The following is a 57,671-nucleotide window of genomic DNA, read 5'->3' on the forward strand; positions in this document are numbered from 1 at the left end:
CGAGCACCGGCCGCACACGAGCCTGCGCGGCCTCACCCCGAACGAGTTTGCAACCCGGTCCAGATCGGACCACAAGGAGAACAGAGTCCAGTTATGAACGAGGGCTGATCGGGGGCAACGTCATTTCGGTAAGCCAAAGTCAAACTTGATGGGCAGTAGCGCGACTGATCGATGTTGCTAGCCTCGATCACACTAATGTCTTATCGACATCAACGAGGAGTGAAACACCGTGGCCGTCGCTAGAGCTTACACGCCTGTAAACATGTTCACGGCCGATTCATTCGAGGCAGAGCTCGTCGAAGCTAGCGCAACTCGAATTGTTCTATCCGATGGGGCTGACTTCGGTGTCTACTATGGCGAGGGCTTCACCTACGATGCCTCTGGTCTGACGGGCGGAACACTGACGGGTTATGCAGCATACGTAGGTAGTGTTCTGGCGATCGAGGTTGGTGGACTAGCTGTGGATGCCATCACCGCAGGTAACCTAATCAACGCTAATAACCTGCTGACGCTCTTCTCAGTCGCCTTAGCTGGTAATGACGAGATTGCTGGATCGAACGGCGATGATGCGCTTGCAGGCTTCACGGGCAACGACATCATAGATGCGGGGCAAGGCGCGAACTACATCGACGGCGGCGAGGGTTTCGACTTCGCAGCCTACGCCAACCCGCTCAGCACATACTCGTTTGACATCGCAAACGGAAACCTGTTGGTCAGCAGCACCGACGGGCTGGCTCGGGACACCATCGCCGGAGTTGAAAGGCTGCTGTTCTCGGACGTGGCCTTGGCGTTTGATACTGGAGCAGTGCAGGCCTTTAGGCTTTACCAGGCAGCGTTTGACAGAGCACCAGATCTGGGTGGCGTCTCATTCTGGGTCAACAAGATTGACACAGGCACAAGCCTCCTATCAGCTGCCGCCAGCTTCATCGGATCGGACGAGTTTCGCTCGCTCTATGGCACATCTCCTACGGATGAGCAGTTCGTGGATCTGCTCTATGAGAACGTTCTGAACCGAGCTGCTGACGCGAGCGGCTACAGCTATTGGATCGGCAGAATGGATACCGGGTTGTCACGTGAGGCCGTCCTGTTGGAATTTTCGGAAAGTCCGGAGAACCAGTCCAACACGGCCGCGTCCGTGAGGTTTGGGGTGATCTTGGACTACAATTACTTCTGAGAAGGACAGCCGTTGTCGCGAAGAAACACGAAAGCGCCATATCCCAACCCCCCAAACCTTAAGCGTTACACGTGGCGGGCGTATCGTCAGTGCCTCACAACGCCCTTTGCGCCTTTGGGCTGACGTGCGTACTCGCCGCAGAAGGTCGATCGGACTGCTTCCATCGTGAATGTCCGTTGACGCGAATTCTTTATCGCCAGTAGCGCGCATTGCGAATTTGATCTGGGAGTCGAGAGACCGAGCGGACCAATGGAGTCTTGCGGCCTCGTGTTCGAATACTTCTGCATTCACCGGGCCAAACCAATTACGTAGGCGCTGGCGTATGCACCGGTGAAAACCTGTTCTCGGCGGCAAACTGCTTGAAGTCCAGCGCGCCACGGTTCCCAATCCACTCAAACGACCGACTTCTTCTTGATAACCGGTCCGCGGTGCGGTCCAGGCTCTCTGAACAGGAAGTAGAACAAGCTGCTGCAGAAGATGACCAACGCTCCGGCACAGGTCCAGAAACTGGGGAAAGTGCCCCAGACGATCCATGTGATCGCGAGCGACCAGATCAAGCCCGAATAACCGAACGGGGCTAGATCCGCAGCCGGAGCGATGCGGTAGGCCATGGAGCCAAGGCCGATACCCAAGCTCGAAAAAACTGCCGAAGCTGCAAAGATAAGCAAGTCTTCAGGGTGCACGCTTGTCCACTCTGCTAGTGCCACAGGTGCCACGAAGAGCGCCTGAAAGGCCGCGGCGAGGAAGCTGACTGTCCATAGATTGTCTGCTTCAGGCAACCACCGCGCCGTGACAGAATTGGCCGCGTAGAGAAACGACGCACCCAGGATGTAGAGCGACGCTGGCTGGAAGGTTTCCGAGCCTGGCTGGATGGCGATGATGACGCCGGCGAAGCTGCAAAGCCCGGCAGACCACTTCTTCCAGCCGACCACCTCTTTGAAGAAGAGTGCCGAAGCCGCCGTAACCATCAAGGGCAAGGCGAAGAGGATTACTGTCGCCTCAGCGACGCTGAGATGCTCCAGCCCGCGGATATACAGGTACGCTGCCAGCAGGTTGAGGGCGCCGCGGATGGCGTGGAAGCCCACACGGGACGAGCCCGAAACACGCGTTCGGCCAACTGCCACCGCCAAAATGACCAGCAGCGGCAGCGCCATCGTGCTTCGGATCAGAATGATCATCCCTACCGAATAGTCGTCCACCAGGAACTTCGTGGTCATGTCGTTCAAGTTGTAACAAAGGGACGCCAGGCAGATCATCACGATGCCGCGTAGAATGTGGCTAGGCATCGCTCCTCCTGGTGACCCTCTGCATCGCCGGCGCTCGAGAAGCTGAAACCGGATGAGAACGATCGACGCCCCGCTGTTCACGCTGAACCTGGCCAAGAACCCTGTCGTGGAAGGCATGGCTGGAAGACCCGCCGCCGAGATCCTTTGGCACCTGCATGGCCATCGTCACGATGCCGGCGTCAGTGGTGTGCCCCCTTGTCGGAGGGCGGCAGCGGCGACGGACAGGATCTTCATTCTAGGCTCTCCCATCCGCAACTGCGGCATCGTTGGACGCTCAGCCAGAAAAAAGTTGGACGTCCAACCAATTTTCTCTTTACACCGGGCTACCAGAATTTTAGAAAAGCAACAACTGAAAACGGCAGGGGGAGCCGATCGTGCATACACGCGTGACAGACCTGTTGGGCGTCCGCTACCCGATCATTCAGGGCGGTATGCAGTGGGTGGGTCGCGCCGAGTTGGCTTCCGCCGTTTCCAACGCTGGCGGACTCGGATTCTTGACTGCCCTGACACAGCCAAGCCCAGAAGCGCTGCGCGAAGAAATTGCGCGCTGCCGTTCAATGACCGACAAGCCTTTCGGCGTGAACCTCACCATTCTTCCTTCCACCAATCCGCCGCCCTATGAAGCCTATCTCGATGCAGCGCTCGACAGCGGCGTCCGCATTTTGGAAACGGCAGGTCGCAGCCCGAAAGAGTTCATCGCCAAAGCGAAGGAGGCCGGCGCCGTGATCGTGCATAAATGCACGGCCGTGCGACATGCATTGTCGGCTGAACGAGCCGGCGTCGACGCAATCTCCATCGACGGCTTCGAGGCCGCTGGCCATCCGGGCGAGGATGATATTGGCGGCCTTGTCCTGTTCGCCGCTGCTGCGAAGGCGGTGAAGGTCCCGCTGATTGCCTCAGGGGGCATAGGAACTGGGCAGGGATTGGCCGCCGCGATGATGCTTGGCGCCGAGGGCGTGAACATGGGCACGCGCTTTTGCGCGACAAGGGAAGCGCCAATTCATGAGGACATCAAACGTGCGCTGCTCAACGCTTCGGAGCGCGACACGAACCTGATCTTCCGCACATTGCGCAACACCGGACGCGTCCTCAAGAACCGCATATCGGATGAGGTCGTTGCCACCGAAATGAGGCCGGGAGGCTGCGAATTCGCGGATATCCAGCCGCTGGTCGCGGGCTCGCGCGGGCGGACGGCGCTGGAAACAGGTGCGGTGGATGAAGGGCTGGTTTGGGCGAGCCAGGTGATCGGCTTGGTGGATGACATCCCGACCTGCGCAGAACTCATCGAACGAATGATCCATGATTGCCGTGAGGCTATGACCCGGGGTTTGGCCGCATTCAACAATCTGGGAAGTCCGCGCAGCGACCTCGAGCGCAACGGCACAACGGCAGTCAGAGCCATGAACTAAGCCGTGTCCGCTGGAGGAGAGCTGATGCGGTGAGAAGGACAACAGTGAGAATCGGCAACAAACACGCCGGCGATTAAACCGGCCCGGAAGGGTCTTCTTTGGGAGGAGAAGAAAGCATGAAACGACATCTGCTAGCGACCGCCGCAGTAATTGCGGTCACAATGCCCGCCTTGGCTGAGGAGACTGTCAGCTACGCATCGTATGGCGGCGCCTACCAGGAAGGTGTGCGCAAGGCCATTCTCGACCATCTTCCGAAAGACCACGACATGAAGGTCGTGGACTATGTCCTGTCCGGTGGAATTCGCGACATCCGCACCAAGGTCAAAGCCAATGCCGTCGACATCGACGTGGCGGAGCTTTACGGCGGGCTTTGCGATCAGGCGGTGACGGAAGACCTGATCATTCCGCTGGATTACTCGAAGATCCCGAACGCTGCGGGCATTCCGGAGAACCTTCGCCAAAGCCACTGGATCGGCTTCACGGCCTATTCCACCGTTCTTGCCTACAACACCGATGTTTACGGCGACAGTCCGCCGAAGAACTGGGCTGACTTCTTCAACGTCGAAGAGTTTCCTGGAACGCGCGCCATCGGAGGAACCTATCCCTCCACGAACATGGAGATCGCGCTGCTCGCCGATGGCGTGCCAAAGGATGAGATCTACCCTGTGGACATGGAACGAGCACTCAAGAAGTGGACTGAGTTCAAGGACAACATCACGGTGCGTTGGACCACAGGCGCCCAAGCCACCCAGCTGGCGACCTCCGAAGAGGTTGACATGTTGACGATCTGGGCGGCTCGCATCGAGGCCGCGATCAAGGAGGGCGCTCCCTACGCTTACACGCTCAACGACGCTGTGATGGATGTGGAGTGCCTGGTGGTTCCGAAGAACTCACCCAATCCCGAAGGCGCAATGCGTCTGATCAATCATCTGCTCGATCCGAAGTATCAGGCAAACCTGCCTGACTACATCCCCTACGGACCGATGAATCAAGATGCCTTCAAGCTGGGTCTGATCTCGCCCGAAAAGGCGGCGCAGGTTGTTACCAGCACAGAAAACCTGAAGAAGCAGCTGATCACGGATATGCCGTGGTGGGCGAAGAACGTCGAGAAGGCCCAGACCATGTGGGACTCTGCGATGCAGTGATCGCCAGGTCGGAACTGGCGCCCGCAAGAAGGCGCCAGTTCCGCAGCGAACTTCTTTGATGACGGCATGTGGTTCACCAGCAGGTTTGGCTGGGTACTGCCTCTTGTGCCGACATGTTTCTGACTTCAGGCGGGATTTGGAAATGGCCACAGCTTCCACGACGACGGCTCTGCCGGTTCTGGTCCAGTCGCTTTCCAAGCACTTTGGCGAGGTTCGAGCCGTTGAGGACATTACCTTTGACATCCGTCCCGGTGAGTTCCTGACGCTCCTCGGCCCGTCTGGGTCAGGCAAAACGACGCTTCTGATGATGATCGCCGGCTTCAGCCGGCCGACTGCTGGCTCGATACAGATCGCGGGTCAGGAAATCGTGCACCTGCCCCCACACAAACGCAACATCGGCATGGTGTTCCAGAACTACGCATTGTTCCCCCACATGACCGTTGGCGAGAACGTTGCTTATCCTTTGCGCCTGCGGGGCGTGGGGAAGGCCGAGATCAAAGATCGGGTGCAACGGGTGCTCGATCTCGTCCAACTCGGCAGCTATGCCGACCGCAACATCAGTCAGCTTTCCGGCGGCCAGCGCCAACGCATCGCACTGGCCCGCGCCATTGTTTTCGAACCAAAAATTCTCTTGATGGACGAGCCGCTGTCGGCACTCGACAAGCAATTGCGTGAAACGATGCAGATCGAGATTCGCAGTCTGCATGACCGGCTGGGTATGACCACGATATCGGTGACCCACGACCAGCGCGAGGCTCTGACAATGTCAGACCGCATCGCGGTGTTTTCCAAGGGGCGGCTTGCCCAGGTCGCCACGCCGTCCGATCTCTACGAGCACCCGGAAAGCCAGTTTGTGGCCGAATTCATCGGCGAGTCCAGTTTCCTTCCCCTAGAAGAGAAGAACGGTCAGTGGTGCTATAATGGCCGGCCCCTCAAACTAGCTGACGATGGGATCGGCGCCGCCGACACCATGCTTTTGATGCTTCGTCCGGAGCGGCTGCGCTGGACGGAAGACAACGCCGCCGCTTCTGGCGACGGAAACCAGTTCACCGGCCAGGTTCGAACGGTCGTCTTCCAGGGCGAAAGCCTGCTGTTTGAGGTGATGCTCGACGGTGGCCACACGGTTTTCGTGCGGATGGCCAACCGTTCGGAGAACGTGCGGGCCTTGCCGCAGGCTGGCCAGAGCGTGGCACTGCGGCTTGAGCGTGCCGACGCTCGCCTGGTGCGGGCGGAGGGCTAGTCCCATGGCGCAAGCAGCCGTGCTGCAATCACCTTCTGGTTCTTCCAAGACCATTCGGCTTGAGCAAAATCGTGAGGCGCTCGAGAAAGACAAGCGTGCGGAAGCGCGGGTGATGTTCCACCTCACGGTGCCCGCGCTTGTGATCGTGGGGCTCCTGATGGTGGCCCCCATCGCCTGGCTCTTGTCGATGTCCTTTGTCGCTCCGGATGGCCAACTCAGCCTCGAAAACTACCGGTTGTTCTTCGCCGAACCCGTGTATCGCGACATGTTCCTCAACACCTTCAAGATCGCGTTCATCGTCACGGTGCTCTGCCTGTTGTTGGGTTATCCTGTGGCCTATCTCCTGGCGATCACACCTGCGCCGTGGTCCGGCTTGCTGATGCTGGCCGTTCTGATGCCCTTCTGGACATCCACGCTCGTGCGGACCTTCTCCTGGCTCATCATCCTTCAGCGAAACGGCCTCGTGAACTCCGCCTTGGTGGGTGCCGGTCTGGTTGAGCGGCCGATCCCGCTTGTGCACAACATGACCGGCACGATCATCGGCATGGTTCACATCATGGTGCCGTTTCTGATCTTGCCGCTCTACGCGTCCATGAAGGCGATCGACGGCAATCTGATGCGCGCAGCCGCCAATCTCGGCTCTTCGCCTGCGCATGCCTTTGCCCGTGTTTACCTGCCCCTATCGATGCCGGGCCTGGTGGCGGGCACGATCATGGTCTTCGTCATGTGCTTGGGCTTCTACATCACCCCCGCTCTTCTGGGCGGCGGCAAGGTGAAGATGATCGCTCAACGCATCGAAGAGTCGTTGTCACTCTATGCCACCTGGGGTCCCGCCGCAGCGTTGGCGGTGCTGCTTCTCCTTATGACGGCTCTCTGCCTCGGCCTCAGCCTGATGCTGGTGCGTCGTTTGACGCCGGAAGTGTGAGGTTTAGCCGTGGAATCTTACGTTTCGCACCGTTCGCGCCTTTGGCTCTACATCCTCGTAGGGCTGGTGATCTTCTACCTCGTGGCGCCATCGCTCATCGTCATCCCGACGTCTTTCAGTTCCAGCCGGTCTTTATCCTTTCCACCGCCAGACTTTTCGCTCCGCTGGTATCGCGGCTTTTTCGGCGAGGAGAAGTGGCTGGCGGCCACTTGGGTGTCGCTACGTGTTGCATTCGGCACAATGATCGTGGCGACGATCACGGGTGTGGCGGCCTCGTACGCCTTGCATGTTTCAGGTTTCCGCTTGAACAACATGGTGCGTGCGACCCTGATCTCGCCGCTTGCTGTTCCTTCGATCCTGATCGCCATCGGCATCTTCTTTGTCTACGCTCGCATCGGCGGCCTGCTAAACACCATCCCCGGCATCATCTTTGCCCATTGCGTTGTGGCCATGCCCTTCGTGATCCTCACGATGTCAGCCGGTTTCAATTCCTACGACATGACGCAGGAAATGGTTGCCCGCAGCCTTGGCGCGAACCGGTTCAAAGCGTTCAGGACCGTGACTCTGCCGCAGCTGAAATTCTCTGTCGTTACTTCCATGCTGCTGGCATTTCTCGTCTCGTTCGACGAGTTGATCATTTCGCTCATGATCTCGTCCGGCCCCGTGGCGACCCTCCCGCGCGTTACATTCGCCACGCTGCGTGACGACGTGGACCCGACCCTCGCTGCCGCTTCAACCCTGATGCTGATCGTTACGACGGTGCCGCCGCTTGTTCTGCACATCGTCACGAGTCGCGCGAAGCGGAAGGACCGCAGACATGCTGGATGATCTCAACCGGGAACTTGAGGGTTTCGTGCATCTAAAACGCGAAGCCGAGGTGCTTGAGATCCGCATGGTCAAGCCCAAGGTGAACGCGATCTGTCGCCGCTTCAGCCGCGCCATGGAACGCGCCGCCCTTTACCTGCAGCATGAGCCCGAGTTGAGGGTCGGCATCTTGTCCAGTGGCAACGATAAGGCCTTCTCGGCAGGCATGGACTTCCTCGAGGGCACCCTCGAAGGCGAAGGGGCTCGCGAAGCTGGAGCCCGCGAAGGCGGCTTTGGCGGGATCACCACCCTTTGGTCGCTGAAGAAACCGTTGATCGCCGCCATCAATGCACCAGCAATAGGTGGCGGTTTGGAACTGGCGCTTTCCTGCGACCTCCTGCTGATGGCGGACGAAGCCTCTTTTCAGCTTCCGGAACTCGCGCGCGGCCTGCTTCCCGACGGGGGCGGCCTTCAACGCCTGCCGCGCCGGATTCCGTTCCACGTCGCCACAGCGATGATCTGGACGGGGGAGCCCATGACTGCGGCGGAGGCCCGGCACTGGGGCTTGGTTTATCGCACAGCGCCTCGGGCCGAACTGATGGACCTTGCCTGGGCCGTTGCCCGCAAGATCGGTCGAGGAGCCCCATTGGCACAGCAGGCCTTCAAAGAATCGCTGCGCTTCGTGGACGCCATGCCAGATCGTGAGGCGATGGCCATGCGCGGGGACTCGGATGCCGACCTCGTCAATTTCCGCAGGATGCTTGCTTCGCAGGACATGATCGAGGGACAGCGCGCTTTCCTGGAAAAGCGCGAGCCACGCTGGCAGGGGCGCTGAGAAACAATTCGCAGCGGAGGCTGCACGAGAGTGGAGGGACATGATGTACCAGTATCTTGAAATCGAGCGTCACGGCGCTGTTGGCGTCATCGCGATGAACCGGCCTGAAGCGCGCAACGCGCTTGCCATGGGCATCACGATTGAACTGCGCCGGGCCCTGCGCGAGGCGGCAGCCGATACAACCATGCGGGCATTGATCCTCACAGGGCGCGGCGGCGCGTTTTCCGCAGGCGCGGACGTGAAGGAGTGGGCCGACAAGTCGAAAGGCGACAACCCATGGCCGGACATGAACTGGGTCGAGGAATCGCTCAAGCTCGTCCAGCAGGTCCATGACATGCCGAAGCCCGTGGTCGCCATGATCGACGGCGCGGCCGTCGGCGCCGGCCTCGACATGGCGCTTGCATGCGACTTCCGCTACGCCTCCGAACGCTCGAAGTTCATCTGCTCCTACACCAATGTCGGCTACAATCCCGATTGCGGCGGCACATGGCTGATGCCGCGGGTGATGGGGTTGGAAGCTGCGAAGCGGTTCGCCTTCACCGGCGACCTTTGGACGGCGGACATCGCCTTGCAGAACCGCCTGGTGAGCCATGTCAGCCCCGGCGACAAGCTTTGGGACGATACGCTGGCCTTTGCCCAGAAGCTCGCATCGGGACCAACGGTCGCGATCGCCCAAGCAAAGCGGCTTCTGAACTCCGCTCATACCCGCAGCTTGTCCGATCAGCAGCTTGAAGAAGTCGCTGCCGGCAAGGTCTGTGCTCAAACCAAGGATCACGAGGAAGGCCTGGCTGCTGCCAATGAACGCCGCGCTCCTCGCTTCATCGGCGCATAAGGTAGACCAGCATGGATTTTGCACTGAGCTTTGAACAGCAGTCGCTCGTTGACGCGTTGGAGGAATTCTGCAGGCGCGAACTCTATCCGCACGAAAACCTCGTGGAGGAGCTCCGCTACGTGCCTGACGAGATCCGTCAGGAAATCCGTCGCAAGTCGGCAGAAGCCGGTTTCGAGGGCATGAGCCTGCCGGAAGAATGGGGTGGCCCGGGTCTCGACAAGCAGACGAAGATGCAGGCCGAAAGGGTCATGGGGAAACCCTCATCGGCGCTGGGTCAGTGTATGAACCGCGGCGTCACGGGTATTCTCTTCAAGTGTAAGGACGAGCAGATCGAGGAGTATCTTCTGCCCTCCATTCGGGGCGAGAAGAAGAACGCCTTTGCCTTGACCGAACCGGGGGCCGGTTCAGACGCACGGTCCATCGTCACGAAGGCGGTACGTGACGGGAAGGAATGGGTGATCAATGGCGTCAAGCAGTTCATCTCTGCGGCCGACATCGCGGACTTCATCATCCTGATCGCCGTCACTGGCACGGACGACACGCCGAAGGGACCGCGCAAGCGCTTCACCACCTTCCTGATCGACAAGGATACACCGGGCCTGCGCGTTGAACCCATGAAGTCGATCGTGACCCGTGGCTACAACCCAACCATGGTCTATTTCGACAATGTTCGGATCCCCGACAGCAAGATCCTTGGGGAAGAAGGCCAGGGCTTCAACACTGCCAACGAGTGGCTCTACGACGGCCGCGTCTCTTTGTCGGCCCACTGCGTCGGCCGCGCCGAGCGCATCTTTGACATGACCAAGGAATGGGCAGGTACGCGCAAGGCGTTCGGCAAGACGATCGGCGAGTTCCAGGGCGTTGGCTTCAAGGTCGCCAACATGGCAGTCGACATCAAGCTCGGCGACCTAATGGTCAAGGAAGCCGCCTGGAAGATCGAAAACGACCTGATGAACCGCACCGAAGCGTCCATGGTGAACTATTACTGTTCGGAGATGGTGTTCCGCGTCGCCGACAATGCGGTACAGGTTTTTGGCGGCATGGGGATGATGGAAGATTTCCCTATCCAGCGGTTTTGGCGGGATGCCCGTATCGAACGAATCTGGGAGGGCACATCCGAGATCCATCAGGATGTGATCGCCAAGGACTTGCTGAGGCCTTACCAGCACTAGATGCTGACTGACCGGGAAGATGTGAATGAAAAGCGTAGCGAAGCGCCAGATCAAAGAGATCCGCAAGGAAGAACTGATCGTCGCTACGCTGCGGTCCATTCGCAAGCACGGCTACGTCAACTCAACGATCAACACGATCGCGGAGGAGTCCGGACTGTCACGCGGGCTGATCAACCACTACTTCGAAAGCAAGGAAGATCTTCTGATCTTCGCAACCAGATATTATTGGAGGAATGTCGACGACTTCTTCCGCCATGTTGTTGCTTCGACCAAAGGTGGACATTTCGAGAAGCTGCTGCATGCCGTTTACGTCACTTTCCTGCGTGACACCGGCTATGATCGAATGATGGTGCACTACTACAGTGCGGCCTGTCTGATGCCGGCCATTCTCGAAATGCATCGGGACATGTGGGCGCGGTATCGCAAATCCATCGAGCGACGGATCGCTGCCGTGGCGCGGGAAAAAGACATGACGATCGACACGAGGCTGGCGGCGATCACGCTGACCCAACTCGTGGACGGCCTATGGCTGGCCGGTGTTATGGAGGAAAGCTACTCCCGCGAGGATTGCAGGAACATCCTGCGGAAGTGGCTATGTGACCAGTTCGGCGAGGATCCGGACAGTTTTCCGCTTATGCCGGACTTCGACCTGAACGACTTCGAAACGACGGCGCCGCTGCCCGCTCCCGAGTAGCGGACGCACGCCAATCAACGCAGACAGAGAGCGACGTCGCACGAGGCTTCCGTGCAGCGAACGACGGCGCACGCCCGGAGGAGGAAAGAGGGATGCTGCAGGCCAGGATAGATGACGCGCAGGCGCGCATAAGCGCTAGGTTGCGGACCAACATGCAAAGGTTGCTGTCCCCCCGCACAATGGCCTTTATCGGCGGCACACAGGTGGAATACACGCTCAAGACCCTCCGCACAGTGCCCTTCGAAGGCGACGTCTACGTCGTCCATCCGAAGCGGAAGGAGATTGCCGGCTATCCCTGCCTGCCGTCGATCCGCGACCTGCCCGAGGCTCCCGACGCCGTGTTTCTTGCCGTCAACGCCGACGCATCCATCGCGGCCTTGAACGAACTTCGCGGACTCGGTGCAGGCGGCGTGGTTTGCTATGCATCCGGTTTCGCTGAAATTGGCGAAGCTGGCATGGAGCGCAACCGCAGGTTCATCGAAGCCGCTGGCGACATGGCCGTGGTGGGTCCAAACTGCTACGGGCTTGTCAACTACGTCAACCACGGCAGCATCTGGCCTTCTCTCTACCCGAAGCTGGAGAACAGGCGTGGCGCGGCCGTTGTATCGCAGAGCGGCAACGTCACGGGTCATTTTGTGGCCAATGACCGTTCGGTGCCCTTCTCCTACCTGATCAGCGCCGGCAACCAGGCGGTGCTTGGCTTCGAGGATTATATCGACTTTCTGGTCGACGATCCGCATGTGACTTGCCTCGGCTTGTTCATGGAAGGAATTCGCGATGTGCCGGCGTTTTCCGCGGCATGTCTTCGAGCACGCGCCAAGCAGATGCCGGTTATCGTCTGTCGGTCCGGCCGATCGGAACTTGGCGCGGCCATGGCGGCAAGCCACACAAGTTCGCTGGCTGGGCAGAACGAGTATTATGAAGCGCTGTTCAAGCGTCTCGGCGTGATCGAAACCGATACTGTTCCCCAGTTCCTGGAGATGATGAAAGTTGCGTCCATCGCCGAGCCGCTCGCGGGACCGCGGATCTCGGTTTATTCAAGTTCCGGCGGCGACAACGGTCTGGCCGCGGACTACTGCTCGTTTGCAGGTCTCGAACTGCCGGCACCAGATGCAAGTCAGATAGCTACCATCCGGCCCATGCTCCCGGAGTTCGGCCACGTATCGAACCCCCTCGATTTCACGGCAGGATACTGGGGGCAGGAAGAGCTTCTCACGCCAATGTTCACGACGATGCTGAGCGGCGACTATGACGCCGGCATGCTCGTGATCGACTATCCGCCTTTAGGTTCGGCACGGACCGATACCTCCGCGCAAGATGCCATGGACCGAGCACTCGCCGCCGCCGGCAAAGCAACTGGCAAGCCTGTATTCCATGCATCCGTGAACACCGGCGGGATCACACCGATCGCCAGCCAGCGCCTGATTGCGCAGGGTATCGTGCCTCTCCAAGGCCTGCACGATGCAGCAGTCGTGATTGCAAAATGGGGCGAGCATTGCGTGCGAATGCGCAACGACCAAGCAGCAGGTCAGCCGCTTGATGCGCTTCTGCCGCACCGAGCCAAGCCGCTCGGCGGCAAGTCACGATCGGTCAACGAGGCGGAGTCGAAGCGTCGGTTGGCAGCCTACGGTCTGCCCGTGCCCGCCGGGCAGGTGGTCTCGCGCGCCGACCTTTCGCTGCTGCCGGAAGCCTTTCCCAAGCCGATGGTGCTCAAGGTTCTCCACGACGCGATTGCTCACAAGACGGAAGTTGGCGGGGTTGCGCTGAACATCATGAGCCGCGACGACGCAATCGCCGCAAGCGAGCGCATGATCCAGAACGTCGCCCACCACCTGCCCGAAATCCACCTCGAGCACTTCTTTCTGGAACCGATGCAAGCGCCGCCGCTTGCGGAGCTGATCATCGGTGTAAAACGCGATCCGCTTTTTGGCATGGTGCTGGTGATTGGCGCCGGTGGCATTCTTGTGGAACTCCTGAAGGATGCCACGCCGCTGTTGCTTCCGGTGCGTCGAGAAGATGTCGAACAAGCCTTGCGCAGTCTGAAAAGCTTCACCCTGCTCGACGGCTTTCGCGGGCGCGACAGGGCTGATCTGAGGCCGGTCGTGGATGCAATCCTTGCAATCGCTTCCTACGCCCAGGACAACCTCGAAACTCTGCTCGAGCTCGACGTGAATCCGTTGATGGTCAACGCCAACGGCGTGGTCGCCGTTGATGCGCTGATTGTCGAAGCCGCGGCGATCGCAGCTTAACCCTTATCCCGATCCTCGGAGTCCAACCATGACCGATACCTCGCAGACGGGCGCCGAAGCTCTTGTGCGTACGCTGATTGCGGGAGGCGTTGACACCTGCTTCGCCAATCCAGGCACGAGCGAGATGCATTTCGTGGCAGCGCTTGATCGGATTCCCGGGATTCGCTGCGTCCTCGGCCTGCAGGAGAACACCGTCACCGGAATGGCGGACGGATATTTCCGCATCGCCAGGAGACCGGCGGCAACACTGCTGCATTGCGGCCCAGGCTATGCAAACGGGATTGCCAATGTTCACAACGCGCGCCGCGCGGGCAGCGGCATGCTCAACATCGTTGGCGATCACGCAATCCCGCATGTCAAGCACGACAGTCCGCTCACAGCGGATGTTGACGCGCTCGTTGGATCAACGTCGGAATGGCACGCCTTCGGAACCTCGCCTGCCCGCATCGGCAGCGACGCCGCTCGCGGCCTGGAAGCCGCCCGCAAGGCTTACGGCCAGATTGCCGCTCTGGTTCTGCCAGCCGACGTGTCCTGGAGCGAGGGCGGGGTTGATGCCAAACCAGCAATTGCACAGGGACCTGCCGCGGCGGAGCCGCGCGCCGTCCAGGTGGTTGCCGATGCTTTACGCTCCGGCAAAAAGGCGCTGATCCTGCTCGGCACTCCAGCTGTCGTTCCAGAACTGCACCCGCTGTTGGCTGGCATCGCCCAAGTCACGGGCGCAACGCTGATGGGAAGCCCAAGCATTTCGAGCAGCCCGCGAGGCAAAGGGCGCCTTGTTGTTCCCCAAGTCCCCTACGCGGTTGATCGAGCATTGGAAGAACTCGCACCGTTCGAGGTTCTGGTGCTGGTCAACTGCCCTCCTCCCGTCGGCTTTTTTCTTTATCCAGGACGCCCCAGCCTAGTTCATCGTCCAGACGCGGACGTCTTGACCTTGACGCGGCACGATCAGGACGCCGCACAAGCTCTGCAGGCACTTGCTGACGAGCTTGGAGCACAAGCCGTCGCCGTGCCTGAAGCGAAGGAGGCTCCGGCGGTACCTGATCTCTCCGGACCCATTAAACCTGCTGGGTTTGCGGCCGTCGTGGCGAGGCACCTGCCCGCGGATGCGATCGTCGTAAACGAAGCTTTGACGCTGGGAGGTGGGTTCGATGCCGTCATGCCTGGAGCCGAGCGCTGTGACTGGTTGACTGTCACGGGTGGCGCGATCGGCGGCGGCATTCCCCTTGCCACAGGAGCCGCTATCGGTGCGCAGGCGCAAGGACGAGGCGATCGCCGTGTCGTGACGCTGCAGGCGGATGGCTCCGCCGCCTATACGATCCAGGCACTATGGACCCAGGCCCGAGAGAAGCTGCCGGTCACGACACTCCTCCTGAACAACCGTTCCTACGCGATCCTGCTTGGCGAATATGCCAAGGTCGGTGCCAAGCCGGGGCAAACTGCAATGGATATGATGAGCCTGGACCGGCCGGCGATCGATTGGAGTTCCGTTGCAAAGGGCTTTGGAGTGGAGGCGCAGTCAGTCGCGACGCTTGAAGAGCTCCATGATGCCTTGAAGAAGGCGCTCGCTCTTGATGGTCCCATGCTCATCGATGTGCAATTCGCGGGCTGAACCGGTCCTTGCTCGAGCGGTTATCCCATGCTGGGTGAGGCAAGTGGGCCTCGCGCTCAGACTTCAGTCTTGCGAGCTTCAGACGAAGGCCCGACGAGCGCCGAACGCATCCATAATTAACAATTGATATGTTAGGGGTCCGGCATGCACTCCTGGGGCACCAAGCAAGATCACGTTATGCCGGACAAACGACTGCCATCGGTTTATTCAGCTGTTAACAGCTACCTTCAGGAACGGCGGGCTGAGCGTTCCATCTCGACGCGCAGAGCGGTGACAGCCATCAGGCTTGCCGCACCCCACGTCCGGCAATCGGATGTGGAGCTTGCCGAACTCGTCGCCAAGGCGGCGATGCGATCAGGCCGATCTGTTCTGTTCGATTGAACGGCGGCGCGATCTCCGCGACGAGCTGGGTGCGCTCCTGATCTCCTCGCGCTCAAGCTCCGCACGCGGACCTTTGGTGCATTGTTCGCGCTTTGGAGGCATCCCCCGCGCCGCCGACCCTCAGGTCAGCGGCGCTCGCATTCTGCACTGGTACGGCCTTGCTTCAGTTCGAGCGGCAGCGACCTGTTTTGGTTGTTTCCTTGTCGCCATCGTCATAGGCGATGCCGAGCTTTTCACCGGACAAAGACGTGATCTTGCCCGGGTACCAGTTTCCCTGGCCCTTGAAGTTGCATTGGACCCGCGTTCCGATCATCCAGTCATAAGGACGAATGGCACTGAGCCCGACCGTTTCACGTTCGCCATCGTCATAACGGATGGTGACGGTTCCGTTGCCGACCTTCTCGACAACGCCGGGAAACCAGTAGCCGGCGCCTTTGTAGTCGCCCAGAACCCAGTCGCCCACGGTTTGTGCGCCGGCAGACGTGGCAAAACCAACAATCGTTGCGGCAGCCAGCATCAGTTTAAGCTTCATCGGATGTGATCCCCACGGGAGCAAGCCTCCCTCGCCCGCTTCCTTCTGGATCGAGCGAGCGCCTTTACGTCACTTCCCAGAAAGCGTCTATGAAAGAGCTGCCCAGAGGCGAATATTTGCGCTTGCAAAGCTTCGCCTCCAAGAACATCACTGAGGGAGTAAACCGAGCGATCCAACGGATTGTGGATACCGGAGGGTGCTCACGCCTGGAGATCCGGAATGCGCCGCCTTTTCATCGCCGCCGTGGCGATCCTGCACATCCTGCCGGCCCGCTCGGAGGTGCGCTACACTGACGATCGCTCCGATCCCACAGCGCTGCTGGAATCCTTGTACAACGCGATCAACAGGAGGGAATACGCCCGCGCCTGGAGCTATTTCGCACGGAAACCCGCGCCTGACCTGCAAACCTATGCTGAAGGCTACGCGGACACCGAAGCGGTGACCGTGAAGGTCGGGCTTCCCAGCGGGCACCAGGCGCCGGATGGCACCGTCCACCACTATGTTCCAGTGGCCATTGAAGCGACCAACAATGACGGCGAAGGCTATGTTTATGGCGGCTGCTATGAACTGAAGCTTTCCCCTCAGCAGGTTGGAGGCGAAGCCTTCTCACCGCTTCAGATCGTCGAAGGTAAGCTGTCGAGTTCAAGCGGTACGCTGGCTGACGCCCTGCCGAAAACCTGTGATGACCTTGGCGAGCCGGATCCGCGTCTCCTTCCCGAAAGCCGGGCAAAGGCTCTTTTCGCGAAGAGCTTCGGAGCGACCTGCGATCCAACTCTTTTTGAAGCCGGGGATGAGCAGGCTTTCCGAAGCTGGCTCGTCACGTTCAAGTATCCCGATGCGTCCCCCGATGATCCCGTCGCTCAACGCCGCATCTTCCAGTTTCTTTGCAACCGTGGCGCCTACAACGAGAGCCACATCTTCATGATGGCGGACGCGGACGGCGAGGATCTCAAGACCCTCAGCTTTGCCGTTCCGGACCTCGATATCGATTATGCCGACGATGAAAGCGCCCGCGTCCAGTCGATCGCTGTGAAAGGCTTCGGCTCGCAGATCGAAGTTGCGAATGCCGACTTTGACCCAGACAGCCTGACAATTCTGTCCTTCGCGAAGTGGCGGGGTTTGGGGGACGCATCCTCCGTGGCGACCTGGGTGCTTCGGGATGGTGAGTTTGCGCTTTTGCGCTATGACGTCGATGCAAGCTACGATGGTGAACACGATTCGCAGACAGTCGTGGACTATGGCAAGGTGCAGTAAGCTTTCACACCCGAAGCCCGGCGCTACGGCCTAGCGGCACTCCGTCAGGTCGCCATGACTGGTTGCGTGAGTGACGCATCTGGGCTTCGAAGCTGTGCAGCTGATGAGCGTCAGGAGCAGAAGCAACACGGCCGATGCCTGACGCCAAGCGGGTGTTTTGCTTCGGGACATGCGGATCGTCTCCATTTAGATCTATTTCAGACTTCCGGGATGCTCCACAGACTTCTGCGAACTACAGGATGATATCAGGCCCGCTGAAGTCCCGCGCAATTCGGTGTTGCGTAACGGTTTGAGAAGACCGCAAAAGTTCGGCTGATGGCGCGGGCGCTGAGGTCAAGATCCGCTAGTCGTGTTGCCCTCGGAACGCCGGGCGGAATTCGCCACCGCCCAACGCTCTCCGATCCAAGCGATAATCCTCGTGCTGATTGTTTCAGGTTGCTCCAGGTGCAGCCAGTGGCTGGCGCCCTCGACCATTTCCAGTGTCCCGTTGTTGCAAACCGCAACGCTCGCTTCCGCGACATGTCGCTCAAGGAAACGATCCTCGTCGGCCCAAAGAACGAGCGTCGGTGGTTCAACGCGTGCGGGTCGTTTGCTGCGGGGACGTTGCCGCAAGGCGCGGTAATAATTCAGCATGGCGGTCAACGAACCCGGATGACTCCAGGCTTCAACATAGCGCTCCAGCGCACCTGGCTCGAACGCTCCTGGGCGCGCGCTGCTTGCGACCATGGCCTTCAAGAGGGAGAAGTCAAAGCCGCCGAGCGTCGCTTCGGGAATCCAGGGCAGCTGGAAAAAGGCGACATAGGTGCTTCGAAGCGCCTGGGTTGGATGTTTGAGCGCCTGTTTGGCCAGGATGTCGGGATGCGGGCCGTTCATGAGAACGGCGCGCATCACCCTGCCCGGATGGCGCGCGGCCACCCACCAGCCGATAACGGCGCCCCAATCATGGCCCACAAGGTGGAAGCGCGCCGCGCCAAACGCATCCGCCAGGGCAATCACGTCGGCGGCCAGGATGGGAAGCGTGTAGGCGCGCACCTCCTGCGGTGCGTCGCTCTTGTTGTAGCCGCGCATGTCCGGCACGATCACGTGGAAGCCTGCTTGCGCCAACGGGGTGATCTGGTGACGCCAAGCCCACCAGAATTCCGGAAACCCGTGCAGCAGGACCACGAGCGGCGCATTGGGATCACCAGCCTCCACGATATGCAGATCAAGCCCGTTGATCCGGCGCCTGGAAGCTCGCCAATTCGCGTCAAGCAGGCTGTCGGCGTCGTCCGTTCGAGCGCTCAAGCGGCAATCTCCTCGGTGTTGGAGGGGTTAGTGGAAGCAACGCCTTTCCCGGTGGCATGATCCGCAGCCGTGTGCCGCCGCAACCCGATGTCCCTCGCTTATCCTTTGAAAGGCAACTCTATCCATTGTAAGGATCATACCTCTCTTGCGGAGGAATGACATGGGAAACCAGCAGTTCGATCTTGTGGTCCGTGGCGGACGAGTGATCGACCCTGAAACAGAATTCGATGCGGTTGCCGATATCGGGATGGCCGGCGGCAAGATCGTTTCGATCGGCGAGGGCTTGCCAGCCTGCGAACGCGAGATCGATGCAACTGGGTTGATTGTGGCACCTGGCTTCATCGATCTTCATGCCCATGGTCAGTCAATCCCCGCCGATCGCATGCAGGCCTTTGATGGCGTGACAACGGCGCTTGAACTGGAAGTGGGGGCGCTGCCTGTTGATCGCTGGTATGAGCGGCAGGCAACAAACGGGCGGGTCCTGAACTACGGAACGGCGGCCGCGTGGATCTTCGCGCGCAAGGCGGTGATGATCGGGCTGTCGCTTGATGGCAAGCTCGCGCCGATCGAATTGATGGGCGCCGGCGCAAACGACATGCGCTGGTCGGTGGACACGGCTACGCCGGCTCAGACTGACGAGATCGTTTCGATGATGCGCCAAGGGCTTGAGCAGGGTGCGCTCGGCATCGGCATTCCGCATGGTTATGCGCCGGGTGGCGGAATGAAGGAGATGGCCGCCGTCTGCGAGCTTGCTGCAGCGTTCGACGTGCCGACCTATACGCACATCCCCTACATGTCGAACATCGATCCCAAGAGCTCGATCGAGGCCTATGTCCGGTTGATCGGCCTTGCCGGTGCCACCGGCGCGCACATGCATATCTGCCACCTGAACAGCACCAGCCTGCAGGATGTCGAGCGCGCCGCGCAACTGATCGCCAAGGCTCAGGCGCAGGGCCTGCCGATCACCACCGAGGCCTATCCCTATGGAACCGGCTCGACCGTGCTTAGCGCCGGCTTCTTCATGGAGCCGGATTATCCTGAGCGTACCGGCACCGGCTATAGGTCGATCCAGGTCATCAGCACCGGCCAGCGATTCGAGAACCGCGAGCAGTTGGCGCAGGCGCGGGCCGAAAAGCCGGACGCCATCGTGCTTTGGCATTATCTCGATCCCGACAATCCGCATGACGACAAGCTGCTGGACGTTTCCGTCATGTATCCAGGCGGCGCAATCGCGTCGGATGGCATCCCCTGGAGCAGTCCGGATGGATCGCTTTATACCGGCACCGAGTGGCCGCTCGGTCCCGACAAGACTGCGCATCCGCGCTCGTCCGGCACGTTTACGCGTTTCCTGCGCAAGTGGGTCGCGGAGCGCAAGGTCGTGCCGCTCAGCGAAGCCATCGCCAAGTGCACGCTGATCCCCGCCCGGATCGTCGAATCCTGTAGTGAGCAGTTCTGTCGCAAGGGGCGCCTGCAGGAGGGTTGCGATGCCGACATCGTCGTGTTCGATCTCGAGAAGGTTTACGATCGCGCGACGTTCGAAGAGATGCACCTTCCCGCGGACGGCATGGTCCATGTGCTGGTCAATGGCGAGCCGGTCATAGCCAATGGCGAACTCGTACTCGACGCGCGTCCGGGCCGGCCGATCTTGAGCGACCCTCGATGACGACGCCCGTCCTCCTCGTCACCGGGTTCCTGGGGGCGGGAAAGACAAGCTTCGTGAACGCGATGCTGGCGCAATCCGGCCGGCGGCGCATCGCCGCGATCGTCAACGATTTTGGCTCGATCAACATCGACGAGGAACTGATCGACACCAGGACCGACACCGTTGTCGGCCTTGCGAATGGCTGCGTCTGCTGCACGCTCCAAGGCGATCTCCTGCGCACGATTAAGCTGCTTCTGGCACGCGACCTCACGCCGGAGCATATCGTCATCGAAGCGAGCGGGGTCGCCGATCCGGCGGGTATCCTGCAGGCGCTTCAGGATCCGGTCCTTTGGAAGAGCGCGCGTCTCGACGGCGTTGTTTGCGTGGTGGACGCGCTGGATTACCCGACGCGCCGTTCCGACGAGCTTTGGCGGGCGCAGCTTGCAGGGGCAAACTTCATCGTCCTGTCAAAGACTGGTGATCTCGAAGACAGGAAGGCTGCGGAACTCGCAGCCGCGCTCAGTAAGGCCGGCACACCGGTGATCGATCTGTCCCGTGAGCCGTTTCCGACGGAGCTATTCCTTGGCACGGGTCCAACGTCCGGCTTCCGCTCGACCGAGGCCACGCCGCCGATCCACGCCGGCCGATTTGCCAAGGTCGAATGGCAAACGGAGAAGACGATCACGCTGGCCGGGCTCCAGGCCGTTATCAGCGAGTTTGCGCCGGTGTTGATGCGCGCGAAGGGACTGCTGTCCTTCACCGAGCGTCCGGGGCAATCCTTTCTGCTGCAGATGGTGGGGCGTCGCGTGACGCTCGAGCCTTGGGACCGTGCTTTAACCGGCTGCCGGCTGGTTCTGATCGGCGAAAGGAACGAGCTTGCCCCTAGTGAACTGGAAGCGCGCCTCGACGCTCTGGCAGGTTGATACGCCCGCACCTGTTTGCGGAAGCTCGGAAGATGCGTAAACAAGTCACACGAACGGGAAAACGAGCTTGCAAAGAGCAAAGGGAACGGACCGGATCCTCGATATTCTCGACCACCTCGAGAATGTCACCGAGCCGATCAGCCGCAACGCGCTGGCCAAGGCGCTCGATTGTCCGCGCTCGACGATCTATTCCCTGGTCGACCAACTTGTGGCGCGCGACTGGTTGGCGGTTGCCGATGACGGCGGTATCCGTCTGGGGCACCGCGCCGGCCTGCTGGGGTTGGCCTATTCCCGCAGCGCCCAATTTGAGCGCATGGCGCGCGAGGTGGTGCAGCGCGTGGCGGTGGAAACCGGTGTGGTCACGGAGATCAACGTGGCGGATAACTGGCAGCAACTGGTGCTCATCTCAGCCACGGGCCGCAGCCGCAACTATCTGCAGACTGTAGAAGGCTCGCGCTATCCGCTGCCAATTACGGGATCGGCCCGGCTGCAACTCGCGGGCATTCCGCGGGACAGCCTTGCCAGAAACATCCACGAAGAAGAGTTCAGGCTTGGTTCGGGCAAGCTGCTGCCGTTCGACCGCTTCTGCGAAGAAATCGAACAAGCTGGGCGCGATGGGTATTTCGTGGCGCGGGGACTGATCGAACCCTATGTCGGAACCCTTGGCACCCCCATCCTCAACCGACTTCACCAATGCGTAGCCACCCTCAGCATCGTGTTGCCGCAGGCAGACCTGGACTCCCGACAACAGGACCTGATCGACACGCTCCGCCGCGGGTCGGATGAACTCTCCAGCTCCTTGCGGACGGCTGTATGGCCCATGGGCGACCGCGCCCACAGCCACCTACATCGTGACAGGAATGCGCTTTAGGCCGCCAGCTGGAGCTCGCTGGGAAGCGTCCTACCGCAGGTGATCGCATCAGCAAGTAGGGCGGCGGTCGTCGGCCCAAGCGTGAAGCCTTGATGACCGTGGCCGAAGTTGAACCAAAGGCCGTGGTGCCTGGGGGCAGCGCCGACGATCGGCAGCATGCCCGGCATGCAGGGACGGTTGCCATGCCATGCCGTTTCGGCCACGGGCTCCCCGAGCTCGAAAAGCTCACCGGCCGCCTTCTCAACCTGCCGCAACTGCCGCGCGCTGGGGGCTGAGTCGATCCAGGTCAGTTCTGCGCCCGTGAGGACGCGAAGGCCCTGGCGCATCGGCGAAATGACCCCACCGCGGTCAGCGTCGATCATTGGGAGGTCCGGACCCGCGCCGGTGAAATGGCGGTGATAGCCGCGCTTGAAGAACATTGGGATCCGATAATCGAAGCGGCGAAGGAATTCTCCAGCCCAAGGCCCAAGCGCTACAACCGCCATTGATGCATCAACCTTGCCATTGGGACCGGTAACGGCCCAGCTGTTGCCGGATTGCACAAGCGTTCCGGCATCCGCGCAAAGGATTGTCCCACCCCGACGGGCGAAAAGCGAAGCATAGGCTGCCACCAACGCTCCTGGATCGGCGCAGGTTGCGGCTTCGATCCACCGGACCGCACCACCGAGCTGTTGGCGCAGGTTGGGTTCTGCAGCGCCAAGCTCCTTGCCGGTTTCCAGCCGTGCGGCAACGCCATAGCTTGCTGTAATGCGCTCGGCCTCGCGTGCAGCCGCCTCGAAGCTTCGCTCGCTCCGGTGGATCTGCCGAAAGCCGTCGCGGCGCACCAGCGCCTGGGCCCCGGCAGCCTCGATCAACGGATCGTGGTCGTTCAGCGCGCGGCGGATAAGTTGGCTGTACTGGATTGCGATCCGCTTGTGGCTCTCCGGTGCCGACTTTGCGAAGTATTGCAGCAACGGTCCGCCCCAACGATGCATGGAGCCAGCCCGCCAGCGAACCTTGGCGTTCATACCGAGCGCCGCCGAGGCAATCTCGCCGATGGAGCGCGGGAAGGCGTAGGGCTCGACTGCCTCGACCTGGATGACCCCGGCATTGCCATAGCTGGTTTCCCGCCCCGGCTCGCGGCGATCAACCAGAACAACAGTCTGGCCGCGCTCCTGCAAGGCGAGCGCGGTTGCCACGCCGACCATGCCCGCACCCACTACGATACAATCAGCCATGTCTGGCGGAACCTCTTGTTGATTAGCTGGTCAGGAAACGGCCGCCGGCCAGGCGATCTCGCGACAAGCGCCGAAGTCCCAGCCACGCCCCGGTGCGGCGTCGATCAGCGAGCGGGTGTAAGGGTGCTTGGGCGCGACAAGCACTGCTTCGGCGGTGCCGTGCTCGACCACCTTTCCGTGCTGCATGACGATGACGTAGTCGCAGATCTGGGCCGCTACGCGCAGGTCATGCGTGATGAACAGGATGGCAATGCCAAGCTTCTGCTGAAGGTCGTCGAGAAGCTTCAGAACCTGGTCCTGTACCGAAACGTCGAGCGCGGAAACCGCCTCATCGGCGACGATGACGTCAGGCTCCATGGCAACCGCCCGGGCGATTGCAATTCGTTGTCGCTGGCCGCCGGAGAACTGGTGCGGATACGAATCGAGCGCATCGGCAGAAAGGCCGACGATCTCCATCAACTCGCGTGCACGAGCGAGTGCTTTTTCAGGCGCGACGCCGAAATTCGTCGGCCCCTCGATCAGGCTCTGGCCGATTTTGCGGCGCGGGTTGAGCGAACGATAGGGGTCCTGAAAAACGATCTGGATCTTGGCGCGCTGATCGCGCAGTCGGCCCTGCGGCAGGTGGGCAATATCGAGGGAGCCCAGACGAATAGCTCCGTTGGTTGGCTCGACGAGGCGCATGACGCAGCGTGCCACCGTGGTCTTGCCCGATCCGCTTTCGCCGACGATGCCTAGCGTGCGGCCGGGCATGAGCTGAAACGTGACATCCTCGGCCGCACGCTTTTCGCTGCGCGCCTTCAGGAAGCCACCGGACGCGTAGGTCTTCCCAAGCCCGGCGACTTTGAGTGCAGCGGGCGCTGAAACTTCGGGCCGTGGACTGCGCGGATGCAGGCTTGGCACGGCCTTGAGCAGTGCGCGCGTGTATTCATGCCGCGGTTGGCGGAAAAGCACCTGGGCTGGTGCGGACTCCACAATTTGGCCGTGGCGCATGACATGCACGGTGTCGGCGATCTCGGAAACCACGCCCATGTCGTGGGTGATGAAGAGCACGGCTGTGCCATGCTTGCGCTGCAGCTCGGAGATCAGCGCCAAGATCTGCTTTTGCGTCGTGACATCGAGCGCGGTGGTCGGCTCGTCGGCAATCAGCAGCGTTGGCTCCAGGATCAGTGCCATGGCAATCATGATGCGCTGGCGCTGGCCTCCCGAGAGCTGGTGGGGATAAGAGCGATAAATGCGTTCCACATCCGGGAGGTGCACCTGGTCCATGATGTCGAGCACGCGCCGCTTCGCTTCCTTGCCTGAGGCAAGACCGTGCGAACGCAGAACTTCCAGGATCTGGTTGCCGACCCGAATGACCGGGTTCAAGGCCGTCATCGGCTCCTGGAAGATCATTGAGATCCGGCTGCCGCGCAGCGCGCGCATCTGGCGCTTGGAGCGGGTCAGAAGATCGGTTTCGCCGAGCATGATCCGGCCTGATGTGACCTTCAAAACACCGGATGGCAGGAGGCCCATGACGGCGAGCGACGTCAACGACTTGCCCGAGCCGCTTTCGCCCACCAGGCAGGCTGTTTCGCCCTTGCGGATCTTCAAACTGACACCGTCGAGGACAGGTGTCTGCCCCGCCATGGTCTGCAGGCCGATATGCAGGTTCTCGATAGCGATCACGTCAGCGACGCCGTCGAACCGGCCGGTCTTGAAACGCTCCATCACCGTTCAGCCCTCCCGCTTGCGCATGCGCGGGTCCAGCCTGTCGCGCGCCGTGTCGCCGAGGATGTTGATGGAAAGCACGCAGAGCGAGAGAAGCAGGCCCGGCCAAAAGATCAGCGACGGCTTCACAAGGAAGTAGGTGCGGCCATCAGCCATGATGTTGCCCCAGCTCGGCGTCTCGGTGCCGATGCCGAGGCCGAGAAAGGAGAGGATCGCCTCGATCAAGATGGCCGAAGCGCAGATATAGGTCGCCTGTACGATCAGCGGTGCCAGCGTGTTGGGCATGAGGTGTCGCCACAAGATGGTCGGCATGCGCGTACCCAGGGAAATCGCCGCTTCGACATAAGGCTCCTCGCGCGCCGAAAGCACGACGGAGCGCACGAGCCGCACCACACGGGGGATCTCGGAAAAGGTGATGGCGATGATCACGGAAACGACGCTTGCGCCATGGACCGCAACCAGAGCGACGGCCAGCAGCACCGCGGGGATCGCCATGAAAGCATCCATGACGCGCATGATGATGGCGTCGGCCAGGCGGAAGAAGCCAGCCACCAGCCCGATGATCAGGCCGGCAGCGACGCTGACCACTGCCGTCCCGAGCCCGATGAACAGCGACACCTGGCCCCCGTAAAGGATGCGCGACAGGAGATCGCGTCCAAAGGCATCTGTGCCCAGCGGGAAGTCGGCACTTGGGGGCTTCAGCCGGTTCGTCGGCGAAAGCGCCAGCGGATCATGCGGGGCAAGCAGGGGCGCGCAGATCGTGACGGCGAGAATAACCAGCAGAACGATCGCAGCAATTGCGGGCAAAATGCCGATTCGGGTGCTGCCTGGCAGGCTGAGAAAACGGGACACGCCGGGCTGTGGCGCGACGGCATCGGTTTCGCCAAGGGTCCTGGTCATTAGTAGCGGATCCTCGGGTCAAACAAGGTGTAGGCGAGGTCGATGGCGAGGTTCACCAGAACATAGATGCCGCTGGTCAGAAGGATCATGCCCTGGATGACAGGGTAGTCGCGCGCCATGACCGCGTCGATCGTCAGGCGGCCGATGCCCGGAATGTTGAAGACGCTTTCAACGACCACCACGCCCGAGAGCAACATGGCAAAGCCTGTGCCCACGACGGTGAGAATCGGCACGGCGGCGTTGCGCAACCCGTGCTGCAGCAGGACGCGGGGTTCACTGACGCCTTTTGCATGCGCGGTACGGATATAGTCCTCGCCCAAAACGTTCAGCAGGCTCGCGCGGGTCATTCTGGCGGTCAGCGCAACGTATGCGGTTGTGAGCGTCAGCGCGGGCAGGATGGCGTGGCGCAGAAACTCCCCGAACCCGAGCGCCGGGTCCTTATAGCCTTGTACCGGCAACCAGCGCAGGTCGGCGGCGAAAATCTTGATGAAGATGTAGCCCACAACGAAGGCGGGGACCGAAAAGCCGGCAACCGAGATGATCATGACGATATGATCGCTCAGCCGGCCGTGGCGCCAAGCGGCAATCGTGCCGAGCGGCACGGCAATCAGCACCGACATGACTATTGTAAGAAGAGCGATGTAGAGCGTCGGCCAGATCCGGCTGGCGATCAATGCGTTTACCGAGGTGCCGGACAAGAGCGAGGTACCCAGATCGCCCTGCAGCAGCTGTCCGATCCAGTGCAGGAACTGCAGGTAGATCGGTTCGTTCAGTCCCATGGCCTCTCGCATGCTGGCGATCTGCTCGGGCGTCGCACTGTCGCCGGCAATGATGGCAGCCGGGTCGCCGGGCGTCAGGCGGAGGATAAGGAAGACGATCAACGCAACGATCGCCATCACGGGGATCACGGCCAAGGTGCGCTTGATGATGTACGCCAACATGCTGGCCGTAGCTCCTGAGGAAACTGGCGTTCCGGCCCACCTTCACGGATAGGCCGGAAGCTGGCGCCGAAGATCAGTCGGCGAGCTTGATGTTCCAGAAAACCGGCACGGGCGTGGGCAGCATGTCGGTCAGCTTGTTGCTGCGCACCTGCACGAAGGCATAGTTGCCGAGCGGCACAAAGATCACGTTGTCCATGACGCGCGCCTGAATCTTATGCGCGATCTCCTTCTGCTGCTCCGGTGTCGTCGCCTTCAGGTAGTCGGCGCGAAGGGCTTCAAGCTCGGGATCGTTGGCCCAGCCGAACCAGCCGGTGTCCCCTGTCGAAGGAAGAATGGGATGAACGAGGGGCGTATTCGCTTCCACGCCGCTGGCAAAGCTCGTGAAGATGTTCCAGCCGCCTTCCGAGGGCTTGTTCATGCTGGCGCGGCGCGAAACCAGCGTCTGCCAATCCATCGGCTGCAGATCGACATTAAATCCGGCGTCGCGCAGTTCGGAAGCGACCACGACCGGGACGGTACCCATGGCGCCGATATCCGTCGGCTGCATGATAACAACAGGGGTGTTGTCGTAGCCCGCCGCTTCCAGCATCTCGCGTGCCTTGGCCTTGTCGCCGCCGGCCTGCAGCGTTTCCGAACCCGTTTCGTCTCCAAGCGGAGTGTCGCAGCCGAAGATTGCACCACAAAGCCAATAATAATCAGGGTTGCCGATCATGGTTGCCATGACCTGCTCCTGACCCAGCGCCGTCATCGCCGCGCGCCGGATCTCGACATTGTCGAAGGGCGGGTGCTTGAAGTTCATGCGTGCGAAGCCCTGGTAGCCGAGCTTGTCACGGATCTCGACCGTCACGTCGGGGCTCGCCTCCAGAACCGGCAGTAGATCGATCTGGGCGTTCTCAATGAGGTCGATCTCGCCGGTCATGATGGCGTTGATCGCGGTCTGGGGATCGGGCATCGAAACCCACTCGACCCGGTCGACGTTGACGACCTTCCCGCCGGCCATTCCGGAAGCGGCTTCTTCGCGGGGTTTGTAGTCCTCGAAACGCTTGTAGACGATCTTCACGCCCGGCTGGAAATCCGACTCCACCATCTCGAAAGGGCCAGAGCCCACATATTCGGTGATTGCGGTATCAGCCGGGGTGGCCGCGACGCGTGCGGGCATGATGAAGGCTGGGACGGACGACTGCTTGGCAAGAACGTCCAGCAGCAGCGGGAAAGGTTCTTTCAACTTCCAGGTGATCGTTGTTTCGTCCGTTGCCTTGATCGAGTCGGTCGCGGCCATCAGGAACTTCGCTGCGCCATCGCGCGCACCCCAGCGCTCCAGTGAAGCGACGGCATCGGCTGCCGTGACCTTGGCGCCGTCGTGGAACAGGAGCCCGTCGCGCAGCTTGAATGTGTAAGTGAGGTTGTCTTCCGACTTCTCCCAACTCGCCATCTGCGGCTGGACCACGCCGTCACCGTCGAATGCCACAAGCGTGTCATAAACCATGTAACCATGGTCGCGGGTGATGTGAGCGGTGCTGACGATCGGATCGAGCATGCGAAGACCCGAATGCATCACGGCGGTAACGGTCTTTTCCTGGGCGTGCGCGACGCCGGCAGTCAGAACCATCATGCCGGCAGCAACGAGCCGCATCGTGCTCTGCCCTGCAAAGAGCCGTTGAACTCTCAGTCCGGGCTTGAAGTGAATTCCCATTTGTAATCTCCCATTATTTGCCCTCGACGGGGCGTGGATACGCGAAAGTCAGCTGGCTGTTGGTGAGATCGGCCACTTGGGCAGCTTGATCCGCCGGTAAGGCAACTTGGAAAGATCAGGCGCAACGGTTCCGCGCACCGACGCGTAAAGAACGTCCTTCGCGATCCTGCCGTAGGAAGCGTAGAAGTGCTGGGTCGACTTCACCACCACGATCTTTTTCGCCGTGAGTTCGCAGCCCAGCTGGGTAAACAGATCCGTGTCCAGCGCCTGGGATCGAATGGAGGTCAAGACGATCTCCACCCCGGCCGCATCGATCAGCGCGCAATCGCCGAGCGAGACTGGTGTGCCGCCGAGGCCGGTCATCACCATGTCGCGCTTCAAAGCCTTGATCGTGCAATCCAGGTCCAGAGGGTCTCCGGATTCCGGCCCGACCTTGCCGCCCACGCGCAGCGCCAGGCGCGCGCCCTCGCCTGCATCAAAGGCAAACGTCACCGCAACCGGGTCCCAGATCGGCCCCAGCGCCGCTTCCGTGATACCGCGCTCGAGCATACGGCGCAGAATAAACGTCGAGTCGCTTGCGGCGCCTCCGCCGGCGTTGTCCGCGCCGTCCGCGATGACAACAGGACCGGCTGGTGCGGCAAGCGCCTTGTCGAGCGCTTCGTCGATGCTGGGACGCGTGCCGACGATTGCCTCGCGTTGCGCATAGAGTTCGCTGGCAAGCTCGCTCGCCACAGACTGCGCCAGTGCCGGATCGCCATCGGTATAAACCAGCACGCGGGTTCCCATGTCCGGCACGTCGGCCCATGGAAAGCCCTGGATGACCGACACGGAAAGAACGCCCGGCTGCCGTTCCATTTCTTTCATGCGCCGCACAATCGAGATGCCAGGCTCGCTGGTGGTGAAGATCAGCGTTGCCATGCCCGTATCAACGAGGGCTGGGGTCGGGCGCACGCGCTTCTCGAAGGTAGCGGTGCACAGATCCACCAGTTCAACGGCCCGCTCGTAGAGGTCGGTATGCGGATATTCCTTGAAGGCGATCAGCAGCTCAGAGTTGTCCATCATGAGCTGTGTCAGGTGGCAGTGCGGGTCGAGTTCAGCGCCGACGACCACATCAGGGCCTACAATTGAGCGGACGTGCTGGAGGAGGTCGCCCTCGCAATCGTCGTATCCATCGGCAACCATGGCGCCATGGAGCCCCAGCACGATCATGTCGACCTCACCGGCGCGGCGCAGGTCGGCAAGCAGCTCGTCACGTAGGGCTTCATAGGCCTGGCGCGTCGTCTTTCCGGCAGGCTGGGCGAAGGCAACCATGCCTTCTGTGACCAACCATCCCTTCTCGCGCGCTCGTTCCCGTGCCACCCAGAGCGGCGCACCGAAAAGCGTCATATGGTCAGGATGCTCGCCCGCGGCATGATAGTTGCCGTGGTTCTTGAACGAGCCAATGCCAGTGGGCATTGGCGAAAAGGTGTTGGTCTCCGTCGCAAGGACGGCGGTAAAGACCCGCATGCCAAGCCCGCTCCCATTGTTCTTCTGAGGCTTTATGCACATTACAATGGACATATATACGTCCAAGCGGGCACTTTAGCGACGCGACCTGCGTTGTCAACGCTGCTCGACCAATCGCAAGCACCGACGCATCACTGCAGCGGCCTTGCATCGCTCATGGGATGTTTGTGTGGACCCGGGTTGCTTCTCAGCCAGGCTGGAGCATCCGAGCGGCGGCTTCTGCGACGATCTCGAGGCGGCGCGCTTTGGCACCTGCCATCCGCCCCACCATCAGGTCGAGCACTTCGGCTGGCGCCGTATCTGGCGAGCCGGCGTTGAAGGGAGGAGCAGGATTGTACTCAAGCCGCAGTTGCGCTGCTTGAGCTGCGAGGGGGCTGACGAGTTCAGCAACCACGGTCAGTCCAAGATCGATCCCTGCGGTCACGCCGCCACCCGTTATGCGGTTGCGGTCGATGCAGACACGCTCCGTTGAGACCGTCACCCCAAGGAGCGCAAGCGCTTCGCGAGCGCTCCAGTGCGTGGCCGCTCTATACCCGTCCAGCAGTCCAGCCGCGGCCAAAACGATCGAACCGGTGCAAACGGAGGTCACATAGCGCGCGGTCGCGCCCTGGCGGCGAAGGAAGTCCAACACCTTGTCGTCGAGAAGCAGCGCGTCCGTGCCATAGCCACCTGGAACGCAGATCACATCCAGCTGCGGACACTCCGCCAAGGTCATCGTCGGCTTGATGATCAAAGGCGTGTCGCTGTTGACCGGCTCCAGATCCTTCCACAGGAGATAAACGTCCGTGTCAGGAACGCTTGTGAAGACCTGCAGGGGGCCCGTCATGTCGAGCTGTGTAATGTTCGGGAAGACGAGCAATCCGACCTGGAGACGCTTAGACATCTGGAACCTCTTGCATTGCTTGACGGAGCAAGGTTTGCATGATGCCATTCAAGGTCAAATGACGCAGTTCCCTCGTTTACGGACATGTCCCATGATCGGTGTACTCGTTTATCCGGACTTCCAGCTTATGGACGCGGCGGGCCCGATCTCGGTGTTCGAGATTGCGGGGCGATTCACCCCCTCTCCCGTGAAGATCCAGGTTCTCGCACTGCATACCGGACCTGTGAGAAGCTCGTCGGGGGTCGAGATGCTTGCCTCCGGGATGCGCTTTGCACGGTCGCTCTCGACCCTGATCGTCGCGGGCGGCGATGGCGTGGTCGCAGCCACGGAATGCGCGGAAACCCTTTCCTTCATCCGCGACCTGGACCGACAGGGCGTGCGCGTCGCCAGCGTGTGTTCGGGCGCTTACCTGCTTGCCGAAGCGGGCCTGCTGGAAGGGCGCAAAGCCACCACCCACTGGTGCAGGACGCAGGATTTTGTCACCCGCTATCCGAAGGTGAAGCTCGATCCCGATCGCATCTTTCTTCGCGACGGCTCCATCTGGACCTCCGCCGGTGTCACGGCGGGCATCGACCTGGCGCTGGCGATGGTCGCCGACGACTTCGGCGACGAGGTCGCGCGCAGCACGGCACGGCAGCTGGTGCTTTATCATCGAAGAAGCGGCGGCCAATCGCAGTTCTCCTCCTTGATTGAGCTCAAGACGCCAAATGGCCGGTTCGGCCCCTTGTTGTCATGGGTGAGGGAAAACCTGGACACACCGCTGACGGTCGAGATCCTTGCCGACAAAGCCGGTCTTAGTCCCCGCCATTTCGCGCGTGTGTTTCTCACCGAAACAGGGACGACGCCGTCCAAGGCGATTGAACGACTTCGCCTCGAGGTGGCGCGCGAAAGGGTGCAGTCGTCCGGCGACCTCATCGATCAGGTTGCGAGAAGAACCGGCTTCCGCGACCCAGAGCGGATGCGGCGCGCGTTTATCCGCGCCTTCGGCCAGCCACCTCAGGCGCTCCGGCGCTCGGCGCGAAGCGACTGAAACGGTCGCGAGGCTTTCGGGCATGGCAGAAAATGCCCGAAATACGCCATTGTAGGACATCCGTTTCAAGAGCACCGTTCGCCCTGTGAATGAGCAGCAAGGGCTGGCAAGAGCCGCGCTGTTGAACAAGAAATCGCTGAAGCGAACTCCACAGGGGAACGAGATGACACATCGCGATGAAGCGCCGCGCTGGCGCGCAGTCATGAACACGCTGAAGAAATCGACAGCCTGTGCTGTCGCGGCGGCAGCCATGATGAGCGGCTACGCTCACGCCGAGTTTTCCGGAGACGTTGTCCGGATCGGCATCATCAACGATCAGTCCGGTGGGTTCGCCGATCTTTCAGGCCAAGGCGCAGTCGTCGCCGCAAACCTCGCGCTTGAAGATTTCCAGAAGCTGAATTCGTCGATCGAGGTGGAGATCGTATCCGCTGACCATCAGAACAAGGCGGACATCGGTGCTCAGATCGTGCGCAAATGGTTCGAGGTCGAAGGGGTCGATATGGTTGCCGATGGCGCCAATTCGGCCGTTGCTCTCGCCATCCAGGCGGTCGCCCGCGAAAAGAACAAGCTTGTGTTTTATGCGGCAGTCGGCACGACCGACATCACCGGCAAGCAGTGCTCTCCCACCAGCTTCTCGTGGCTTCACGACAACTACAATCTCGTTGCAGCACCGGTCCGGAACCTTGTTGGCCAAGGACAAGATACCTGGTTCTTCATCGCCGCCGATTATGCTTTCGGCCGCAACATGGTTTCAGAATCCGAGCGTATTCTGACGGAGGCCGGCGGCAAGTCGGTCGGGTCGATCTTCCATCCGCTAGGCAACAGTGACTACTCCTCGTTTCTGCTGCAGGCGCAAACGTCCGGCGCAAAGGTCGTGGCCTTCGCCAATGCCGGGGAGCAACTCGTTTCGTCCATGAAGCAGTGGAACGAGTTTGGCATGAACACCGGTCCCCAGAAGGCGGTTGCCGAGCTGATGTTCCTAACGGACATTCACAGCATGGGTTTGGAAACCGCCCAGGGCTTGACCGGGGTGACCGCATGGTACTGGGACCTGAACGATGAGACGCGTGCGTTCGCCGAACGTTTCTTTGCAAGGCATGGCGCCATGCCAACGGCGCCGCAGGCTTCGGTCTACTCTTCAGTGTTTCATTATCTGAAGTCGGTCGCCGCGGCGGGAACCGACGCGACAGACGCCGTGGTGGAAAAGGTCCGAGCAACACCCGTCGACGACTTCTACGCGCCCGGAGCAACAATCAGGGCCGACAGCAAGCTGGTCCACGACTTCTACCTTGTGGAGGTCAAGGAGCCTTCTGAACAAAGCAAGCCGTGGGCCTATTACAATGTAGCCAAAACCATCAAGGCAGCGGACGCTTATCCGCCTCTCGCGGAAAGCCCATGCCCTCTGGTCAACAAGGTGGCCAACTGACCTGATTTGCGAACAAGCTGAGCGGCAGCGGCGCCTGTCGCCCTGACGTTTAGCTTGCCCTATCGGTTTACAAGCCATGCCCCCTGCGTCGCACGACACAGCGATCCGCGCTCTGCGCGTCGCCACAAACGAAGCCCTTGCGCGGCGCGATCCGCTTGGCGTGGCAGACTTCTTTCAGCCGGATGCCCTTGTGATGGTAAGCTCCGGGCTTCTCCTGATCGGCGCCGAACAGCTGAGCGCCTACCTCAGGCAACTCTTCGCGGATCCCCACCACATGGGGATCTTTCGAAGCACGGACACCGTCTATGGAGGCGCCACAACGGCTGCAGAATCGGGCAGTTGGTTTGTGAGAAGGCGATCGCAACGCTTCGACGGTCGGTATCTTGCGCGCTGGGATCGCGGCGCCGACGGCTGGAAGATTGCGGGGGAGTTTTTCGTGCTTGTGGCCCAGGAGGCGCGGACCGGCGAGCCATGATCATCAATGCAGCAGGAACGTGAGTGATGTTTCAGAACCCGTTTTTTGATGGCCACGAGCAGGTGGTAAGTCTCTACGACGCGGGTTCGGGGCTGCGCGCCATCATTGCGGTACATTCGACGTCGCTCGGTCCGGCTGCCGGTGGCTGCCGTCTCTGGTCTTACGATCAGTCCGGGGACGCGCTTTCCGATGCCCTGCGTCTTTCCCGCGGCATGTCCTACAAGAACGCCATTGCGGACCTGCCGATGGGAGGTGGTAAAGCCGTTATCCTCGGACCTGTTCCGCCAGAGCGCAGGGAAGCTCTTTTCGAGGCATTCGGCAGGGCCATCGACGGTCTAGGCGGGCTTTACATCACGGCTGAAGATGTCGGCGTGAGTGAGAAGGACATGGCGGTGGTTGCGCGTCACACCCGGTTTGTGTCCGGCGTTGCGGTTCAAAAGGGCATTGGCGGCAATCCGTCGCCCTCGACCGCGCGTGGCGTGAGGATCGGACTGGAAGCTGCCGCCAAACTCGCGCTCGCCCGAAACGAACTCGAGGGCATGCGGATCGCTGTTCAGGGACTTGGTGGCGTGGGCTTCAATCTTTGCGGTGAACTGAACGCACGCGGCGCTCGGCTCGTTGTCGCTGACATCGCCAATGCGCGCGTGGAAGAAGCGTGCGATCTGTTTGGCGCGGAACCCGCCAGCACCGATGACATTCTCCTGGCCGACGTTGATGTCGTCGCGCCATGCGCCCTGGGCGGCGTGATCACGCCGGACGTTGCGCGCAAGATGCGAGCAACGGTCGTTGCGGGCGGAGCCAACAATCAGATAGCCAGCGACAAAGCGGGGCAGATCCTGTTTGATCGGGGGATCACCTATGCGCCGGACTACGTGATCAATGCTGGGGGTATCATCATGGTGACCGCCGAGTATCTGGGAAACACCGAAAGCAGCGAGGTCGACCAAGCGATCGAGCGGATCGGTGACCGCTGCGCCCGGATCCTCCAGCGATCGCGATCCGAAGCACGACCCAGCCACATCGTTGCCGATGAGATGGCTCGCGCGATCATCGCCCGGGCACAGAACAAGCACCGCCACCCGGAACCGGCCTGAGCATCGAGAACGCCGAGCCATGCGCAACAATGACAGCATCGCCATCATCAGCGACCTGGTTGGCTTCCAGACTGTTTCACGCAATTCCAATTCAGACTTGCTCGCCTATGTCGCAGATTATCTCAGCGAGCATGGCGTGACGAGCGACATCCTTTGGAACGATGACCGTTCGAAGGGTAATCTTTGGGCTACCATCGGCCCAGCCGACGTTCCAGGGGTGATTTTGTCCGGACACAGCGACGTCGTTCCCGTCGATGGGCAGGACTGGACGAGTGATCCGTTCGTGGCGCGCATCACTGACTCTCGCATATTCGGGCGCGGCACATGTGACATGAAGGGCTTCATCGGCATCGTGCTTGCGGCCGTGCCGGATCTCGTGACCCGCGACCTCAAGGCGCCGATCCACATCGCGATCTCGTATGACGAGGAGGTCGGATGCACCGGTGTCAGCAGCCTCATCGACCGCTTGGCGGCGTTGCCGGTCAAGCCGGCCCTGTGCATCGTCGGCGAGCCGACCAGCATGCAGGTGATCGTCGGCCACAAGGGGATCGGTCTTTACAGGGTCACAGTCACCGGGTCAGCCGCCCATTCCAGCCAAGCCCCGTACGCGGTGAATGCCATTGAATATGCGGCACAGACCATCGTCTTCATCAAGTCTCTTTCAACCGAGCAGGCTCATGCCGGGCCGCATGACCACGATTATGATGTCAGTCATTCCACGATTTCGGTCACCACGATCGAGGGCGGAGCGGCGGTCAATATCATCCCGGAACGCTGCGTCTTCCAGTTCGATATACGCTCTTTGCCACAGCTCGAAACGGAAGCCGTGCTGGCGCGTATCCAAGCCTTTCTTGATGCAGAAATTCGACCGGCGATGCGGGCGACCTCACCGGCAAGCGGTGTTCAGATCGAGCCTCTGGTCGAAATTGTTGGCCTGGACACCGAGGTCACACATCCCGCTGTGACCTTCCTAAAGACCCTGGTCGGCCGAAACGACCATGCAAAGGTCGCTTATTGCACGGAAGCCGGCCTCTTCAGCACGCAGGCCGGCATTGTTTCACTTGTCTGCGGCCCCGGATCGATGGAGCAGGGGCATAAGCCCGACGAATTCCTGGCGCTGTCGCAGATCGAACGCTGCGAAGAGATGATCAGCCGTTTGGCAGATCGCCTCGAAGATGACGGTCTGCCTTGGAGTGCTGAACTGCGGAGGTGACCGCCATCACGACAAGACTGTCGCGTTCCGTTGCGCTTCAATCGCCAGTCGGGTGACCCGCAGGGCGTGGTCACGGGGCATGGCCGTGGCTGTGCGATCGCGCACATCGTTCTGGAAGCGGTGGAAGTAGGTCAGCGGTTCCGTTGACGCATCCACGTAGCGCGTGCCTTCCCGGTTTGACAGAAACAGGTGATCGGTGCCGCCGCGACCGCCGACATCGACATATTTGCGCAACTCGATGAAGCCTTCCGTTCCCAGCAGGAAAAGACGGCCGTCGCCCCAGGTCGGCAAACCGTCCGGCGTGTACCAATCGACCCGGATGAAGCCGCTGGCACTCGCCGAGCGCAGCAGGATCTCGCCGTAATCCTGGAAGTCGGACAGGTCGCGCGTGGCATGGTTTGCCACCGCGCTCGAAACCAACTCCGCATCCGTGCTGCCGGTGAAATGGAGGAACTGGTCGATCTGGTGCGAAGCGATGTCCGTCAGGATGCCGCCAAAGCGTTCCGGCTGAAAGAACCAGTCGGGGCGGATCGCGCGGTTGAGCCGGTGCGGCCCAAGCCCCGTTGTTTGCACCACACGACCGATTGCGCCTTCTGCCACCAGCCGCGACGCTGCCTCGCAGGCACGCACCACGAAGCGCTCGGAAAAGCAGATGGAGAATATCTGGTTGGTTTCGGCGGCGACCTGCTCGATCTCTGCAACCTGCGGGAGCAATGTGGCGCCTGGCTTGTCGACCATCACATCCTTGCCGGCCCGCATCGCCCGAACCGCGATCGCGGATCGGTCGCAGGGAACGGCGGCCGACACGATGAAGTCAATTGTCGGGTCGTCGAACAGGCGGTCGCGCTCCAGCGACTGGAGGTCGGGAAACCGCTCACGAAAGCCATCCAAAACGCGGTTGTCGCTTGTTTCCGGGCAAAAGCCTACGCATTCAGCGCCAGCGGCGACGTTCTCGCCGACCAGATGGAAGATGTGGCGGTGATCCAGCCCGACCGCCGCGAAGCGCAAACGGCGGGTCATTGGGCAACCTTGACGGGCGTGCCGGTGCGTCCGGTTTCGATCAAGGCATCGATCAGGTGATGGACCTTGAGCGCTTCCTCCCCCGTCACTTTGGGCTCGCGCCCGTTTCTGATCGCCTCAACGAAGTCGGCCATGACCGCGCGATGGTAATCGTGCGGGAAGGCCATGGGATCAGCACCCGTGCCGCCAGCCGAGCGGTCCGGCTCGATTGCGACGGTGCGGCCGTCGTGGAACTGCACGAGGAGTTCTGTTCCCCGCAGTGCCGCCGTTCCGCGCTCGCAGGTCAAGACAATCTCCTCGAGAAAGCCCGGATAAGCGGCCGTGGTCGCGTCGATCGTGCCAAAGGCTCCGTTGCGGAACCGGACCGCCGCGCAAACCATGTCCTCCGTTTCCATCTGGTGCACCGGCGTGGTGGTGGCGAACCCCGTGACTTCCCCTATGCCGCCGGCCAGGGACAGCATCAGGTCGAGCGTGTGGATTCCCTGTGAGATGAGGACCCCGCCGCCGTCGCGCGCGAAAGAGCCGCGACCCGGCTCGTTGTAATAGCTTTGCGGGCGCCACAAGCGGATGATCGTGGAACAGCCGACGATGCGGCCGAGTTCGCCTTCCTCCAGAAGCGCGCGCAGCTTCAGCCCGGCAGGGCGGAACCGGTGCTGCAGCACGATCCCGAGCCTGACGCCGGCTTTCCGGCAGCCTTCCACCAGTTCCGTTGCCCGGGCGGTGGTGATGTCGATCGGCTTTTCCATCAACACGTGCTTGCCCGCGGCCGCGCAGGCGAGCCCGATGTCGCGATGGGTGTTGGCCGGAGAAAACACGGCTACCGCCTCGACGCTGCGGTCATCCAGAATGGTTTGCAGGTTGTCGCACAGCGGAAACGGGAACTTCTCGCCGAATGCCCTTCGTCTTTCGGCGCTCGGGCTGAAGGCATGCACCACTTCAACAGTGTCGCCCAGGTCCATTAGCCCCTTGGCGTGGGGCGTGACCGCCATTCCGAGGCCAACAATGGCGATGCGTGTCTTGGTCACGTCGAACGATCCTGTCGATGCTTAGGTGGAGTCACGGGCCGAGCCAGAGAACCGGCAGCATGGTGACGGCCGGCACATAGGTCACCACAAACAGCACGGCGACCAACGCGACGATGAAGGGCAGGATGGCCTTGAAGGTTTCGGTCTGGTTGGCGCCACCGACACGCGCCGTGGTGAAGACGAGCACGCCAAGAGGCGGGGTGAGAGCGCCGATCACCAGGTTCATGATGATGATGATGCCGAACTGGATGGGGTCCATGCCGGCTGCAATCACCAGCGGCACGAGGATCGGCACCAGGATCACCAGGGACGCGATCATCTCCATGAAGAGGCCCACGACCAGCAAGAACAGGTTGATCACGAGCATCAGCAGGAAAGGCGACGATACGAGGTCGGACAGGCTTTGCGCGATCTTCTGCGGCACCTGTTCGAAGGCAAGCACCCAGGCGAAAGGCGCGGCCGCAGCGATGATCACGGCGATCACTGCCGTGTCGAACACCGACTCGCGAATGGCAGCGATCAGGTTGGAGACCGTCAGCTTGCGGTAAAGCAAGGCGCCGCACAGCAGCGCATACATGAAGGCGACGGCGCCGGCTTCCGTTGCCGTGAAGACGCCAAAGCGTACGCCGCCGACGATCAGCACCGGCAGGGCCAGAGCAGGGATCGCGAGCCCAAGCGAGGACAAGCGCTGCTGCAGCGACGCCTTCGGCATATCGCCGCCATAGCCACGGCGCCGCGACAGAACATAAACAACAACCATCAGCGAGCCTGCCACCATCAGGCCTGGCACAAGCGTCGCGACAAACAACGCGCCCACGGAAACGGAAGCGAGCGCGGCATAGATGATGAGGCCGAGGCTAGGCGGAATAAGATTCGCCAGGGTCGCAGATGCGGCTGTCAGCGCGGCGGCAAAGGGCCGGCTGTAGCCGCGCTGTGCCATTTCCGGCACGAGAAGCTTGGCAATGGTGGACGCGTCGGCGGTGGAAGAACCGGAAATCCCGGCAAGCATGGTGTTGGTGATGATGTTTGCCTGGCCAAGGCCACCGCGCATATGACCGACGAGTTGCATCGCCAGATCCACCAGCCGGGGCGTGATGCCGCCCGCATTCATCACGGCCGCAGCCAAGATGAAAAACGGGATCGCCAGCAGCGTGAAGGAGTTCAGCGACGCTGCCATGTTCTGCGAGATCGTCACCAGCAGGATCGGATTGAAGGCGGCAAACGCAGCAAAGGCGCCGAAGGCTAGCGCGAACGCGACCGGCACGCCGATTACAATGGCAAAGATGCCGACGCCCACGAGAACGATCGCGCTGCCGCTTTCGCCGTAAACGCTTGTCGCGCCATAGCGGATCGCCAGGTAGATCAGCAGCCCGCCCGCAAGCACGCCGAGCCCCTGCAGCCAGCCGCGGCCGGCTTTCGGCCAGGCCAAAAAGAACAGGTTCAACGCTCCCCCAACCGGAGCGGCGGCGAAGAAATATTTCATCGACCACTGCAAGGCTGGGGAAGCCGAGATGACGCGGTTCACGTAATCCCAGCCATGAACAACGAGCATGATGCTCGCGGCTGCAACCACGGCACGGTTGAACAGCAAGAGAAGGTCACGGGGCCGCTCGGGCAGCGCCCGCGTGACAACGTCGATGGAGATGTGGGCGTCGCGTCCCGTGGCCACAGCCATGGCAAGGAACACAGCCCAGGCAAACACCCAGGCAGCCAGTTCTTCAGGCCATGGCAGCCCGGAATTGAAGATATAGCGCAGCACCACCTGCAGACTGGCCACCGCCACGGCAGTCAGCATCAACAGGACGCTCACCGTTTCGACGAGACGGTCTACAAGCAGGCCGAAGCCTTGCGGATGGCTTCCCGATGCCACGCCCGCAGGCGCGACATCAGCTTCGGCAACGGCGCCCATCGTTTCGATCTCAGCCTAGCGCCTGCATCGCCTTGATCATTTCGGCGGTTTCAGGGCTCTTTGAGCCGAACTCGTCGAACAGCTTGGCCGTCAGCTCTTCCATCTTGGCGAGTTCCTCCGGCGGCAGCGACTGGACATTGACGCCGAGCGTCTTCAACTCGTCCAATGCCTTGGCAGCATTCTCGCGGTTGATCCGGCGCTGTTCGGCAAACGCTTCCTTGGCCGAGCTGCGCACAAGGTCCTGCAGATCCTGTGGCAGACTGTCGAGCCAGGCGGCATTGACGCGAACTGCCTTGGGCAGGAACCAGTGCCCCGTGAGCGTCAGATTCTTGGCCTGTTCGTAGAACTTGAAGCCGATGATCGAGAACACATCCGAGTCGATGGCATCGATGATGCCCGTCGACAAAGCCGAATACTGCTCGTTGTATGGCAGGGGCGTGGGCGCCGCACCGAGCAAGGTCCAGAAATCCACCCAGATGCGCAGCTGCGGCACGCGGATCTTGAGACCGTTGAGATCCGCCAGAGACGCCACAGGACGCTTGGACAGAATGTGGCGGAAACCGGTTTCGCCGTAGGCGACGAACTCGACGCCGGTTTTCTCGCGGGCAATGTCAGATGCCTTCTGGCCGAGTTCACCCTGGAGCACCTTATCGACATGCTCTTCGTTCTTGTAGATGAAGCCGGGCGCGCCGCCGAGCACCGCGATCTCCGGAGCAATGGCTTCTTCGGAATCCGGCCCGGCCGTGGTGACCTGGATGGTGCCGATGCGGCTGCCCTCAAGTGCTTCGGCAAGGCCGCCGAGCTGCGCGGCGGGGAAATGCTGTGCATCAATGCGACCGCCGCTCTTCTCGTTGAGAGTCTTGGCCCACGCATCGAAAGCATTGGTGATCGGTGTGCCGATGCCCTCGGTGTGGGCGATCTTCATCACGAATTTGTCTTGTGCCCGCGCATCCGACAGAAACATCGGCGCAGCAAGTGCTGCTGTGCCTGTTGCCAGAAACCCACGTCGCGTAAGGGCGGTGCTTACTTGGTTCATTGCAGTCTCCTCCCAGTAGTCTGCTTGTCCTCAGCAACTATACACAGCTTGTGGTATGGCACCATACCGGTATGGTAATATTTTGGAGGTGGCGAAATGCCCGCATCACAGGCATTGCCTGTGACGTTGTGCTGAAAGGACCGGGAACTGAATGGACCTGCCGCTGAAGGTGAGCGAGCCGATCGCGCCGCAACTCGTTGCCGCGCTACGCCAGGCCATTGTCGGCTTGTCGTTTCAGCCGGGCGAAGCCCTGTCGGAAAAGGACATCGCAGCGCGCTTCGGGGTGAGCCGCCAGCCCGTACGTGAAGCCTTCATCAAGCTTTCCGAAGCGGGGCTGGTGGAAATCCGCCCCAGCCGCGGCACTTATGTGATGAAGATTTCCGTCCGCGAAGTCGCCAATGCGCGACTTGTGCGCGAAGCAATCGAGTCCGACATCGCCCGCCACGCTGCGCGTCTCGCACGGCCGCCTCACATTGCGATGCTGAACCGCTTGATCAAGGAGCAAAGGGACGCTGCAAACGCTGGCGATTATTGGCGCTTCAACGAAGGGGACGAAGCCTTTCACCGAGCTATCGGGGAAATCGTCGACTGCGATTATGCCTGGCGGGTCGTAGAAAGCGCGCGGATCCAGACCGATCGTACCCGATTGCTGAGCCTTCCCGAGGCTTCGCCGATGCCCCTGTTGTTGAGCCAGCACGAGGCCATCGTCCGGCAACTGGAGGCGGGTGACCCCGACGGGGCCGAGCGCACTATGCGGCGCCATCTGCGCGAAATCCTGGTCGCGTTGCCGCAGATCGCCGCGACGCATCCGAACCTGTTCTCGGACACCATTCTGCCGGCGCACACTGAAGGGTTGGTGCCGCGGGATTGAGGGCTGATCCTGCGAAAACAGCGAAGCCCAGGCCGCGCTGGAGGGGGGAGACGAATGGCCCGCCGCGCCTAGTTGTCCTCCATGAAGCGGCATGACGCATTGATCGCACTGCCAAGGAGGAAGGCCTCATGAAGGACGAGCGGAAGCTCCTTCTGATCACCGGTGCGAGCGGCAATATCGGGCGCTCGCTGGCTGCGGCCCTCGGGCGGAACTACCGCATCGTCGGGCTTGATCGCACCACCGGGAAAACCGACTACCCTGTGCTCGAAGTCGATCTGACGGATGACGCCAGTGTGGCCCAAGCCATGGCAACCGTGCGCAAGGAGCATGGCGCACAGATCGCGAGCGTGATCCACCTCGCCGCATTCTTTGACTTCAGCGGCGAAGACAAGCCCGCCTACCGGAGCGTCAATGTCGAGGGATCGCGTCGTCTCCTGAAAGAGCTGCAATCTTTCCAAGTGGAGCAGTTTCTTTATTCCGGGACGATGCTGGTCCACAAGGCTGGCGAACCGGGCCAGATCATCGACGAAAGCCAGCCTATCGAACCGGGCTGGGCTTACCCGAAATCGAAAGCCGAAGCCGAAGAAGCCATCCGGGACGAGCGCGGCGCGATCCCCGTGGTGTTTCTGCATCTTGCCGGCCTTTACGACCGCACAACGTCTGTGCCGACATTCGCCAACCAGATCGCCCGCATCTACGAGCGCGACCCGCAAAGCCATCTTTATTCCGGCTCCACGGAGGCTGGTCAGGCCATGGTTCATCGCGAGGACATGATCGATGCTTTTGTGCGCGCGGTTGATCGCCGCGCGACCCTCGGCGAAGAAGCCGTGATCCTTGTGGGCGAGCCGGAAACCATCGGCTATGACGACCTGCAAGACAGGCTCGGCCGTTTGATCCACGGGGAAGACGAGTGGACAACGATCCGCATTCCGGCGCCAATTGCGGCCGTGGGTGCCTGGGCGCAGGATCGCGCCGAACCCCTCGTGCCGGACGCTCTGGATGGCGGTGAACGCCCCTTCATCAAACCCTTCATGACGCTGATGGCCAGCGACCATTATGCGATCGACATCAGCCGGGCCCGCAACCTGCTTGGATGGGAGCCGCGGCATCGGCTTGCCGACGAACTGCCGGCGATCGTGCAAACGCTGAAAGACGATCCGGCCGGCTGGTACAAGGCAAATCGCCTTTCGCCTCCCGATTTCATCGAGGACGCTGATGAAATCGGTGCCGATCCCGAAAAGCTGCGCGTCCGCCACGAAACCCTGCTGCGCACGGAACACGCGGCAAACCGATGGGCGCACTTCGTGAACATGGGCCTCGGCCTATGGATCCTTACCCAGCCGGTGATGGTCGGGGTCGAGGAGCCCCTGCTGTTCTGGTCAGAAATCGCGCTTGGCGCGGCACTCATCGTCTTTGCCGGACTGTCCTTGTCATGGCGCATGGGCTGGGCGCGGTGGGCTCAGGCCGGGGTTGCCGCCCTGATCATGGCGGTTCCCTTCCTATTCTGGACGACAAACCCCGCAGCCTTCCTGTCTGACACACTGGTGGGTGCCTTCGCCATGGGCTTTGCCATCGGATCAAGGCCCGAGATCGGACCATCGGCAGTGGCGGCGCTGAAAGGACCGGACGTTCCGCCGGGCTGGAGGTACAACCCATCGAGCTGGGCGCAGCGGCTTCCGATCATCTTTCTTGCGCTGATCGGCTTGCTGGTTGCGCGCTATCTCACCGCCTACCAGCTCGAACAGATCGAGGGCGTTTGGGACCCCTTCTTCCCCGGCCTGAGCCCTGAAGATCCGCGCAACGGAACGGAAGCGGTTATCACCTCGTCCGTGTCGGAGGCCTTTCCCATTCCCGATGCAGCGCTTGGCGGTTACACCTATGCGCTGGAGATCGTCACCGGCCTGGTGGGCAGCCGCGCGCGGTGGCGCACAATGCCCTGGCTCGTGTTCCTTTTCGGCTTGATGATCGCACCGCTGGGCATCGTGTCGATCTTGTTTGTGATCATCCAGCCGATTGTGATCGGGACCTGGGCCACCCTGACGCTTGTTGGCGCAGCAGCAATGCTGATCCAGATCCCGTATTCTCTGGACGAGCTTCTGGCGACGCTGCAATTCGTTCGGCGGCGTGCAAAGCTCGGAAAGAGCTGGCTCCGCGTGTTTCTGTTTGGCGATCTTGACGAGGGCGAACGTGCGCCGCGAAAAGATGAGTTCGACGCTGCACCTGGCGCGGTCATCAAGGAAATGGTTGCCGGCGGCGTAAACCTGCCCTGGACGCTAATGCTTGCCGCCCTGCTCGCCCTCACGCTCCTTTTCACACGGCTGACCTTCGGCGCTTCCGGCACCATGGCGCATGCCGATCACGTGATCGGCTTCCTCGCCTTGACAGTGATCTCGCTCGCCGCGGCGGAAGTCGCGCGGCCCGTTCGCTTCGGCTTGATTCCGCTCGGGGCAGCGCTGCTCGCCACACCCTTCCTGTTCGAAGCATCCGCGGTTCATGCCGTTTCTAGCGTGGTTATCGGGATCGCCCTGGTTGCACTCAGCTTCAAGCGCGGAACCGTGAAGGAGCGTTATGGCAGCTGGAACAAGCGGATCGTTTGAAGAAGGATCGCACCCGCCCGTGCTGATGAAGCAGATCTGACTTGAGCGCCCTGGGATCGAAGGCGATCCTTTCCCCTAAGCCGGTGCGCGCTCGGAAATCATGGCGCGGAAATTCGAGCCGTTAGCGGTCGCGTGGCGTTCGCTCGCACGCTCCAGCTCCTCCAGGAGTGGCGTATAAACCAAGCGCCGTCCTCCGATCCGCTGATGTTCCAGAAGCCCGTTCTGGCAAGGCCGGTCATCATCCCAGCCGAAATGGTTCAGGATCGGGTATAGGCAGAGCCCTTCCACCGGCACACCTTTGGTGCGCGCAAGTTCGAGTTCGGCCGCCACGTAGCGGAGCCAGGCTGGACGGCGTTCGAATTCGATGCCGGTTTCCGCCAGCATCACCGGGCGGCCGTAGCGGCCATGGATTTCCATCAACAGCCGGTGCAACGGCCGGTAAAGCGGGTGGCCGATGTCGATCGGCGGTCCGCCATGGATCCACTGGTTGTTGAAGTAGTAGTTGACGCCGACGATGTCGAGCAGGCGCGGCTCTCCGCCGAGTTGCGGCCAGCTATGGCCGGCGATCATGTCCCATGCCTGATATTGCGCCTGCCGGTGCCCTTCCGCGGCCCAGAACTCGTGCGGGCGCTCGGGCGCGGTGATGACGTTGATGGCGGGATCGGCATGAACGAAGCGTGCGCGGGGGTCGACATCCAGAATTGCATGCATGGCTGCAATGGATGCGCGCGTCAGTTGGACCTTCAACTCGTGGCCACGTCCGTTGGCAAAGGGGTTCAGATAGCCGGCATCCCCGCCGCCCCAGGCTGAAAACGAGATCTCGTTTACCGGGCAGTAGAACGGAACTGCATCGGTGCTGTTTCGGTGAAGCTCGGCGGCTGCGCGTGCAAAGCGGGCGAACCGGTCCACGAAGTGCGGCCGCCAGATGTCGATGTCGTCCGGCCAGCCATAATGCAGAAGATCCCAGATGACCTCCGTTTCGGAGGCTTTGGCTGCCCTGAGCATCGGCAGTACGCTCGACCAGTCGTATTGGCCCGGCGCTTTTTCGATGAGATGCCAACGGAAGCCGTCGCGCACCGTGCGAATGCCGTAGCCAGCGAGCTGACGGTAGTCCCCCTCGGCAAACTGGTCGTGCTGGCTGGACGCAATGACGTCGAGCCGCCGACCGTTGCGCAGGCGGTGCGTGGAGCATTCGAAACCGCCCTGAAAGAAGGATCGGAACAGTCTGGGCGGGTGAGCAGGCTTGCGCTCCGCTACCACCCCTTCGATCAGGTCCTGCCATTGCGGAACCACTGCTTCGACGCTGTAGCGTTCTTCCACCGCCGTTCGCAGGGCGTTCCCCAACCTGCGGCGGAGATGAGCATCATCAAGCAGCCGCTCAATCGCCGTTGCCACGGCTTGCGGCGCTTCATGCGACACAAACAGGCCGGAAACCTCGTTTTCGATCTGTTGCAGGGCGCCGTTGTCCGGCGTGGCAATTACAGGCAGGCCCGCAGCACCGGCTTCGGCAATCACATGCGGCATGCCTTCGCCGCGAGATAACCAAACGAATACATCGAGCGCGGCGAGCACTGCGGGGACGTCGTTTCGGTCGCCGAGGAACCGCAGCGCTGCGCCCAAACCGCGTTGACTTGCCAGTGCGCGCAGCCGCTCGGCGTAGTCAGGCATGAAAGCGTCGGGCCCGCCGACCACCAGGAACTGGGCTGCCGGATGCGCTTGGTGCACGAGCGCGGCGGCTTCGATGAAGTCTTCCACCCGCTTCTTTGCGTCGAGGCGGCCGACCCAGCCGACAACCGGCACGTCCTCGCGCAACGCGAGGCTGCTGCGGATCCGCGCCCGATCGGAAGGCCTGAACTCGCTCAGATCCACCATGGACGGGATTTCGAGCGCATGCTGCGGTCGGTCCGGCATCTTGGTTGCCGCCGCATCGCGGATGGATCGGCACACGCCGACATAGCGGCTGGTGAAATGCTTTGGCCCTGCCAGCGCTTCCGAAACCAGTCCGCCATGCTCGATCAAGGGCGGTCGCAGGTGGGTTTGTTCGAGCGCCGGATAGATGTCAGCGACGTTCTGGCAAGACACAACAACATCATAGGTTGCCACCTTGCGTGCGAGGTAAGCGACGGTATCCTCGAAGGAAAGCGTGTAGGGAACGGTGTCCACTTCCACGCCAAGCGCGCGCAGCTGCTCATGCGTTTGCTCCGGCATTTCCGGCTTGCGGAAGCAGGCGACAACATCGATGCGGTAGCGCGCAGGGTCGAGGTTGCGCGCGAGAAGGCGGACCTCGGTTTCTTCGCCCCCAACCACCAGCCAGGCAAACACAAACAGGATGCGCGTCGGCTCGTCGGTCACTCGGCTACCTTGAAAACGATCTGCAGGAACTCGGGACGGCGGGTCGGGAGTTCGGAAAGGAAGGCGGGCGCCTCGTCGAATTCGACGATGTGCGTGATCATTTCGCGCAGCACGACGTCTTGCTCGGCCCTCAGCATGGCGATTGTTTCAGCGCCGAGACGACGGCGATCCCAGTGGAATGACAGGCCACGCGGCACCCGGTTGATCTGGGCGCAGCGGATCGTCAGGCCGTTGTGGTGGAACTCTTCGCCCAGGCGAAGGGCGTCCGCGCCGCCCTGGTAAAAGGCCAAGTCGATCACTGTGCCTTGCGGACGCAACGCCCGCAGAGCCGTATGGAGGCTGCCAGAATGCGCGCGGGTCTGGAACACGAAGTCCGCGCCCCGATCGGCACCGCTGTGCCATTGGGTGCGGGCGTGCTGCCAGGCCTGCTCCTCGTCCATAGCCACGAAGCCCATTGCTTCGACGCGCAAACGGCGGGCGGTAGACGGATCCGCCACCACCACCTGCGAGGCTCCAGCTTGCCGAGCGAACAAGGCGGTCATCATTCCGACTGCGCCGGCGCCGATCACCAGCACCGGGCGGTCGACCAGCGATTGCCCGAGCCGAACCACCTGCGTTCCAAACAGCTCGGCATCGGCATGCAGTATGCCGTTGGCCGCAATCGGTCCCATCTGCGCCACGAACACACCCAGGATCGGGTGGAGGTCGTCCGGCATCGGGATCAGCACATCGCGCGCGGGGTCGGCGGTATGCCCGGTCTTGTGGCCAAACGTGGTTGCCACGACCTGCCCGTTGCGAAAGGCGGGGTTGCGACTGTCGGTGACCCGAGCCACTTCCATGTAACCGAGAAACGGCACGGGGTAATGGAGGCTGGCCTCGCCGGGCACAAACACCCCACGCTCCCCATCCCATCGCGAATGGAAGTAGGGGTTGGTGTGCTTCAGGAAGGTGAGCTCGGTGCCCGCCGACAGGCCCGTATAAAGCGTTTGCAGGCGGACATGGCCTTCTGCCGGATCCCCTTCAGTATAGTCATGGATATAGGCTTGGCCTTCCCGTTCCACGCCCAGCGACTGAATGCGACGTTCGGACATGGTGATCCTACGCGCTTTGGGGCAGGTCGATGACCCGGCCTTCGCGGGCCGAGGCCGCGATCGCCAGCGCCACGCGATGGGTCTTCAACGCTTCCCCGTAGGAACAGCGGATGCGATTGGCTTCGCCGCGCACCGCGTCAATGAAGTCGCGATCCTCATGCCAGACCGGATCGATCTGGGAATGCTGCACCGGCCGTCCGGCTCCCACATCCACCATGATCTCGCGCTCGCCAAGCTCCAGTGCCAGACCCTCGCCGAAAAGGTGAAGCCCGACCCGATGACCCCAGTTCAGCAAGCAGGTTGAACCTAGGTTGCCAACGGCACCAGTCGCGAAGCGCAGACTGGCGGTGCTCACCGTTGGAACATCCAGGCCGGGAAACCGCTCGCGCGGTGTGTGGCCGGCCAAGCCGAACACCTGCGTGACCTCCCCCACGAGATAGCGTGCGAGGTCGATGATATGGGTGGTCTGCTCCACCATCTGCCCACCGGACATATCCGTTTTCCACCACCATTGCGGCGGTGGCGTCTGGTCGAGCCAGTAACCGGACACAAGCTGGGCGGGACGTTCGGCCAGATGCCGACGCGCTTCCTCGACGGTGTCGAGATAGCGCCAATGATAGCCGACGCCCGTAACAAGGCCGGTCTCTTCCACCTGCCTTGCTGTCGCTTCCGCCACATCAAGATCAAGCGAAAGCGGCTTTTCCACAAAGAACGGCAGGCCGCGTGCGATCACCGCCTGTTCCGGCTCACCATGGGCAAAGGGGGGGACGCAAATATACACCGCGTCCAGATCCGGATCGTCCAGCAAGCCCTTGTGGTCCTGATAAGCACGCGCGCCAAAGCGGGCCGCAGCCTCCAAGGCGCGGTCAAAGTCGGGATCCGCGAAGCCTGCAAGCTCCACATCCTCGAACTGCTCGAGAACGCCGAGATGCCGATGGGCGATGCCGCCTGCCCCGATGAATCCGATACGGGTCTTCTTCATTGCGGCATGCCTTGTCTGCTTTGTGCGGAAAGAACGTCGGCGTAAACGGCAGCGGTTTCCGCAGCCATTCCGTCATCGGTGAAACGTGAAAGATAACGCTGCCTCGCAGCCTTGGCCGCCTGCTGCGCTTCATCCGGTTGGTCGAGCGCCTTGATGATAACGGCTGCCAGTGCAGCAGGGTCGTCGGCACGGGCCAGAAACGGATGCTGAAGGCCCAGGGCTTCCAGTGTTCCCGCAACTGCCGTCGCAGCGATCGGTAAGCCGGCGCTCATGGCTTCCAGAAGTGCGAGCGGCAACCCTTCGAAACGGGACGGCAGCACGAAAAGATCTGCCGCAGCCAGAAGTGCTTCGACGTCATCGCGCTGGCCGAGCACCTGGATGCTGTTCTGCAGACCCGCGCGTTCTATCGCCTCTTCGATGTTCACCTGCTCCGAGCCGCGGCCAACCAAAACAAATCTGGCAGCTGGGTGAGCAGCTAGAACGGCCGGCGCGGCAGCCAGGAGCACGTCATGGCCCTTCTGCGCCGTGAGGCGGGCAACGGTCAGCAGCAGCTTCTCGTGTTCGCGTACCGCGATCGTGGCGCGCACGGCCTTTGCGTCGGCCGCGTCCCCGCCTCGTGGAGCCACGCCATTGTGCACGAGCGCCATCGGTCCGCTTCCCTGCCCCGCATGCGTGTCGAGAACGCTTTGCGAAACGGCGATCCGTTGATCGACCGACAGGCACATGGCGCGGTATTGCGCCTTCTGGATCGGATCGGTCAGCAGGTAAGGGAGGTGTTCGGTCCGAACCACCGCCAGCCCTGCGGCCTTGCCGCAGCGAACGAGTTCATGTCCTTCCCAGCCGATGCCGGCGTGGACATGGATGAGGCATGCGCCACTTCGGGCGAGCCAGCGCGTCACCTCGCTGGGTCGCTGAAAATCCAGCGCCTTGACGCGCAAGCCACACAAAGCTGCCTGGCGCAACAGCGCCATCCCTTCCCCTTGATTGCCGGCCGCGATCACCACGTCGAAGCGGTTCGAAAGCTGGCGGCCGAGCGCCAGCATGTGCTGCCCGACTCCGGAGGGCTCCAGGCTATCCGTTGCAAGAACAAGCAAAGGTTTCACGCAGACACAACCGCTTCCGGGGCACTGGTTGTGCCGACGTCCATGCGGCGATAGGTGGCCAAAGCCTGCCCGACCACCTGGTCCATGTTGTAATAGCGGTATGTGCCGAGCCGGCCGACAAAGGTGACATCCCCTTGCTCGTCGGCAAGCTGGGCATAGCGCTTGTAAAGCGCGGCGTTTTCAGCGGCCGGGATGGGGTAGTACGGGTCCCCTTCGGCTTGGGGGAACTCATAGGTGATGCTTGTTTTCCGGTGCACCTGGCCGGTGAGATGCTTGTATTCGGTGATGCGCGTATAGGGCACGGCGGCGGCCGGATAGTTCACCACCGCCACCGGCTGGAACCGCCGCTGGTCTAGCGTTTCATGGCGGAAGCGCAGGCTCCTGTAGGGAAGCGGGCCGAACCGGTGATCAAAATATTCGTCGATCGGACCCGTATAGATGATCTTGGTCGCCAGCTGTTCGCGCTTCAGCTCCCGGAAATCCGTTCCGAGCGCGAGTTCGATGTTGTCGTGGGCCAGCATGTTCTCAAACATCGCCGTGTAGCCATGCAGCGGCATGGCCTGAAAGCGATCAAGGAAGTAGCGGTCGTCCGTGGTGCAGCGGGTGGGAATGCGCTGGGTCACCGACTTGTCGAGTTCGCTCGGATCAACCCCCCACTGCTTGCGCGTGTAGCCCTCAAAGAAGGTGCGGTAGAGCTCGCTTCCTACCTGGTTGATCACCACGTCGCGCGCGCTGCGCACGGTTTCCACTGGCTCCGCGCGAGACTGCAGGAAAGCTTCGGTGTCGCATTCGTTGCGCAGATCGAGCCCGTAAAGAGCGTTCAGCGTGGTGCGGTTGATTGGCATCGGCAAGCGCTGCGTTCCCACCGCAGCAAGCACCCGATGCTCATAAGGCCGCCAGGCCGTGAAGCGGGACAGGTAGGCGAAGATTTCTTCGCTGTTGGTATGGAAGATGTGCGGCCCATATTTGTGGACGAGAATGCCGGCCTCGTCGCGGTGATCAAAGGCGTTGCCGCCGATGTGGGGGCGGCGATCGCATAAAAGGACGCGCTTGTTGCCAGCAGACGCGAGCCGCTCGGCAAGCACGCTGCCCGCAAAGCCCGCGCCTACGATCAGATAATCATAAGCGCCGCCACGCTTGGATCGGCGAAGGTTCGGCAAGGGCAAAGCCGCCCGCGGCGGTCGGACCGCGGCATCCAGAAGGTCTGAAATCCGGCGGAAGGTTTCGTCCCAGCTCATGCTTGCGAGCTTGGCATCCACGACCGGCAGAAATGCGGTGCGGTCCAGGCTGAGCGCCGCGTCGCAGGCTGCGATAAAGCGCTCGGGGGTGTCGGCGATGCGCACGGCTTCGACATCGCCGTAGGTTGCGACCACGTCGGCGATCGGGGTCGACACAACCGGGAGACCAGCAGCAAGGTATTCGGGCGTTTTGGTGGGGCTGATGAAGCGGGTGGCTTCATTGATCGCAAACGGCATCAGTGCAACGTCCCAGGCCGCCAGGGAGTGCGGCAGGTCCTCGTAGCTTCGCGGCCCCACGAAATGCAGATTGGGAACGCGCGGAAGGTCCGACGGGCCGATCTTCGCCAGGGGGCCGACCATCACCAGGGACCATTCAGGCCGTGCGCGCGCCACCGCCTCCAGGAGCGGCAGATCGATGCGCTCATCGATGACGCCGTAGAAGCCGAGCTTCTTGCCCGGCAGGTTCTTTTGTTCCGCTTCGGGGGCGCAGCCACGCCGCACCTGCTGGAAATGCGCCGTGTCGACGCCGGACGGAAAGGCGTGGATGTTGTCGTGCCGGTCCTTGCGGGCTGCATAAAGGCTGGCCCCTCCGGTCAACACCAGATCGGCACGCTGCATGAGTTCGGCTTCAAGCTCAGGGAGGCCGGCTGGCGCGAAGCGGAAGTTCGCGAGCTCGTCCATGCAGTCATAAACTACCGCTGCCGCTTCCACATGGCGGGCGAAGCTGAACATCATGGGGCTGTAGAACCACAGCACGGGGCGTTCGATGTTGTTCAGCCGAAGAAGAAGATCAAGCAGCTGCGCAAGGCCCGCATCGCGCCGCGCCTCGTCCCAGTCGCGGGGAATGCGCGGGCGCAGGGAAACGATGTCGGTGCCTTCGTAGGGGTGAGTTTCCAGATAAGGCGAGTGGTGCTCGGTCGGGATATTTTCCTCGAAGACGTAGATCTGCCGGCTGCGGCCGAAGCGCGTCATGAGGTGCTGCGGGCGCTGAAACACGAAGTCCCAGCGCAGATGCGAAAAGCAGATCACCGGCGCAGTGGAAAGCGTGGGGCCCTGAAACAGGTCGGAAGAAAGGAGCTCGTTCATCAGGTCAGCCATCCACAAGCTCAGGCTTCGCCCGGGCACCACGCTGCAAAGGAAAATCGGTTGAGGTCAGTTCGGCCAGCCGTGCCACCGATAGCGGCCAGCACCATCGGTCCACGACGGTTTGTCGGGGCGACCAATCGTTGCGCGACAGAGCCTCGAGAATGCCTTCGTCGAAGCGATCGGCGGCAACAACAAGCCCGGTCTGGGGCAGCACATATTGCAAGCCGCACCGGAGCGCGGCGTTGGCCACCACCGGCAGGCCGGCCAGCATGTATTCAGTCAAGATCGCCGGCGCGCCATCGTTTTCGCCGCACACCACCCCGACCCGCGCCTGGTTCATCAAGCGATTGACTTCGCTGTGCGGCACACCGGGTGGTCCGACGAAATCCACCGCCAGCCCCATCGACGCGGCCTGCTGGCGCAGGTGCTCCCCATCTTCCCCGTAGCCCATCACGCAAAGAGCCGTGATCGGGCGGCTTGCACGCCGAAGAGCCGAGAACAGGATGTCGTGGCGCTTGTAGGCTTGCGCCGCCGCCACATACACGACGTCGTAGCGTTTCTCTTCTTCTGAGAGCGGAAAAAAGGTTTCCGCCGACGCAAACTCCGGCCCGACCGGCAAAACGGCCGTTTGCATCTGCGGATGGCGCTTCTGGACCTCCTCGCTTTGCCACGGAGCCCCGGTGAGTACGAGGTCGAAATGTCGGCTCACCTCCGGCGGCACGCGCAAAGCGGGCACATCGATGGAATTGTAGATGATCGTGCTTGCGGAACAGGCTTGGAGCAGCGCTTCCGAAACACCCAATCCCCAGACACAAAGGATCCGCGGCGCCCCATGCTGCGAAACAAAGTCAAGCATGGCGTCCGAGTGGAACGGCGCCGTCTCGCTGGCGATGGGAAAGGCGCGTCGGGTCAGAAACGGTGTTTCGCGGACCGACCGGATCTCGTCGCCGCGATGGTGGTGCCAGATTTCGGCGGCCGACGCCAAGCCGGCCCGCACGCTGGCAAGCGGCAGGCGCTCGAGATAGCCACCCTCGACAGCACAGCTGGAACGGTTCTCCGGGTCTGCGAAAACGGCGTCAAACACGCCGTTGGTCTCGGGGAAGCTGGATTGCTGCTCTACAAGATCACTGATCACCACGATGCGGTCGGTCAAAGAAGGTCGTGAACGCATCGAGGCTCCGCATGGGGGGCAGAAATCTAGGCTTTGGCGGAGGGCGAAACTTCTGCGTGCGGCGCATGTTCCCAGCGACATCGCCGCTAACTGACATCTTCTGACATAATGATGCTGTGCGGCCACGCTGCCGGCTCGGGATTGGCTCCCTGACTCGACACAAGCGGATCATCGCGACCTGCCCTTGCCTTGCAGGCACTTTCATCCGAAAACAAAACGAAAGTGGGACCGCACCCGTGTTTCTTTCCGACCGCCATGCAACGATCATCGCTCTTGCCAAGCAGCACGGCCGCGTTCGCGTCACCGATCTTGCTTCGCACTTCAACGTCACGCCACAAACCATCCGCAAGGAGCTGAACGAGCTTTGCAGCCAGCGCTTGCTGACGCGCACGCATGGTGGCGCTCTATTTCCGTCCGGCATCGAGAACATGGAATATGAGGCGCGCCGCCGGATCGCCGCCGACGCCAAGGACGCAATCGGCCGCGCTGCCGCCGGCATCATCCCCGACAATGCCTCGCTGTTCGTCAATATCGGCACGACGACGGAAGCCGTTTCGGAAGCACTGCTTTCCCATAGCGGCTTGATGGTGATCACCAACAACATCAACGTGGCCAACAAGATGCGGGCATATCCCGCCCTTGAAGTGGTGATCGCGGGCGGTGTGGTGCGGGGCTCCGATGGCGGCATTGTCGGGGAAGCTGCCGTGGACTTCATCCGCCAGTTCAAGGTCGATTACGCCGTGATCGGCGCTTCGGCCATCGACCAGGATGGCGCCCTGCTCGACTTCGATTTTCGCGAAGTGAAAGTCGCGCAGGCCATCATGGCAAATGCGCGGCACGTCATCCTCGTCGCGGATGCCACGAAGCTGGAGCGCACCGCGCCTGTCCGGATCGGTCAGCTGGCGCAAGTGAACACATTCATCACCGACCGCTGCAGTTCCGAGGCCCTGCGCTCAATCTGCGCGGCGCATGACGTGCGATTGATCGAGACCAGCGTATTCGAAGGGAGTCAGGGCGATTGACATTCGTTTTCCTTTCGCCTTAGGTTCTCTTGTCTTTCGGATGCCGATACTGGTGTCGTCATCCCGAGGGCCGATGACTTGCGCGAGTATGGCCGATGCACGACATCCTTGTGGTTGGTGGTGGGATCAATGGCTGCGGCATCGCGCGCGATGCTGCCGGCCGCGGCTATTCCGTTGTGCTTGCCGAGATGAAGGACCTGGCAAGCGGCACCTCGTCCTGGTCCACCAAACTCATCCATGGCGGCCTGCGCTACCTGGAGCATTATGAGTTTCGCCTCGTGCGCGAGGCGTTGAAAGAGCGCGAAGTGCTTTGGCGCAATGCGCCGCACATCATCTGGCCGATGCGTTTTGTTCTGCCCTACGCGCAAGGCCTGCGGGCGGCCTGGCTGATCCGCTTAGGCCTGTTCCTTTATGACAACATCGGCGGGCGGAAGCTTCTGCCAGCCACGCGAACGCTCGACATGCGCAGCGACCCCGCGGGGCTCCCGTTGAAGCCGCTGTTCACGCGCGCGTTTGAATATTCCGACTGCTGGGTGGACGACGCACGGCTGGTCGCCTTGAACGCCCGTGACGCGGCCGATCGCGGCGCCGAGATCCTGACGCGCACCAAGCTCGTTCAGGCCCGCAGGAGCGGTGATCATTGGCGTGCAACTCTGGAAAACACGCTCAGCGGGGAACGGCGCGAGGTCACCGCCCGCTTGATCGTCAATGCCGCGGGTCCCTGGGTGGACCATGTTCTTGCAGAAGCGCTGGAAGCGCATGAAAAGCGGCATGTCCGGCTCGTGCAGGGCAGCCACATCGTGGTGCGTCGCAAGTCTGACGATCCGCGCGCTTATTTTTTCCAGAACCGCGACAATCGCATCATCTTCGCCATCCCCTATGAGCGCGACTTCACGCTGATCGGCACCACGGACCGCGATTACCGCGGCGAGCCGGGCGCGGCGGCAATCACGGCGGAAGAAACGGATTACCTTTGCGCAGCCGCCAGCGAATATTTCCGCGAGCCGGTTCGACGCGAAGACATCGTGTGGACCTATTCCGGCGTGCGGCCCTTGTTCGACGATGGCGCATCCAAGGCGCAGGAAGCCACGCGCGACTATGTCATCAAGGCAGACGGCGAGCCGAACAAGGCGCCGATCGTCAACATCTTCGGCGGCAAGATCACGACCTACCGAAAGCTCGCCGAGTCGATGATGGAGCAGATCGAAGCGTTGATCGGCCGAAAAGGACCAGCCTGGACCCTTGCCGCTGCGCTGCCTGGCGGGGATTTCCCGGTCGAGGGCTTTGAGGCCGAACGCACTGCGGTGATGCGCGACTACACGTTCTTGAGCCAGGAGGAGGCCCATCGGCTTTTGCGCCTTTACGGCACGCGTGCCCGCGCCATTCTGCGGACAGCGAACAGTGCCGCGGATCTCGGCCAGCACTTCGGCCACGGCCTGACGGAAGCGGAAATCAACTACCTGATCAAAGAAGAGTGGGCCCTCACCGCTGAGGATGTTCTTTGGCGCCGCACGAAAACAGGGTTGCACCTGAACGAAGAGCAGGCACTTGCCGTTGATGCCTACATGCGGCGCACGGCGCCGCCGCATCAAAAGGCAGCGGAATAGGGCAGCGGAAGGGAGGCCGATATGCTCAACAAAACAAGCGTTCACAAGCTGATCGAGGCGAAGCGACCGGCTGATCTTTGCGAGAGAATGTCCGAGGCGGCTGTGGCCGGCGATCTGCCGACAAAAGCGGACCCGCAAGCAGCATGAGCAAGCACATCCTCGCCATCGATCAGGGCACCACATCCACGCGCGCCATCATCTTCGGCGCTGACATGCAGATCGTGTCCGTCGGACAAAAGGAGTTCACCCAGCATTTTCCCGCATCGGGCTGGGTGGAACACGATCCCGAGGAAATCTGGCACACCGTTCTTTGGGCGGTAAAAGAAGCCCTCAAGGGTGCCAATCTCGAAGCAGCCGACATTGGCGCTGCCGGCATCACCAACCAGCGTGAAACGGTGGTGATCTGGGACCGCGCGACCGGAAAGCCGGTTCACAACGCCATCGTTTGGCAGGACAGGCGCACCGCGGTGATGTGCCGGAAACTCAAGGCAGCGGGGGTGGAGTCAAAGTTCTCGAAGAAAACAGGGCTTCTGCTTGATCCCTATTTTTCCGGAACCAAGATCGCGTGGCTGCTGGACAAGGTGCCGGGCTTGCGAAAGCGCGCCGAGCGTGGGGAGCTTGCGGCTGGCACCATCGACACATTCCTTATCTGGCGGCTGACGGGCGGCCAGGCGCATGCCACTGACGCTACGAATGCCTCGCGCACCCTGATCTACAACATCGCTGAGAACGCCTGGGATAACGAGTTGCTCGACATCCTGCGCATTCCGCGCTCGCTTCTGCCGCGGGTCGAGGACTGCGCGGCGGAGTTCGGCTCCATCGACAAGGCTCTTTTCGGTGCGGAGATTCCGATCCTGGGTGTCGCGGGCGATCAACAGGCCGCAACAATCGGCCAGGCCTGTTTCGAGCCTGGGATGATCAAATCGACCTACGGAACCGGGTGCTTTGCGGTGTTGAACACCGGCACCGAAATGGTGCGTTCGAAAAACAAGCTGCTGACCACCATCGCCTACCGCCTGAACGGCGAAACGACCTATGCGCTTGAAGGCTCGATCTTCATCGCGGGGGCGGCCGTGCAATGGCTGCGCGACGGCGCCAAGATGATCTCCAAGGCCGCTGATGCCGGTGACCTTGCAGCACAAGCCGATTCGACACAGACCATCTATTTCGTGCCAGCTTTCGTCGGACTTGGTGCGCCCCACTGGGATGCCGATG

47 protein-coding genes (1 of these 47 running past the window's edge) are annotated in these 57,671 nt (G+C 61.6%); 27 read left to right on the forward strand and 20 right to left on the reverse strand.

Translation table 11 applies throughout. From position 1 onward, the window contains the following. Nucleotides 1-229: 229 nt before the first annotated feature. The gene (locus J5Y06_RS00005) at nucleotides 230-1,174 is read left to right on the forward strand and encodes a DUF4214 domain-containing protein (RefSeq protein WP_209333078.1); all 945 of its coding nucleotides are present in this window, start codon (nucleotides 230-232) and stop codon (nucleotides 1,172-1,174) included. A gap of 392 nt (nucleotides 1,175-1,566) precedes the next feature. Here the strand turns inward: J5Y06_RS00005 and J5Y06_RS00010 are convergent, their stop codons facing one another. Beyond that, a complete protein-coding gene (locus tag J5Y06_RS00010; RefSeq protein ID WP_209333079.1) occupies nucleotides 1,567-2,460 on the reverse strand; it encodes a DMT family transporter in 894 nt (297 codons plus the stop codon). A gap of 371 nt (nucleotides 2,461-2,831) precedes the next feature. Here J5Y06_RS00010 and J5Y06_RS00015 point away from each other — a divergent pair, with 371 nt between their 5' ends. The 12 genes from J5Y06_RS00015 (at nucleotide 2,832) to J5Y06_RS00070 (ending at nucleotide 15,755) form a co-directional block, all read left to right on the forward strand. Further along, nucleotides 2,832-3,869: an NAD(P)H-dependent flavin oxidoreductase gene (locus J5Y06_RS00015; protein ID WP_209334289.1), complete on the forward strand. Its 1,038-nt coding sequence runs from the start codon at nucleotides 2,832-2,834 to the stop codon at nucleotides 3,867-3,869. 116 nt (nucleotides 3,870-3,985) lie between these two features. Then, complete coding sequence (locus J5Y06_RS00020; protein ID WP_209333080.1) at nucleotides 3,986-5,014, forward strand: ABC transporter substrate-binding protein; 1,029 nt, start codon at nucleotides 3,986-3,988, stop codon at nucleotides 5,012-5,014. A gap of 142 nt (nucleotides 5,015-5,156) precedes the next feature. Further along, nucleotides 5,157-6,254: an ABC transporter ATP-binding protein gene (locus J5Y06_RS00025; protein ID WP_209333081.1), complete on the forward strand. Its 1,098-nt coding sequence runs from the start codon at nucleotides 5,157-5,159 to the stop codon at nucleotides 6,252-6,254. 4 nt (nucleotides 6,255-6,258) lie between these two features. Continuing rightward, the gene (locus tag J5Y06_RS00030) at nucleotides 6,259-7,179 is read left to right on the forward strand and encodes an ABC transporter permease (protein WP_245247477.1); all 921 of its coding nucleotides are present in this window, start codon (nucleotides 6,259-6,261) and stop codon (nucleotides 7,177-7,179) included. Between the two features lie 9 nt (nucleotides 7,180-7,188). Next, nucleotides 7,189-8,007 (forward strand): ABC transporter permease, encoded by an 819-nt coding sequence (locus tag J5Y06_RS00035; RefSeq protein WP_209333082.1) that lies wholly within the window; start codon nucleotides 7,189-7,191, stop codon nucleotides 8,005-8,007. After that, nucleotides 7,997-8,818, forward strand: a complete 822-nt coding sequence (locus J5Y06_RS00040; protein ID WP_209333083.1) for an enoyl-CoA hydratase-related protein — start codon at nucleotides 7,997-7,999, stop codon at nucleotides 8,816-8,818. Before J5Y06_RS00035 ends, J5Y06_RS00040 begins: the two co-directional genes overlap by 11 nt. 40 nt (nucleotides 8,819-8,858) lie before the next feature. Next, nucleotides 8,859-9,650, forward strand: coding sequence for an enoyl-CoA hydratase/isomerase family protein (locus J5Y06_RS00045; protein ID WP_245247479.1), 792 nt, complete (start codon nucleotides 8,859-8,861; stop codon nucleotides 9,648-9,650). An 11-nt stretch (nucleotides 9,651-9,661) separates the two neighbouring features. After that, nucleotides 9,662-10,822, forward strand: a complete 1,161-nt coding sequence (locus tag J5Y06_RS00050) for an acyl-CoA dehydrogenase family protein (RefSeq protein WP_209333084.1) — start codon at nucleotides 9,662-9,664, stop codon at nucleotides 10,820-10,822. Nucleotides 10,823-10,847: 25 nt separating this feature from the next. Next, nucleotides 10,848-11,516, forward strand: a complete 669-nt coding sequence (locus tag J5Y06_RS00055; RefSeq protein ID WP_209333085.1) for a TetR/AcrR family transcriptional regulator — start codon at nucleotides 10,848-10,850, stop codon at nucleotides 11,514-11,516. Nucleotides 11,517-11,668: 152 nt separating this feature from the next. Next, complete coding sequence (locus J5Y06_RS00060) at nucleotides 11,669-13,765, forward strand: acetate--CoA ligase family protein (protein ID WP_245247481.1); 2,097 nt, start codon at nucleotides 11,669-11,671, stop codon at nucleotides 13,763-13,765. A 28-nt stretch (nucleotides 13,766-13,793) separates the two neighbouring features. Further along, nucleotides 13,794-15,374, forward strand: a complete 1,581-nt coding sequence (locus J5Y06_RS00065; protein ID WP_209333086.1) for an acetolactate synthase large subunit — start codon at nucleotides 13,794-13,796, stop codon at nucleotides 15,372-15,374. 177 nt (nucleotides 15,375-15,551) lie between these two features. Continuing rightward, nucleotides 15,552-15,755 (forward strand): hypothetical protein, encoded by a 204-nt coding sequence (locus tag J5Y06_RS00070; RefSeq protein WP_209333087.1) that lies wholly within the window; start codon nucleotides 15,552-15,554, stop codon nucleotides 15,753-15,755. 163 nt (nucleotides 15,756-15,918) lie between these two features. Here J5Y06_RS00070 and J5Y06_RS00075 read toward each other — a convergent pair whose 3' ends face one another. Further along, nucleotides 15,919-16,287, reverse strand: coding sequence for a tudor domain-containing protein (locus J5Y06_RS00075; protein ID WP_209333088.1), 369 nt, complete (start codon nucleotides 16,285-16,287; stop codon nucleotides 15,919-15,921). 219 nt (nucleotides 16,288-16,506) lie between these two features. Between J5Y06_RS00075 and J5Y06_RS00080 the strand changes: the two genes are divergently transcribed. Beyond that, nucleotides 16,507-17,541, forward strand: a complete 1,035-nt coding sequence (locus J5Y06_RS00080) for a DUF1176 domain-containing protein (RefSeq protein WP_209333089.1) — start codon at nucleotides 16,507-16,509, stop codon at nucleotides 17,539-17,541. A 333-nt stretch (nucleotides 17,542-17,874) separates the two neighbouring features. Here J5Y06_RS00080 and J5Y06_RS00085 read toward each other — a convergent pair whose 3' ends face one another. Continuing rightward, a complete protein-coding gene (locus J5Y06_RS00085; protein WP_209333090.1) occupies nucleotides 17,875-18,825 on the reverse strand; it encodes an alpha/beta fold hydrolase in 951 nt (316 codons plus the stop codon). A gap of 145 nt (nucleotides 18,826-18,970) precedes the next feature. Between J5Y06_RS00085 and J5Y06_RS00090 the strand changes: the two genes are divergently transcribed. The 3 genes from J5Y06_RS00090 to J5Y06_RS00100 all read left to right on the forward strand — a co-directional run bounded on the left by J5Y06_RS00090 (nucleotide 18,971) and on the right by J5Y06_RS00100 (nucleotide 22,261). Then, nucleotides 18,971-20,488 carry an amidohydrolase family protein gene (locus J5Y06_RS00090; RefSeq protein WP_280818988.1) on the forward strand — a complete coding sequence of 506 codons (1,518 nt, stop codon included), beginning with the start codon at nucleotides 18,971-18,973 and terminating at the stop codon, nucleotides 20,486-20,488. Next, entirely contained in the window at nucleotides 20,485-21,390 is a 906-nt protein-coding gene (locus J5Y06_RS00095) for a CobW family GTP-binding protein (RefSeq protein ID WP_209333092.1), read from the forward strand. The genes J5Y06_RS00090 and J5Y06_RS00095 overlap by 4 nt, the downstream gene beginning before the upstream one ends. Before the next feature lie 67 nt (nucleotides 21,391-21,457). Continuing rightward, nucleotides 21,458-22,261 (forward strand): IclR family transcriptional regulator, encoded by an 804-nt coding sequence (locus J5Y06_RS00100; protein WP_209333093.1) that lies wholly within the window; start codon nucleotides 21,458-21,460, stop codon nucleotides 22,259-22,261. Here J5Y06_RS00100 and J5Y06_RS00105 read toward each other — a convergent pair. From J5Y06_RS00105 to J5Y06_RS00135, 7 genes are all read right to left on the reverse strand, one after another. Continuing rightward, the gene (locus J5Y06_RS00105; RefSeq protein ID WP_209333094.1) at nucleotides 22,258-23,478 is read right to left on the reverse strand and encodes an NAD(P)/FAD-dependent oxidoreductase; all 1,221 of its coding nucleotides are present in this window, start codon (nucleotides 23,476-23,478) and stop codon (nucleotides 22,258-22,260) included. The genes J5Y06_RS00100 and J5Y06_RS00105 overlap by 4 nt on opposite strands. A 30-nt stretch (nucleotides 23,479-23,508) precedes the next feature. Continuing rightward, the gene (locus tag J5Y06_RS00110) at nucleotides 23,509-25,185 is read right to left on the reverse strand and encodes an ABC transporter ATP-binding protein (protein WP_209333095.1); all 1,677 of its coding nucleotides are present in this window, start codon (nucleotides 25,183-25,185) and stop codon (nucleotides 23,509-23,511) included. Nucleotides 25,186-25,191: 6 nt separating this feature from the next. Continuing rightward, nucleotides 25,192-26,085, reverse strand: a complete 894-nt coding sequence (locus J5Y06_RS00115) for an ABC transporter permease (RefSeq protein ID WP_209333096.1) — start codon at nucleotides 26,083-26,085, stop codon at nucleotides 25,192-25,194. Then, nucleotides 26,085-27,026 (reverse strand): ABC transporter permease, encoded by a 942-nt coding sequence (locus J5Y06_RS00120; protein ID WP_209333097.1) that lies wholly within the window; start codon nucleotides 27,024-27,026, stop codon nucleotides 26,085-26,087. Before J5Y06_RS00120 ends, J5Y06_RS00115 begins: the two co-directional genes overlap by 1 nt. A gap of 73 nt (nucleotides 27,027-27,099) precedes the next feature. Next, the gene (locus tag J5Y06_RS00125; RefSeq protein ID WP_209333098.1) at nucleotides 27,100-28,719 is read right to left on the reverse strand and encodes an ABC transporter substrate-binding protein; all 1,620 of its coding nucleotides are present in this window, start codon (nucleotides 28,717-28,719) and stop codon (nucleotides 27,100-27,102) included. Between the two features lie 48 nt (nucleotides 28,720-28,767). Then, a complete protein-coding gene (locus tag J5Y06_RS00130; protein ID WP_209333099.1) occupies nucleotides 28,768-30,225 on the reverse strand; it encodes a M81 family metallopeptidase in 1,458 nt (485 codons plus the stop codon). A 187-nt stretch (nucleotides 30,226-30,412) separates the two neighbouring features. After that, nucleotides 30,413-31,108 carry a DJ-1/PfpI family protein gene (locus J5Y06_RS00135; protein ID WP_209333100.1) on the reverse strand — a complete coding sequence of 232 codons (696 nt, stop codon included), beginning with the start codon at nucleotides 31,106-31,108 and terminating at the stop codon, nucleotides 30,413-30,415. 91 nt (nucleotides 31,109-31,199) lie between these two features. On the opposite strand from J5Y06_RS00135, the gene J5Y06_RS00140 reads away from it, so the two are divergent. From J5Y06_RS00140 to argE, 5 genes are all read left to right on the forward strand, one after another. After that, complete coding sequence (locus J5Y06_RS00140; protein WP_209333101.1) at nucleotides 31,200-32,138, forward strand: GlxA family transcriptional regulator; 939 nt, start codon at nucleotides 31,200-31,202, stop codon at nucleotides 32,136-32,138. A 163-nt stretch (nucleotides 32,139-32,301) separates the two neighbouring features. Then, on the forward strand, nucleotides 32,302-33,564 hold the full coding sequence (locus J5Y06_RS00145; RefSeq protein ID WP_245247483.1) for an ABC transporter substrate-binding protein: 1,263 nt from the start codon (nucleotides 32,302-32,304) through the stop codon (nucleotides 33,562-33,564). Nucleotides 33,565-33,640: 76 nt separating this feature from the next. Then, nucleotides 33,641-34,039 (forward strand): YybH family protein, encoded by a 399-nt coding sequence (locus J5Y06_RS00150; protein ID WP_209333102.1) that lies wholly within the window; start codon nucleotides 33,641-33,643, stop codon nucleotides 34,037-34,039. A 26-nt stretch (nucleotides 34,040-34,065) separates the two neighbouring features. Beyond that, nucleotides 34,066-35,133, forward strand: coding sequence for a Glu/Leu/Phe/Val family dehydrogenase (locus J5Y06_RS00155; RefSeq protein WP_209333103.1), 1,068 nt, complete (start codon nucleotides 34,066-34,068; stop codon nucleotides 35,131-35,133). 19 nt (nucleotides 35,134-35,152) lie between these two features. Beyond that, entirely contained in the window at nucleotides 35,153-36,346 is a 1,194-nt protein-coding gene (gene argE, locus J5Y06_RS00160) for an acetylornithine deacetylase (protein ID WP_209333104.1), read from the forward strand. A gap of 6 nt (nucleotides 36,347-36,352) precedes the next feature. Here argE and J5Y06_RS00165 read toward each other — a convergent pair whose 3' ends face one another. From J5Y06_RS00165 to J5Y06_RS00180, 4 genes are read right to left on the reverse strand one after another with little or no spacing between them, the layout of a single operon-like run. Beyond that, entirely contained in the window at nucleotides 36,353-37,366 is a 1,014-nt protein-coding gene (locus J5Y06_RS00165; RefSeq protein ID WP_209333105.1) for a Gfo/Idh/MocA family protein, read from the reverse strand. Continuing rightward, complete coding sequence (locus J5Y06_RS00170; protein ID WP_209333106.1) at nucleotides 37,363-38,391, reverse strand: Gfo/Idh/MocA family protein; 1,029 nt, start codon at nucleotides 38,389-38,391, stop codon at nucleotides 37,363-37,365. Before J5Y06_RS00170 ends, J5Y06_RS00165 begins: the two co-directional genes overlap by 4 nt. A 31-nt stretch (nucleotides 38,392-38,422) precedes the next feature. After that, nucleotides 38,423-40,300: a TRAP transporter large permease gene (locus J5Y06_RS00175; protein WP_209333107.1), complete on the reverse strand. Its 1,878-nt coding sequence runs from the start codon at nucleotides 40,298-40,300 to the stop codon at nucleotides 38,423-38,425. A 10-nt stretch (nucleotides 40,301-40,310) separates the two neighbouring features. Continuing rightward, on the reverse strand, nucleotides 40,311-41,336 hold the full coding sequence (locus J5Y06_RS00180) for a TRAP transporter substrate-binding protein (protein ID WP_209333108.1): 1,026 nt from the start codon (nucleotides 41,334-41,336) through the stop codon (nucleotides 40,311-40,313). Nucleotides 41,337-41,487: 151 nt separating this feature from the next. On the opposite strand from J5Y06_RS00180, the gene J5Y06_RS00185 reads away from it, so the two are divergent. Together J5Y06_RS00185 and J5Y06_RS00190 are read left to right on the forward strand one after the other, a co-directional pair. Continuing rightward, nucleotides 41,488-42,207 carry a GntR family transcriptional regulator gene (locus J5Y06_RS00185; protein WP_209333109.1) on the forward strand — a complete coding sequence of 240 codons (720 nt, stop codon included), beginning with the start codon at nucleotides 41,488-41,490 and terminating at the stop codon, nucleotides 42,205-42,207. A gap of 128 nt (nucleotides 42,208-42,335) precedes the next feature. Further along, nucleotides 42,336-44,804: a vitamin K epoxide reductase family protein gene (locus tag J5Y06_RS00190; protein ID WP_209333110.1), complete on the forward strand. Its 2,469-nt coding sequence runs from the start codon at nucleotides 42,336-42,338 to the stop codon at nucleotides 44,802-44,804. Between the two features lie 75 nt (nucleotides 44,805-44,879). On the opposite strand, the gene J5Y06_RS00195 is transcribed toward J5Y06_RS00190, so the two are convergent. The 6 genes from J5Y06_RS00195 to J5Y06_RS00210 all read right to left on the reverse strand — a co-directional run bounded on the left by J5Y06_RS00195 (nucleotide 44,880) and on the right by J5Y06_RS00210 (nucleotide 53,827). After that, nucleotides 44,880-47,156 (reverse strand): glycosyltransferase family 4 protein, encoded by a 2,277-nt coding sequence (locus J5Y06_RS00195; RefSeq protein ID WP_209333111.1) that lies wholly within the window; start codon nucleotides 47,154-47,156, stop codon nucleotides 44,880-44,882. After that, nucleotides 47,153-48,247 (reverse strand): zinc-dependent alcohol dehydrogenase, encoded by a 1,095-nt coding sequence (locus tag J5Y06_RS23395; protein ID WP_342453345.1) that lies wholly within the window; start codon nucleotides 48,245-48,247, stop codon nucleotides 47,153-47,155. Before J5Y06_RS23395 ends, J5Y06_RS00195 begins: the two co-directional genes overlap by 4 nt. A gap of 7 nt (nucleotides 48,248-48,254) precedes the next feature. Continuing rightward, nucleotides 48,255-49,229, reverse strand: a complete 975-nt coding sequence (locus J5Y06_RS23400) for a Gfo/Idh/MocA family protein (protein WP_342453346.1) — start codon at nucleotides 49,227-49,229, stop codon at nucleotides 48,255-48,257. Continuing rightward, nucleotides 49,226-50,332 carry a glycosyltransferase family 4 protein gene (locus J5Y06_RS23405; RefSeq protein WP_342453347.1) on the reverse strand — a complete coding sequence of 369 codons (1,107 nt, stop codon included), beginning with the start codon at nucleotides 50,330-50,332 and terminating at the stop codon, nucleotides 49,226-49,228. Before J5Y06_RS23405 ends, J5Y06_RS23400 begins: the two co-directional genes overlap by 4 nt. Then, entirely contained in the window at nucleotides 50,329-52,542 is a 2,214-nt protein-coding gene (gene glf, locus J5Y06_RS00205; protein WP_209334294.1) for a UDP-galactopyranose mutase, read from the reverse strand. Before glf ends, J5Y06_RS23405 begins: the two co-directional genes overlap by 4 nt. Before the next feature lie 118 nt (nucleotides 52,543-52,660). After that, nucleotides 52,661-53,827, reverse strand: a complete 1,167-nt coding sequence (locus tag J5Y06_RS00210) for a glycosyltransferase (protein WP_209333112.1) — start codon at nucleotides 53,825-53,827, stop codon at nucleotides 52,661-52,663. A gap of 236 nt (nucleotides 53,828-54,063) precedes the next feature. Here J5Y06_RS00210 and J5Y06_RS00215 point away from each other — a divergent pair, with 236 nt between their 5' ends. The 3 genes from J5Y06_RS00215 to glpK form a co-directional block, all read left to right on the forward strand. Continuing rightward, complete coding sequence (locus J5Y06_RS00215) at nucleotides 54,064-54,849, forward strand: DeoR/GlpR family DNA-binding transcription regulator (protein ID WP_209333113.1); 786 nt, start codon at nucleotides 54,064-54,066, stop codon at nucleotides 54,847-54,849. A 95-nt stretch (nucleotides 54,850-54,944) separates the two neighbouring features. Continuing rightward, nucleotides 54,945-56,456, forward strand: coding sequence for a glycerol-3-phosphate dehydrogenase (glpD, locus tag J5Y06_RS00220; RefSeq protein WP_209333114.1), 1,512 nt, complete (start codon nucleotides 54,945-54,947; stop codon nucleotides 56,454-56,456). Between the two features lie 143 nt (nucleotides 56,457-56,599). After that, on the forward strand, nucleotides 56,600-57,671 hold the 5' portion of the coding sequence (glpK, locus tag J5Y06_RS00225; RefSeq protein ID WP_209333115.1) for a glycerol kinase GlpK. 416 nt of this gene lie beyond the right edge of the window; 1,072 of the gene's 1,488 nt are visible here — the first part of the coding sequence; it begins with the start codon at nucleotides 56,600-56,602; the stop codon falls past the right edge of the window.

This window comes from Tianweitania sediminis (assembly GCF_017813335.1).
Classification (GTDB): domain Bacteria; phylum Pseudomonadota; class Alphaproteobacteria; order Rhizobiales; family Rhizobiaceae; genus Tianweitania; species Tianweitania sediminis.

Bases quoted from the DNA above. Each gene is read 5' to 3' on its own strand.
- J5Y06_RS00010 (WP_209333079.1), bottom strand. From the start codon at position 2,460: ATGCCTAGCCACATTCTACGCGGCATCGTGATGATCTGCCTGGCGTCC.
- J5Y06_RS00020 (WP_209333080.1), top strand. From the start codon at position 3,986: ATGAAACGACATCTGCTAGCGACCGCCGCAGTAATTGCGGTCACAATG.
- J5Y06_RS00025 (WP_209333081.1), top strand. From the start codon at position 5,157: ATGGCCACAGCTTCCACGACGACGGCTCTGCCGGTTCTGGTCCAGTCG.
- J5Y06_RS00030 (WP_245247477.1), top strand. From the start codon at position 6,259: ATGGCGCAAGCAGCCGTGCTGCAATCACCTTCTGGTTCTTCCAAGACC.
- J5Y06_RS00040 (WP_209333083.1), top strand. From the start codon at position 7,997: ATGCTGGATGATCTCAACCGGGAACTTGAGGGTTTCGTGCATCTAAAA.
- J5Y06_RS00045 (WP_245247479.1), top strand. From the start codon at position 8,859: ATGATGTACCAGTATCTTGAAATCGAGCGTCACGGCGCTGTTGGCGTC.
- J5Y06_RS00050 (WP_209333084.1), top strand. From the start codon at position 9,662: ATGGATTTTGCACTGAGCTTTGAACAGCAGTCGCTCGTTGACGCGTTG.
- J5Y06_RS00055 (WP_209333085.1), top strand. From the start codon at position 10,848: ATGAAAAGCGTAGCGAAGCGCCAGATCAAAGAGATCCGCAAGGAAGAA.
- J5Y06_RS00060 (WP_245247481.1), top strand. From the start codon at position 11,669: ATGCAAAGGTTGCTGTCCCCCCGCACAATGGCCTTTATCGGCGGCACA.
- J5Y06_RS00065 (WP_209333086.1), top strand. From the start codon at position 13,794: ATGACCGATACCTCGCAGACGGGCGCCGAAGCTCTTGTGCGTACGCTG.
- J5Y06_RS00070 (WP_209333087.1), top strand. From the start codon at position 15,552: ATGCCGGACAAACGACTGCCATCGGTTTATTCAGCTGTTAACAGCTAC.
- J5Y06_RS00075 (WP_209333088.1), bottom strand. From the start codon at position 16,287: ATGAAGCTTAAACTGATGCTGGCTGCCGCAACGATTGTTGGTTTTGCC.
- J5Y06_RS00080 (WP_209333089.1), top strand. From the start codon at position 16,507: ATGCGCCGCCTTTTCATCGCCGCCGTGGCGATCCTGCACATCCTGCCG.
- J5Y06_RS00095 (WP_209333092.1), top strand. From the start codon at position 20,485: ATGACGACGCCCGTCCTCCTCGTCACCGGGTTCCTGGGGGCGGGAAAG.
- J5Y06_RS00105 (WP_209333094.1), bottom strand. From the start codon at position 23,478: ATGGCTGATTGTATCGTAGTGGGTGCGGGCATGGTCGGCGTGGCAACC.
- J5Y06_RS00110 (WP_209333095.1), bottom strand. From the start codon at position 25,185: ATGGAGCGTTTCAAGACCGGCCGGTTCGACGGCGTCGCTGACGTGATC.
- J5Y06_RS00115 (WP_209333096.1), bottom strand. From the start codon at position 26,085: ATGACCAGGACCCTTGGCGAAACCGATGCCGTCGCGCCACAGCCCGGC.
- J5Y06_RS00120 (WP_209333097.1), bottom strand. From the start codon at position 27,026: ATGTTGGCGTACATCATCAAGCGCACCTTGGCCGTGATCCCCGTGATG.
- J5Y06_RS00125 (WP_209333098.1), bottom strand. From the start codon at position 28,719: ATGGGAATTCACTTCAAGCCCGGACTGAGAGTTCAACGGCTCTTTGCA.
- J5Y06_RS00130 (WP_209333099.1), bottom strand. From the start codon at position 30,225: ATGCGGGTCTTTACCGCCGTCCTTGCGACGGAGACCAACACCTTTTCG.
- J5Y06_RS00135 (WP_209333100.1), bottom strand. From the start codon at position 31,108: ATGTCTAAGCGTCTCCAGGTCGGATTGCTCGTCTTCCCGAACATTACA.
- J5Y06_RS00140 (WP_209333101.1), top strand. From the start codon at position 31,200: ATGATCGGTGTACTCGTTTATCCGGACTTCCAGCTTATGGACGCGGCG.
- J5Y06_RS00145 (WP_245247483.1), top strand. From the start codon at position 32,302: ATGACACATCGCGATGAAGCGCCGCGCTGGCGCGCAGTCATGAACACG.
- J5Y06_RS00150 (WP_209333102.1), top strand. From the start codon at position 33,641: ATGCCCCCTGCGTCGCACGACACAGCGATCCGCGCTCTGCGCGTCGCC.
- J5Y06_RS00155 (WP_209333103.1), top strand. From the start codon at position 34,066: ATGTTTCAGAACCCGTTTTTTGATGGCCACGAGCAGGTGGTAAGTCTC.
- argE (WP_209333104.1), top strand. From the start codon at position 35,153: ATGCGCAACAATGACAGCATCGCCATCATCAGCGACCTGGTTGGCTTC.
- J5Y06_RS00165 (WP_209333105.1), bottom strand. From the start codon at position 37,366: ATGACCCGCCGTTTGCGCTTCGCGGCGGTCGGGCTGGATCACCGCCAC.
- J5Y06_RS00175 (WP_209333107.1), bottom strand. From the start codon at position 40,300: ATGGGCGCCGTTGCCGAAGCTGATGTCGCGCCTGCGGGCGTGGCATCG.
- J5Y06_RS00180 (WP_209333108.1), bottom strand. From the start codon at position 41,336: ATGAACCAAGTAAGCACCGCCCTTACGCGACGTGGGTTTCTGGCAACA.
- J5Y06_RS00185 (WP_209333109.1), top strand. From the start codon at position 41,488: ATGGACCTGCCGCTGAAGGTGAGCGAGCCGATCGCGCCGCAACTCGTT.
- J5Y06_RS00190 (WP_209333110.1), top strand. From the start codon at position 42,336: ATGAAGGACGAGCGGAAGCTCCTTCTGATCACCGGTGCGAGCGGCAAT.
- J5Y06_RS23395 (WP_342453345.1), bottom strand. From the start codon at position 48,247: ATGTCCGAACGTCGCATTCAGTCGCTGGGCGTGGAACGGGAAGGCCAA.
- J5Y06_RS23400 (WP_342453346.1), bottom strand. From the start codon at position 49,229: ATGAAGAAGACCCGTATCGGATTCATCGGGGCAGGCGGCATCGCCCAT.
- glf (WP_209334294.1), bottom strand. From the start codon at position 52,542: ATGACGCGCTTCGGCCGCAGCCGGCAGATCTACGTCTTCGAGGAAAAT.
- J5Y06_RS00210 (WP_209333112.1), bottom strand. From the start codon at position 53,827: ATGCGTTCACGACCTTCTTTGACCGACCGCATCGTGGTGATCAGTGAT.
- glpD (WP_209333114.1), top strand. From the start codon at position 54,945: ATGCACGACATCCTTGTGGTTGGTGGTGGGATCAATGGCTGCGGCATC.